Origin of the sequence: Pantoea sp. WEP (assembly GCF_041678305.1) — a bacterium.
Classification (GTDB): Bacteria; Pseudomonadota; Gammaproteobacteria; order Enterobacterales; family Enterobacteriaceae; genus Pantoea; species Pantoea dispersa.
Genome location: NZ_JBGNXB010000001.1, coordinates 3,437,971 through 3,495,247, shown reverse-complemented (window position 1 = coordinate 3,495,247; position 57,277 = coordinate 3,437,971). Strand labels below are relative to the sequence as shown.

Here is a 57,277-nt window from a genome sequence, read left to right as displayed (position 1 = left end):
CGTTCGCGCGAAGTGTACATTGTGGCGACAGGGCGCAAACTGTAGCCCTCCATACCGGAATCAAAGCAAGGCGAAACGGCGTTTATTCTGATGCGTAATTCTGAGTTTCAGGCTAAACAGGCAAAATCATCAGCGCCGCGATTCCAGGTATGAAGGATATATAGTACCCTACGCTGTCTGTTAACACCGTTGTAATATGAGGTTAATCCCTTGAGTGACATGGCGAAAAACCTGATTCTCTGGTTAGTCATCGCGGTCGTGCTGATGTCAGTATTCCAGAGCTTTGGGCCCAGCGAGTCGAATGGCCGTAGGGTTGATTATTCAACCTTCCTGTCGGAAGTGAACCAGGATCAGGTCCGCGAGGCACGTATTAACGGGCGTGAGATCAACGTAACCAAAAAAGACAGTAATAAATACACGACCTACATTCCTGTCAACGATCCCAAGTTACTCGATAACCTGTTGACCAAAAACGTCAAAGTTGTGGGTGAACCACCGGAAGAGCCGAGCCTGCTGGCTTCCATCTTCATCTCCTGGTTCCCGATGCTGCTACTGATTGGCGTGTGGATCTTCTTTATGCGGCAGATGCAGGGCGGCGGCGGCAAGGGCGCGATGTCCTTCGGCAAGAGCAAAGCCCGTATGCTGACCGAAGACCAGATCAAAACCACCTTTGCTGACGTTGCGGGTTGCGACGAAGCAAAAGAAGAGGTGGGTGAGCTGGTGGAATACCTGCGTGAGCCGAGCCGCTTCCAGAAGCTGGGCGGTAAAATCCCGAAAGGCGTGCTGATGGTGGGCCCTCCGGGTACCGGTAAAACGCTGCTGGCGAAAGCGATTGCCGGCGAAGCGAAAGTACCGTTCTTCACGATTTCCGGTTCTGACTTCGTAGAAATGTTCGTCGGTGTCGGTGCATCACGTGTGCGCGACATGTTCGAGCAGGCGAAGAAAGCGGCACCGTGCATCATCTTTATCGATGAGATCGATGCGGTGGGTCGTCAGCGTGGCGCCGGTTTAGGCGGTGGTCACGACGAACGTGAGCAGACGCTGAACCAGATGCTGGTTGAGATGGATGGCTTCGAAGGCAATGAAGGCATCATCGTTATCGCCGCGACTAACCGTCCGGACGTACTGGACCCGGCGCTGCTGCGTCCAGGCCGTTTTGACCGCCAGGTGGTGGTAGGTCTGCCAGACGTGCGCGGCCGTGAACAGATTCTGAAAGTGCATATGCGTCGCGTGCCGCTGGCAACCGACATTGATGCCGCGATTATCGCACGTGGTACGCCGGGCTTCTCCGGTGCGGATCTGGCGAACCTGGTCAACGAAGCGGCGCTGTTCGCTGCGCGTGGCAACAAGCGCGTGGTGTCGATGGTCGAGTTCGAGAAAGCGAAAGACAAAATCATGATGGGTGCGGAACGTCGCTCCATGGTGATGACGGAAGCGCAGAAAGAATCCACCGCGTATCACGAAGCGGGCCATGCGATTATTGGTCGCCTGGTGCCGGAACACGATCCGGTGCATAAAGTGACGATTATCCCGCGCGGCCGTGCGCTGGGTGTGACCTTCTTCCTGCCTGAAGGCGACGCGATCAGCGCCAGCCGTCAGAAGCTGGAGAGCCAGATTTCAACGCTGTACGGCGGTCGTCTGGCAGAAGAGATCATCTACGGGGCGGAACACGTTTCTACCGGTGCTTCAAACGACATCAAAGTGGCGACCAACCTGGCGCGCAACATGGTGACGCAGTGGGGCTTCTCGGAAAAACTCGGTCCGCTGCTGTATGCGGAAGAGGACGGTGAAGTGTTCCTCGGCCGTTCAGTGGCGAAAGCCAAACACATGTCGGACGAAACGGCACGCATCATCGACCAGGAAGTTAAGCACCTGATTGACAGCAACTACCAGCGTGCACGCCGTATTCTGGGTGAGAACATGGACATCCTTCACGCGATGAAAGACGCGCTGATGAAGTATGAAACCATCGACGCACCGCAGATCGACGACCTGATGGCGCGCCGCGAAGTGCGTCCGCCAGCAGGCTGGGAAGATCCAGGCAGCAACAACTCTGACAGCAACGGTACGCCAAAGGCGCCACGTCCGGTTGATGAACCGCGTACGCCAAACCCAGGCAACACCATGTCAGAACAGTTCGACAAGTAACAGGCCTGTTCCTAAGCAAAAACCCCGGCTGGTCCGGGGTTTTTTACATTCCACAATCCAGTGATTCCTCAGGGAGATTTTCGCCATGAAGTTGTACGCCCGTGATACCCATCTCGATCTGTCGTTTCCCCATGTGATGGGAATTTTAAATGTCACGCCGGACTCCTTTTCTGATGGCGGAACGCACAACACGCTGGTCGACGCGCTCACGCACACCAACGAGATGGTGAATGCCGGTGCTACGATTATCGATGTGGGCGGCGAATCAACCCGTCCCGGTGCCGATGAAGTCTCGGTGGAAGAGGAACTGGCGCGGGTGATTCCGGTGGTGGAAGCCATTGCGCAGCGCTTTGAAGTGTGGATTTCAGTTGATACCTCAAAAGCAGAAGTGATCAGTGAAGCCGCGCGGGTGGGCGCTCACATCATTAACGATATCCGCTCGCTGTCCGAGCCGGGTGCGTTACAGGCCGCCGCAGATAGCGGTCTGCCGGTATGCCTGATGCACATGCAGGGCGAACCGCGCACCATGCAGCAGGCACCGGAATATCAGCACATCGTAAGCGAAGTGGACGCTTACTTCGCCGCGCAGATTGCCCGCTGTGAAGCGGCCGGCATTAAAAAAGAGCGTCTGCTGCTCGACCCGGGCTTCGGTTTCGGTAAGAATCTCAGCCACAATTATGAGCTGCTGGCGCATCTCAGTGATTTTCACCATCACGGCCTGCCGCTGCTGGTGGGCATGTCGCGTAAGTCGATGATTGGCCAGCTGTTAAACGTCGGCCCGGCACAGCGCCTGACCGGCAGCCTGAGCTGTGCGGTGATCGCCGCCATGCAGGGCGCGCAGATTATTCGCGTGCATGACGTTAAAGAAACTGTCGAAGCGATGCGCATCGTCGAGGCGACACGGAGAGCAAAAGGATAAAGGCATGAGCGATCGTAAATATTTCGGTACAGATGGGATTCGCGGCAAAGTGGGTGAAGCGCCCATTACCCCGGACTTTGTGTTGAAGCTGGGTTTTGCTGCCGGCAAAGTGCTGGCCCGTTCCGGCTCGCGCAAGGTATTGATTGGTAAAGATACCCGTATTTCCGGCTACATGCTGGAATCGGCGCTGGAAGCCGGTCTGGCGGCTGCCGGGCTGTCTGCGGCATTCACCGGCCCGATGCCCACGCCGGCCATTGCCTACCTGACGCGCACCTTCCGCGCCGAGGCGGGCATCGTGATCTCCGCGTCGCACAACCCGTTTGACGACAACGGCATCAAATTTTTCTCTGCCGAAGGCACCAAACTGCCGGACGATGTTGAAGCCGCCATTGAGCTGGAGCTGGAGAAGCCGCTGACCTGCGTCGAGTCCGCTGAGCTGGGCCGTGCCAGCCGCATCGTCGATGCCGCCGGGCGCTACATCGAGTTCTGCAAAGGCACTTTTCCCAGCGAGCTAAGCCTGAACGGGCTGAAGATCGTGGTGGACTGTGCCAACGGCGCGACCTATCACATTGCGCCGAATGTGCTGCGTGAACTGGGTGCGAAGGTAATTGCGATTGGCGTGCAGCCGGACGGCATGAACATCAACAAAGAGTGCGGCGCTACCGATTTGCGTCAGCTGCAGCAGCGCGTGCTGGATGAAAAAGCCGATCTCGGCCTGGCCTATGACGGCGACGGCGACCGCATCATGATGGTGGATCACCTTGGACAGAAGGTGGATGGCGACCAGATTCTCTACATCATTGCGCGTGAAGCGCTGCGTCAGGGCCAGCTGCGTGGCGGCGTGGTCGGCACGCTGATGAGCAACATGGGGCTGGAGCTGGCGCTGAAACAGCTGGGGATTCCGTTTACCCGCGCCAAAGTGGGCGACCGCTATGTGCTGGAAAAAATGCAGGAGAAGGGCTGGCGCATGGGCGCGGAGAATCCGGCCACGTGATTCTGCTGGATAAAATCAGCACCGGTGACGGCATCGTAGCAAGTTTGCAAGTACTTACTGCGATTGTGCGTAACCACATGAGTCTGCACGATCTGTGCAGCGGCATGAAGATGCTGCCACAAGTGCTGGTGAATGTGCGTTTCAGCGGCAGCCACGATCCGCTGGAGAGCGACAGCGTCAAAGCGGCTGCCGCAGAGGTGGAAAAAACGCTGGCCGGGCGCGGGCGCGTGCTGTTGCGTAAATCCGGCACCGAGCCGCTGATTCGCGTGATGGTGGAAGGCGAGGATGAGGCGCAGGTGACCGAGCTGGCGCACAAAATTGCCGATGCGGTAAAAGCGGTTTAACCGCGTTACGGGCGGTCAGTTTGCTGCTTTCCGCCTGTAAAATCACCGGGATGGCGCTTTTTTCCGCAATCGCAAAACTTCGTGTAAATTGCGCTTGCAGAGGTATGCGCCTTTGGTTAGTATTCACACCCGCTTCTGATGGGTGATGACGAGACTCCCCGTCAATATTGGTTGAAGCTTTAACTGTGCGGATAACGCGCAAGGAAACAGGTTGATTATGTACGAAGCTCTGTTGGTTGTTTTCCTTATTGTAGCGATTGGCCTCGTTGGTCTGATCATGCTGCAGCAAGGCAAAGGCGCTGATATGGGAGCCTCATTCGGTGCAGGCGCTTCTGGTACGCTGTTCGGTTCAACCGGGTCTGGTAACTTTATGACTCGCATGACCGCGGTACTGGCTACGCTGTTCTTCATTATCAGTCTGATTCTGGGCAATCTGAACAGTAACAAGACTTCCAAAGGAAGCGAGTGGGAAAACCTCAGCGCGCCGGCTCAGTCTCAACAGCAGACTCAGCCAGCTAAACCGGCCACGCCGGGCAATGATATCCCGCAGTAAGTTCGTCAGCGCTAAAGCGACATCGTATCGTCGCAGTCAGTGAAGTGCCGAGGTGGTGGAATTGGTAGACACGCTACCTTGAGGTGGTAGTGCCCGATTGGGCTTACGGGTTCAAGTCCCGTCCTCGGTACCAAATCTCAGTATAACTTGCATTTTTCGCAAGATCGGCGTAATATTCGCCACGTTTTCGGACGCGGGGTGGAGCAGCCTGGTAGCTCGTCGGGCTCATAACCCGAAGGTCGTCGGTTCAAATCCGGCCCCCGCAACCACTTTCCCTTAGAGTTCTTTTTCAAATATACTGTATGCATCGACGGACGCATCCGCAGTCAGTTTTGAAAAAAATTCTGCTGGATGGTGTGCCGAAGCCGCATCGCGGCATACAGGGTCCAGTCACAAAAAGCCCCGAATTTTCGGGGTTTTTTGTTATCAGGAAATCGTAACACTGGGCTTTAGGCCCTTTTTTTATGTCTTGGGGGTGGGCTTGTCCACATTAGAGCAAAAGTTGACAGAGTTGATCTCTGCTCCGGTAGAAGCGCTTGGCTACGAATTGGTCGGTATCGAGTTCATTCGTGGTCGCACATCAACCTTGCGCATCTATATTGATAGTGAAGAGGGTATCAATGTTGATGATTGCGCCGATGTTAGCCACCAGGTCAGCGCTGTAATGGATGTGGAAGATCCTATTACGGTGGCTTACAACCTTGAAGTTTCCTCACCGGGTCTCGATCGCCCTCTGTTCACCGCGGAGCACTATGCGCGTTTCGCTGGCGAAGAGGTGAGCCTGGTACTGCGTATGGCCGTGCAGAACCGCCGTAAATGGCAGGGCATCATCAAGTCTGTCGAAGGCGAGATGATCACGGTAACCGTTGAGGGTAACGATGAAGTGTTCGCGCTGAGCAACATTCAGAAAGCGAACCTGGTCCCCCACTTTTAAAAGTCCGGATTGAGGCTAACCAGGATGAACAAAGAGATCTTAGCTGTAGTAGAAGCCGTTTCTAACGAAAAAGCCCTGCCGCGTGAGAAAATCTTCGAAGCGCTGGAGAGCGCTTTGGCCACTGCGACCAAGAAGAAGTATGAGCAGGAAATCGACGTGCGCGTCAGCATTGACCGTCGCAGCGGCGATTTCGACACCTTCCGTCGCTGGGTGGTTGTAGAAGAAGTCACGCAGCCAACGCGCGAGATCACGCTGGAAGCAGCACGCTTTGAAGATGAAGCCTTCAATCTGGGCGATTATGTTGAAGATCAGATCGAATCTGTCACCTTCGACCGTATCACCACGCAGACCGCGAAACAGGTTATCGTCCAGAAAGTGCGTGAAGCCGAGCGCGCGATGGTGGTCGATCAGTTCCGCGAGCAGGAAGGCGAAATCATCACCGGCGTGGTGAAGAAAGTGAATCGCGACAACATTTCACTGGATCTCGGCAACAACGCCGAAGCGGTGATTGTGCGTGAAGACATGCTGCCGCGTGAAAACTTCCGCCCGGGTGACCGTATTCGCGGCGTGCTGTATGCCGTGCGTCCGGAAGCGCGTGGTGCGCAACTGTTCGTTACCCGCTCCAAACCGGAGATGCTGATCGAACTGTTCCGCATTGAAGTGCCGGAGATTGGCGAAGAAGTTATCGAGATCAAAGCGGCAGCGCGCGATCCGGGTTCACGCGCCAAAATTGCGGTAAAAACAAACGACAAACGTATCGATCCGGTCGGTGCCTGCGTCGGTATGCGCGGTGCGCGCGTGCAGGCGGTGTCCAGCGAGCTGGGCGGCGAGCGTATTGATATCGTGCTGTGGGACGACAACCCGGCACAGTTCGTGATTAACGCCATGGCACCTGCCGATGTGGCGTCAATTGTGGTGGATGAAGACAATCACACCATGGATATCGCTGTTGAAGCCGGCAATCTGGCTCAGGCGATTGGCCGTAATGGCCAAAACGTGCGTCTGGCATCCCAGCTGAGCGGCTGGGAGCTGAACGTGATGACCGTCGATGATCTGCAGGCGAAGCATCAGGCCGAAGCCCATGCAGCGATCGATATGTTCACTAAACATCTCGACATCGACGAAGAGTTCGCCACCGTTCTGGTGGAAGAGGGCTTCTCTTCGCTGGAAGAATTGGCTTACGTGCCAATCAACGAGCTGCTGGAAATCGACGGCCTCGACGAAGAGACCATTGAAGCCCTGCGTGAACGAGCAAAAAATGCGTTAACCACCCTGGCATTAGCGAAAGAAGAGAGCCTTGGTAATCAGGAACCTGCTGAGGACCTGCTGAATCTTGAAGGCCTGGATCGTGCGCTGGCGTATCGCCTGGCGTCAAAAGGCGTTTGCACGCTGGAAGATCTCGCTGAGCAAGGTGTTGACGATCTGACAGATATTGAAGGGCTGGATGATGAGAAAGCCGGTGCGCTGATTATGGCTGCACGTAATATCTGCTGGTTCGGCGATGACGCGTAATAACAGGAAGGAACAGCATGACAGATGTAACCGTAAAATCGCTGGCCGCCGAAATTCAGACTCCGGTCGATCGCCTGGTACAGCAATTTGCTGATGCAGGGATCCGTAAGTCTGAAAACGACGCCGTATCCCAGCAAGAGAAAGAGACCTTACTGTCCCACCTGAATCGTGAGCACGGTCAGACCGGTTCAGGCAAACTGACGTTGCAGCGCAAAACGCGCAGCACCTTGAATATTCCAGGCACCGGGGGTAAAAGTAAGTCGGTGCAAATCGAAGTCCGCAAAAAGCGCACATACGTGAAAGGTGATGCCGACGCTGAGCAAGCTCAGGCGGAAGCAGAAGCCGAGGCGCAGCGTGAAGCGGAAGAGCAGGCGCGTCGCGAGGCTGAAGAACAAGCCCGTCGCGAAGCTGAACAAAAAGCGCAACGTGAAGCCGAAGAGAAAGCCAAGCGCGAAGCCGCTGACAAGGCTAAGCGTGAAGCAGCGGAAAATGAGAAAGTGACTAATCAACCTACCGACGAAATGACCAAGGCTGCGCAATCTGACAAAGCCCGTCGTGAAGCTGAAGCCGCCGAACTGAAGCGTAAAGCGGAAGAAGAAGCGCGCCGTAAGCTGGAAGAGAATGCGCGCCGCGCGGCGGAAGAAGCCCGTCGTCTGGCCGAAGAGAAAGCCGCTGAATGGGAAAAACCAGAGGAAGAAGATAAGGGCGACTATCACGTCACCACTTCAACTCATGCCCGTCAGGCAGAAGACGAAAACGATCGCGAAGTCGAAGGCGGTCGTGGTCGCACCCGCACCACCAAGGCAGCGCGTCCGGCCAAAAAAGGCAACAAGCACTCTGAAGCCAAAACTGACCGTGAAGAAGCGCGTGCTCAGGTACGCGGCGGTAAAGGTGGCAAACATCGTAAACCAAGCACGCTGCAGCAGGGCTTCAACAAACCTGCTCAGGCGGTGAACCGTGACGTCATCATTGGCGAAACCATCACCGTTGCCGAACTGGCCAACAAAATGGCGGTGAAAGGCTCGCTGGTTATTAAAGCGATGATGAAGATGGGTGCCATGGCGACCATCAACCAGGTTATCGACCAGGAAACCGCCCAGCTGGTGGCCGAAGAGATGGGTCACAAAGTGATCCTGCGCCGCGAGAACGAGCTGGAAGAAGCGGTAATGGACGATCGTGATACCGATGCTGCGCAGGAAAGCCGTGCGCCGGTCGTGACCATCATGGGTCACGTTGACCACGGTAAAACCTCGCTGCTGGACTACATCCGCTCCACCAAAGTCGCCTCCGGCGAAGCGGGCGGGATTACCCAGCACATCGGTGCGTATCACGTTGAAACCGATAACGGCATGATCACCTTCCTCGACACCCCGGGCCACGCCGCGTTTACCGCAATGCGTGCACGTGGTGCGCAGGCCACGGATATCGTTATCCTGGTGGTGGCGGCGGACGATGGCGTGATGCCACAAACCGTCGAAGCTATCCAGCACGCGAAAGCGGCCGGTGTGCCGGTGGTCGTGGCCGTGAACAAGATCGACAAGCCAGAAGCCGATCCGGATCGCGTGAAGAACGAGCTGACCCAGTACGGTATCATTCCGGAAGAGTGGGGCGGCGAGAACATGTTCGTTAACGTCTCGGCGAAAGCCGGTACCGGCATCGACGACCTGCTGAACGCGATTCTGCTGCAGGCGGAAGTACTGGAGCTGACTGCGATTCGTCAGGGTATGGCGAGCGGTGTGGTGATCGAATCGTTCCTCGACAAAGGTCGTGGTCCGGTAGCAACCGTGCTGGTGCGTGAAGGTACGTTGAACAAGGGCGATATCGTACTGTGCGGCTTCGAATACGGCCGTGTGCGTGCGATGCGTGACGAACTGGGTCGCGAAGTGCTGGAAGCGGGTCCATCGATTCCGGTGGAAATCCTCGGTCTGTCCGGTGTGCCGGCAGCGGGTGACGAAGCGACCGTGGTGCGTGACGAGAAGAAAGCGCGTGAAGTGGCGCTGTATCGTCAGGGCAAATTCCGCGAAGTCAAACTGGCGCGTCAGCAGAAGTCCAAGCTGGAAAACATGTTTGCCAACATGACCGAAGGCGAAGTGTCCGAGCTGAACATCGTCCTGAAGTCCGACGTACAGGGTTCTGTGGAAGCGATCTCCGACTCACTGCTGAAACTCTCCACCGACGAAGTGAAGGTGAAGATTATCGGTTCTGGCGTGGGCGGTATTACCGAAACCGACGCCACCCTGGCCGCTGCGTCCAACGCAATCATCCTCGGCTTCAACGTGCGTGCTGATGCCTCTGCGCGTCGCGTGATTGACGCTGAAAACGTTGACCTGCGCTACTACTCCGTCATCTATAACCTGATTGACGAAGTGAAAGCAGCCATGAGCGGCATGCTGGCACCGGAGTTCAAACAGCAGATTATCGGTCTGGCCGAAGTCCGTGACGTGTTCAAGTCACCGAAATTTGGCGCGATTGCCGGCTGTATGGTCACCGAAGGCAACATCAAACGTCACAACCCGATCCGCGTACTGCGCGACAACGTGGTTATCTATGAAGGCGAGCTGGAATCTCTGCGTCGCTTCAAAGATGACGTCAACGAAGTGCGTAACGGCATGGAGTGTGGTATCGGCGTGAAGAACTACAACGACGTTCGCGTTGGCGATATGATCGAAGTGTTCGAAGTGATTGAAGTTAAACGCACCATCGAGTAATTGCTGGTCGATGTGATGCAATTTGGGAGGCCTCTGGCCTCCCGAATTATTTGGGAGAAATAGTATGGCGAAAGAGTTTGGTCGCCCACAGCGCGTGGCGCAGGAGTTGCAGAAAGAGATTGCGATCATCCTGCAGCGCGAAATCAAAGACCCGCGTCTGGGTATGATGGTCACCGTGTCTGGCGTTGAGGTGTCACGCGATCTGGCGTATGCCAAAGTGTTCGTGACCTTCCTGAACGACCAGGATGAAGAAGCGGTGAAAAACGGCCTCAAAGCGCTGAAAGAAGCGTCTGGCTACATCCGTATTCTGCTCGGTAAAGCGATGCGTCTGCGCATCGTGCCGGAGCTGACCTTCTTCTACGATAACTCGCTGATTGAAGGGATGCGCATGTCGAATCTGGTGTCTAACGTGATCAGAAACGATGCTGAGCGACGGGGTGAAAGCCCGGCGGAAGACGACAAGGAGGACTGATGAGTCGTCCTCGTCGCCGTGGTCGTGATGTCCACGGTGTTTTCCTGCTGGATAAACACCAGGGCGCATCCTCCAATGATGTGCTGCAAAAAGTAAAACGCCTGTTTAACGCTAACAAGGCAGGCCATACCGGCGCGCTCGATCCGCTGGCCACCGGTATGCTGCCGATTTGTCTCGGCGAAGCCACCAAGTTTTCCCGCTATCTGCTGGATTCGGACAAGCGTTACCGCGTGATTGCCCGTCTGGGCCAGCGCACCGATACCTCCGATGCGGACGGCAATATCGTCGAAACGCGGCCGGTGACCTTCAGCCAGGCTGAGCTGGACGCCGCGCTGGAGAGCTTTCGCGGCGAGACGCTGCAGGTGCCCACCATGTTCTCGGCGCTCAAGTATCAGGGCCGCAAGCTGTACGAATATGCGCGCGAAGGCATCACCGTGCCGCGTGAAGCGCGACCGATTACCGTGTTTGAACTGCAGTTTATTCGCTGGCAGGCCGACGAGCTGGAGCTGGAAATCCATGTTTCCAAAGGCACCTACATTCGCACCATCATTGACGATTTAGGTGAGAAGCTCGGCTGCGGTGCACACGTGATCATGCTGCGCCGTCTGCAGGTGGCTCGCTACCCGATTGCGCGCATGATGACGCTGGAACAGCTGCAGGCGCTGGCGGCGCAGGTTAATGCGGCGGAAACGCCGGATTACGCACCGCTGGACGCGTTGCTGTTGCCGATGGACAGCCCGGCGGAAGATTTTCCAGCGGTCAATCTGCCCACGCCGGTCGCGGCCTGGTTCAAACAGGGCATGCCGGTCCAGGCGGAAAACGCGCCGGCCAGCGGGCTGGTGCGGGTGACCGAAGGTGAGCAGCAGAAATTTATCGGCATGGCGGAAATCGTCGACGATGGTCGCGTGGCTCCGCGTCGTCTGGTGGTGGAGTTTGCCGACTGACCGCGTATTACCGCTGGCCGTTACAGCGCATTTGCGTTGCTACCGGGCGAAGAGTAGAATAGCGCGGCTTTAAAAGCGGGCTGCTGAATTAGAGATCGGCACCCATACATTCATTTTTTACTGGAGTTTATTATGTCTCTAAGCGTAGAAGCTAAAGCAGAGATCGTTGCTAAATACGGTCGTGGCGCTAACGACAGCGGTTCAACTGAAGTTCAGGTTGCTCTGCTGACTGCTCAGATTAACCACCTGCAGGGTCACTTCTCTGAGCACAAGAAAGACCACCACAGCCGTCGCGGTCTGCTGCGCATGGTATCCCAGCGTCGTAAGCTGCTGGACTACCTGAAGCGTAAAGACGTTGCACGTTACACCAGCCTGATCGAAAGCCTGGGTCTGCGTCGCTAAGTCTGAAGAATCTGATCAACGATGTAGCGCATGCAGTATGCAAAAAACCGCATCTGGCGATCAGATTTGTGCGAGTTTCGCGAAAAGGGGGCCTTTATGGCCCCTTTTTTCGAGCAATCCGCAGCAATCCGGACCAAACTCATGTATTGTTGCTGAGAGTGATCTTTGCTTGCAGAGGTTCGCGCGGCTAATGAGAGGCTTTACCGCAGGGGCGGTTAAGGGTTGTCATTAGTCGCGAGGATGCAACTAAAGATCGGTAATCCCCGGCGGGCCGAGCAGGCTTTGCCACGAATTTAAGGACTTAAATTTTGCTGAACCCGATCGTACGCAAATTCCAATATGGTCAGCATACCGTCACGCTGGAAACCGGCATGATGGCGCGCCAGGCCACCGCAGCAGTAATGGTAAGCATGGACGACACCGCGGTATTCGTTACCGTCGTGGGCCAGAAAAAAGCTAAAGCCGGTCAGGACTTCTTCCCTCTGACGGTGAACTACCAGGAGCGTACTTACGCCGCTGGCCGTATTCCGGGCAGCTTCTTCCGTCGTGAAGGCCGTCCAAGCGAAGGCGAAACCCTGATTGCGCGTCTGATTGACCGCCCGGTGCGTCCGCTGTTTCCGGAAGGTTTTGTTAACGAAGTACAGGTTATCGCGACTGTGGTATCTGTGAACCCGCAGGTTAACCCGGACATCGTTGCGATGATCGGTGCTTCTGCTGCGCTGTCACTGTCTGGCATTCCGTTCAACGGCCCAATCGGTGCGGCACGCGTCGGTTACATCAACGATCAGTACGTGCTGAACCCAACCGCGGATGAGATCAAACAGTCTCGTCTGGATCTGGTGGTTGCCGGTACGCAGAATGCAGTGCTGATGGTGGAATCTGAAGCGGACATCCTGACCGAAGACCAGATGCTGGGTGCTGTGGTGTTCGGCCACGACCAGCAGCAGGTTGTAATTGAAAACATCAATGCGCTGGTGGCTGAAGCAGGCAAACCACGCTGGGACTGGCAGCCAGAGCCGGCGAACGATGCGCTGATCGCACGCGTTGCCGCCCTGGCCGAAGCGCGCATCAGCGATGCTTACCGTATCACTGACAAGCAGGAGCGCTATGCGCAGGTTGGCGTCATCAAAGACGAAACCATCGCCGCACTGCTGGCTGAAGACGAAACGCTGGATGATGCCGAAATCGGTGACATCGTACACAGCCTGGAAAAGAACGTGGTGCGTACCCGTATCCTGAACGGCGAACCGCGTATCGATGGCCGTGAAAAAGATATGATCCGTGGTCTGGACGTGCGCACTGGCGTACTGCCGCGTACCCACGGTTCTGCGCTGTTTACCCGTGGTGAAACGCAGGCGCTGGTCGCTGCCACCCTCGGTACCGCGCGTGACGCACAGAATCTCGATGAGCTGATGGGCGAGCGTACTGACAGCTTCCTGTTCCACTACAACTTCCCTCCGTACTCCGTGGGCGAAACCGGTATGGTTGGCTCACCGAAGCGTCGTGAAATTGGTCACGGCCGTCTGGCGAAGCGTGGCGTGCTGGCAGTAATGCCTAAACAGGATGCGTTCCCGTACACCGTGCGCGTCGTGTCTGAAATCACCGAATCGAACGGTTCTTCTTCTATGGCTTCCGTGTGCGGTGCATCGCTGGCACTGATGGACGCTGGCGTACCGATCAAAGCGGCCGTTGCCGGTATCGCGATGGGTCTGGTGAAAGAAGACGAGAAGTTCGTGGTGCTGTCTGACATCCTCGGCGACGAAGATCACCTCGGCGATATGGACTTCAAAGTAGCCGGTAGCCGTGAAGGTATCACCGCGCTGCAGATGGACATCAAAATTGAAGGTATCACCCGTGAAATCATGCAGGTGGCACTGAACCAGGCCAAGGGTGCGCGTCTGCACATTCTGAGCGTGATGGAACAGGCGATTAGCACGCCGCGTCAGGAGATCTCCGAGTTCGCGCCGCGTATCTATACCATCAAGATCAACTCAGACAAGATCAAAGACGTCATCGGTAAAGGCGGTTCGGTTATCCGTGCGCTGACCGAAGAGACCGGCACCACCATCGAAATCGAAGATGATGGCACCGTGAAGATCGCAGCGACCGACGGCCTGAAAGCCAAAGAAGCGATTCGTCGCATCGAAGAGATCACCGCTGAGATCGAAGTGGGCCGTATCTACGCCGGTAAAGTGACCCGTATCGTTGATTTCGGTGCTTTCGTGGCGATCGGCGGCGGTAAAGAAGGTCTGGTACACATTTCTCAGATCGCCGACAAGCGCGTAGAGAAAGTGACCGATTACCTGCAGATGGGTCAGGAAGTGCCAGTTAAAGTGATGGAAGTGGATCGTCAGGGTCGCGTTCGTCTCAGCATCAAAGAAGCGACAGAGCAGAAGCCAGCAGAAGAAACCGCTGCGGTGACGACGCCTGACGCCGAGTAAGCGTTTTTCCTGATCAGCCGCTCCCTGCCAGCTGGCGGGGAGCGGTGTTTGTATACCCGGAATGCGTGGCGCGCTGGTCAGCGTGTCAGTGCAGCTGAAGCAGGACGGGTATCATCGCGAGGGCGGGAACCCTTGTGCATAGCAGGCGGATGACAGGATGGTTATCCCAATGTTTGTATTCGGGAGTGGGAAATGAAGCCTTTTTTGCGCTGGTGTTTTGTTGCGACAGCTATCACGCTGGCAGGATGCAGCAACTCCAATTGGCGTAAGAACGAAGTTCTGGCAGTACCTTTGCAGCCCACACTGCAGCAAGAGGTTATTCTGGCGCGAATGGAACAAATTCTTGCCAGTCGGGCCCTGACCGATGATGAACGCGCACAGCTGTTATATGAGCGCGGAGTGTTGTATGATAGTTTGGGTCTGAGGGCACTGGCGCGGAACGATTTCTCGCAAGCGCTGTCTATCAGACCGGATATGCCGGAAGTGTTTAACTATCTCGGCATTTACTTAACGCAGGCAGGCAATTTTGATGCTGCCTATGAAGCGTTTGATTCTGTACTTGAGCTTGATCCAACTTACAACTATGCGCATTTAAACCGTGGTATCGCCCTCTATTACGGCGGTCGATACAAGTTAGCGCAAGATGATCTGCTGGCGTTTTATCAAGACGATCCTAACGATCCGTTCCGCAGCCTGTGGCTCTACCTCGTTGAACGCGAGATGGACGCCGATAAGGCAAAAGTGACGCTACAACAGCGTTACGACAAGGCGGCTAAGGACCAATGGGGATGGAATATTGTCGAGTTCTACCTGGGCGACATCAGTGAAAAAACATTGATGGAACGTCTCAAGGCGGACGCAACGGATAACACCTCGCTCGCTGAACATCTCAGTGAAACCAACTTCTATTTAGGTAAGTACTACCTAAGTCTGGGGGAGAAGGACGACGCGAAAGCGTTGTTCAAACTGGCGGTGGCCAACAACGTCAATAACTTTGTTGAACACCGATACGCATTGTTGGAACTGGCGCAACTCGGCCAGACACAAGACGATTTATCAGAATCTGACCAGCAATAGCTGACGAACTTTTATTGCCTGATTTACCCGTAAAGTCATCGCCTGAACAGGTGAGGGCTTTTCTGTTCGTCAAAACTTCTAATTTGAGCCGGTTCACACTTTTTGATGAAAATGACTGAAAGTTTTCACGACGAGTTATGTAGACTGGCCGCCGCAATCTAAGAGGCACGTGTACTACATGACTGATATTCAAACCACTTTTGCTGATCTGGGCCTGAACGCCGACATCCTCGAATCACTGAACGGTATGGGCTACGTTAAGCCATCGCCAATCCAGGCTGAGTGTATTCCTCACCTGCTGGCGGGCCGTGATGTGCTGGGTATGGCGCAGACCGGTAGTGGTAAAACAGCAGCGTTCTCGCTGCCGCTGCTGAACAACGTTGATCCTTCTGTCCGCGCACCGCAAATCCTGGTGCTGGCGCCGACCCGCGAACTGGCGGTTCAGGTGGCTGAAGCGATGACAGAATTCTCTAAACACATGCGCGGTATTAACGTCGTGGCCCTGTACGGTGGCCAGCGTTATGACGTGCAGCTGCGCGCACTGCGCCAGGGTCCACAGATCGTGGTTGGTACCCCGGGCCGTCTGCTGGATCACCTGAAACGCGGTACCCTGGACCTGTCCAGCCTGCGTGGTCTGGTACTGGACGAAGCCGATGAAATGCTGCGTATGGGCTTCATCGAAGACGTTGAAACCATCATGGCGCAGATCCCGGAAGGTCATCAGACCGCACTGTTCTCTGCAACCATGCCGGAAGCGATTCGCCGTATCACTAAGCGTTTCATGAAGGATCCGCAGGAAGTGCGCATCCAGTCCAGTATCACTACACGCCCGGACATTTCTCAGTCTTACTGGACCGCTTACGGCCGTAAGTCTGACGCGCTGGTGCGCTTCCTCGAAGCGGAAGACTTCGATGCTGCCATCATCTTCGTGCGCACCAAAAATGCCACGCTGGAAGTCGCAGAAACGCTGGAGCGTAACGGCTACAACAGCGCCGCGCTGAACGGTGACATGAACCAGGCGCTGCGTGAGCAGACGCTGGAGCGCCTGAAAGACGGTCGTCTGGATATCCTGATCGCGACTGACGTTGCGGCCCGTGGTCTGGACGTTGAGCGTATTAGCCTGGTGGTTAACTACGACATCCCGATGGATGCCGAATCGTATGTGCACCGTATCGGCCGTACCGGTCGTGCGGGTCGTGCTGGCCGTGCGCTGCTGTTCGTTGAGAACCGCGAGCGTCGTCTGCTGCGCAACATCGAACGCACCATGAAGCTGACTATTCCGGAAGTTGAGCTGCCTAACGCCGAGCTGCTGAGTCAGCGTCGTCTGGCGCAGTTCGCTGCGAAAGTTCAGCAGCAGCTGGAAAGCAGCGATCTGGATCAGTACCGTGCGCTGCTGGCTAAAATGCAGCCAGAAGAAGAGCTGGATATGGAAACGCTGGCCGCTGCACTGCTGAAAATGGCGCAGGGCGAACGTCCACTGATTCTGCCACCGGATGCACCACGTCCACAGCGTCGTGAATTCCGCGATCGCGATGAGCGTGGCGGCGACCGTCCACGTCGTGACAGCCGTGACAGCCGCGAAGGTGGCGATCGTCCACGTCGCGAACGTCGTGACGTTGGCGAAATGCAGCTGTACCGCATTGAAGTGGGCCGTGACGACGGTGTTGAAGTGCGTCACATCGTGGGCGCGATTGCTAACGAAGGCGACATCAGCAGCCGTTACATCGGTAACATCAAGCTGTTTGGTACTCACTCCACTATCGAGCTGCCAAAAGGCATGCCGGGTGAAGTCCTGCAGCACTTCACGCGTACGCGTATTCTCAACAAGCCGATGAATATGCAGCTGCTGGGCGATGCACAGCCACACGAGCGCACCGAGCGTCGTAGCGGCGGTCGTGACTTCGGTGGTGAGCGTCGTGGTAACCGCGAGGGTGGCAACCGTGAAGGTGGCGCACCGCGTCGTTTCTCTGAGCGTCGCGAAGGCGGTCGTGAAGGCGGACGTTTCAGCCGTGAAGGTGGCCGTGGCCCACGTCGCGACGAAGGCGCAGCTGCACCACGTCGTCGTGATGCATAAGCGTTAATCGCTTAAAAATAAAAAGGACGCGCAAGCGTCCTTTTTTTATGTCTGTAACGCGGGCTTTACACGCCGCCAGCAATCAGCACCCGCTCACCGGTAACATAAGCCGACTCTTCCGACGCCAGAAACAGCGCCACCTGCGCCACATCCTCCGGCAGACCAAAGCGTCCCAGCGGCGTGGCCGCGATCAGCTGCGCTTTAAATTCTGCATTCATTTTTTTCGCTGCCAGCAGCCCTTCGGTCAGAATGATCCCCGGTGCCAGCGCGTTGACGCGAATATTGCGCGGGCCCAGCTCACGTGCCAGCCCCTGCGTTAAGGTGTCGATCGCGCCTTTAGTCGCTGACCACAGTACCGAGCCGGGCAGGCTGCGCTGGCTGTTTAGCGCGCTGAGGTTGATGATGCAGCCGCCGCGCGCCGGAAAATGCTGCGCCGCCTGCTGGCACACCAGCAGCGTACCGAGCAGATTGACGTTGAGCTGCTGCTGCATGTCGCTGACGCTGAGGCTGGCGAAGTCGCCATGGTGAAACATGCCGGCGTTATTGACCACGATGTCTGGCGCGCCAAACTGCGCAATACTGCTGGCGAAAAGACGCTGCACCTCAGCTTCACGGGATATATCGGCCTGTACGGCGATGGCGTCGCTTCCCAGCGCGCAGATATCGGTCACCACATCCGCCGCGCCCGCTTCATCCTGACGATAATTCACCACCACCCGGGCGCCGGCCGCGGCGAAAGTCATGGCGATGGCGGCGCCAATGCCTTTCGACGCGCCCGTCACCAGCGCAATTTTGCCTTCAAGTGCTTGCATTGTGTCTCTCCACCTGAGATTTCGGGTGAGTAAAGCATGCGCTGTTGCCGCTTTGTGCGGTAGCGCAATCCTGCAAGCTTTTTGCACGATCCTGCAAATCTGTGGCGCAGGGACTAGGCGCAACCGCATCGGCAGGTAAGAATGGGGATTCAGTGATTTTTCATCGCGGAGTGCATAACGCATGATTCATCAGGAACAGTGGCAGCAGCTGGTGGCGATGATTGCCCGTCACGCGCAGCAGGATGGGCGTACCGCCAGCGCGATTGACTTTCTCTCTTTTGGCCGCAGCTCGCACCCCTCCAGCCTGGCGCATATTGCCAGCTGGGCGGGGTTTGCGCTGATGGCCCAGGGCCAGAAAGCACTGCGCATGGGCGATGATGTGATGCATTACGGGCCGGGCGATCTGCTGCTGGTCACCATGGACATGCCGGTGCAGTCCTGCGTGGTGCTGGCGACGCCAGAGAAACCCTGTCTTGGCGTCGGCATCACCATCAACGAAGCGCGCCTGCTGCGCTATCTGGAGCATTTCCCGCCGCAGCAGATTGGTAGCGCTGCCCCCGAACGCAGCATTACCGTCCATAAAGTCGCGCCGTCGCTGGTGGATGCGGTGATGCGGCTGGTGGCGCTGCTGGATCAGCCGCAGGATATCGCCGCGCTGGCACCGCTGATTGAGCAGGAGATTTTCTATCGCCTGCTGACCGGGCCGGAAGGGCCGCGTATTCTGAACATGGCGCTGACCGAGCGCCCGGGCAATAAAGTGGCGCGCGCGGCGCGCTGGCTGCGCGAAAACTTTCATCAGCCGCTGAAGGTGGATCAGCTGGCCAGCAGCGTTGGCATGAGCATTTCATCGCTGCACCATCACTTTAAAGCGGTTACGGCGATGACGCCGATGCAGTATCAGAAGCAGCTGCGGCTCAACGAAGCGCGCCGGCTGATGATGATTGAGAAGCTGGATGCCGGGACGGCGGGCTATCGGGTAGGCTATCAGAGTGCGTCGCAGTTTAGCCGGGAGTACAGCCGTTTTTATGGCCAGTCACCGGCGCGCGATGTGCGCAAGATGGCGGTGGGGCCGGAAGGACTCCTCTCCCCACCGCAGTAAGGCTTACAGTGTGCGTGCGGCTTCCATCGCCAGCGCGAACGAACGCAGGCGCGCCTGCGGATCGTAAATCTGGCCGTTGACCATGATCTCATCCGCCTGGGTTTCGCGCAGCAGCGCGGCAAGGCCGTGGCGCACTTTACCCTTATCGCCCACCACCGACATGCTCAGCGCCTGCTGCACGCCATACTGTTCGGACGGCGACCACAGGTTATCCATGTTCTCCACCGGCGCCGGCAGCGGGCCGGGCTTGCCGCGGCGCAGATTAATGAACTGCTGCTGCATCGAGGTGAACAGGAAGCGCGCATCACGATCGCTGTCTGCCGCCACCACGTTGACACACACCATAGCGTAAGGTTTTGCCAGACGCGCAGAGGGCTGGAATTTTTCGCGATACAGGTGCAGCGCCTGCAACAGCAGGTCTGGCGCGAAGTGCGAAGCAAAGGCAAACGGCAGACCAAGCTGCGCCGCCAGCTGCGCGCTATACAGGCTGGAACCCAGCAGCCACACCGGAATTTTCAGCCCGAGGCCAGGCACCGGCTGCACCGGCGGATGTTCGCCCTCTTCGGCATCGAACCAGCGGATCAGATCGGCCACATCTTCCGGGAAGCTGTCGGCCTGGGCGCTCGAAAGATGACGGCGCAGCGCCAGCATGGTGCGCTGATCGGAGCCGGGCGCGCGGCCCAGTCCGAGATCGATACGGCCAGGGTAGAGGGATTCCAGGGTGCCAAACTGTTCGGCAATCACCAGCGGTGCGTGGTTGGGCAGCATGATGCCGCCGGAGCCGAGGCGCAGCGTTTCGGTGTTAGCGGCGAGATAGCCAATCAGCACCGACGTTGCGGCGCTGGCGATGCCGGTCATGTTGTGGTGTTCGGCCAGCCAGTAGCGATGAAAGCCAAGGGCTTCAGCCTGACGCGCCAGCGCCAGCGAATTATGGAAGGCATCGCGCGCAGACGAGCCTTGCGGAATGGGGGCCAGATCCAGCACGGACAGGCGAACAGTTTTCTTCTCAGACATGGGTACTCCAGCAAAGGATGGCGCAGGTGATAAGTAAACCTGCACCAGTCAGTATTACGCATCATTACCCATATTAAAACTGCTAATAACGGCAGGAATATAGCCGGAATGTGCCTTTAACCGCCGCTATCCAGCGCCATTCCGGCCAGGCGGCGCCAGTAACCGTTGCTGTCGCTGCCGCGCGCCATCATCAGCGGCGCTTCACCCGCTTCGTTAGCGCGGAAGCGATCAACCTGTGCCAGCGTGCTCTCATCCTGCGGCGACAGGCGCACAATATCGATCCAGCCATGCATACCGGCAAGATCGTTGCCAAGGTTGTAACAGTAGCCGCTCATGGTCTGAATGCCGTTCAGGACAAATACCTGCTGGCCCTCCTGCGACAGCACGCGGCGCCCGGTGGGATAATCAATACAGCAGGTCTGGCAATCATCTTTGGCACGGTTTTCGGAACGCGCGGTAAAACAGCGCGCCGATAGCGCCAGCGGCAGATGGCCGTAGCCGAGCACTTCAACCTCAAACCGGTCGCGCAGGCCAGCGTCATGGCACTGCTGCAACAGCTGAATCAGCCAGTCGCGTGACATCTCCACCGGCATGCACCAGCGCGTCATGCCCTCCTGCAGCAGCAGCTGGAGCGTCTGCGCGTTATACACATTCAGGGTAGGACCGGCGACAAACGGCAGTTTGCGCTCTGCCGCCATGTTCACGGTGCCGATATCGTTGGCTTCCAGTAAGAACTCACCGTTTTCAACATAGCGGCGCAGCTCTTTGACTTCCGAAGGGGACTGCAGCAGCGCCAGCGTGCTCAGCACCACCTGTTTGCCGCTGGCCGCCAGCGTGCGGCCCATCTCCATCCACTGACTGAACGCGGTGGCGCGACGTTTGCTGCACACCGCTTCGCCGAGGTAGACAATCTCTGCGCTGCTCTCTGCGGCGCGCTGGTAAAACTGCTCCAGCGTATCGGTAGGCCAGTACCACAGCACCGGGCCGATGGCGTATTTCATACGGTCTCCTTATTGCCAGTCGCGGTGATAGGCGCCGAGCGTGGTCTGGCTGCCTTCAGAAAGTTCACCGAGCGCGCGCATCCACGGCGCCTGCACCGTGAACTGTTGCGGATCGGCCATGCAGCGATCGATCGCCTGACGCCACACTTTCGCCACCTGTGCCACATAGGCCGGGCTGCGCTGGCGTCCCTCAATTTTCACCGAGGCGATATTGGCGCGCAGCAGCTCTGGCAGCAGCGCCAGGGTATTGAGGCTGGTGGGCTCCTCCAGCACGTGATAGCGCTGGTTATCCACCTCGTAGCGTCCTTTACACAGCGTCGGATAGCCCGCGCTCTCATCGGCGGCGTAACGGTCAATCAGTACTTCGTTCAGGCGCGACTCCATGCCCTGTGCCGTCTGCTGCCAGCGCACAAATTTGGCCGGTGAACAGGCGCCCGCGCTGTTCGGCGACTCGCCGGTCAGCCACGACGAGAGATAGCAGCGGCCTTCGGCCATGATGCACAGGCTGCCAAAGGCGAATACTTCGAGCGGCACCGGCGTTTCGCGCGCCAGCTGCTTCACCTGGTGCATCGACAGCACGCGCGGCAGCACCACGCGGCTCAGCGCAAAGTGGCGGTGATAAAACTGAATGGCCTGCAGATTGGTGGCGGACGCCTGCACTGAGAGGTGACGTTCAACCTGCGGATAGCGGCTGGCGGCATACTCCAGCGTGGCGATATCGGCCAGAATCAGCGCATCGGCACCGTTCTGTGCGGCGACGTCAATGGCGCTTTGCCAGCGGTTAAGGCCGTCAGGATGGGCGAAGGTGTTGATCGCCACGTGCAGTTTACGCCGGTGCTGATGCAGGAAGCGCGCGGCTTCTGCCAGTTTCTTATCGGTAAAATTGAGGCCAGCAAAGTGGCGGGCGTTGGTGTCATCTTTCAGGCCGACGTACACCGCGTCAGCGCCGTGCTCCACCGCCGATTTCAGCGCAGGTAAATTCCCCGCCGGACACAGCAGTTCCATACAATTTCCTCCCCCGGATTCTGAACGCCGTTGAGTGTAAGGAAGCGCAGGTGCAGCAATGTTGATTTAAGGCAGTGAAAGCGGGATTGCCAGGGCGGAATGGAGAATTTTCGCACAGACGCGGGGCGATTTCCTTGATCCCGGTTGAGGCGAAAGCCGACGGATGTGGCAATATAGATAAAATTTTCTCAAGGGAGTGCAGCGCATGTTCGCACGCTTACGCGGCCTGTTAATTGAAAAAGGGCCGGAATTCCTCGCTTTACCGGTGTCGCTAACACCATTCGCCGTGAAAAAAACGGTTTTGCAACAACTCCTAAACTGGCAATTTCGTCATGCTTTGGCTGAAGGTGAGTTAGACTTTCTGCAAGGGCGCTATCTCGGCATTGAGATCGCGGACGTCAATCTGCGCTGGATCACCACGCTGCAGGACGGGCGCCTGACCGTTTCGCGCGACGCCGAAGCAGATGTCTGGTTTCGTGGCGAAGCCAACGATCTGCTGCTGGTAGCAGCACGCAAAGCCGACCCCGATATGTTGTTCTTTCAGCGCCGTCTGGTGATTGAGGGCGACACGGAGCTGGGACTGGAGGTGAAGAATCTGATGGATGCCATAGAACTGGACGCCATGCCCACGCCATTGCGCACGGGGTTGCTGCAGCTGGCTGCTTTTGTTGAGGCAGGAATGACACAGGACGCGAAGGCCGCTGAGGCGCGCGCGGGGATCTCATGTTGATTCGTACTGAAATTGGTGTGGACGCGGCAGGCATCGACAGCCTGTTAAAGCGCAGTTTTGCCACCGCAGCCGAAGCGGAACTGGTACAGCAGCTGCGTGAAGACGGTTTACTCACGCTGGGCGTGGTGGCTACTGATGACGAAGGCCAGGTGCTGGGTTATGCCGCCTTCAGTCCGGTGACGTTGCAGGGCGAGGATCGTAACTGGGTGGCGCTGGCGCCGCTGGCGGTTGATGCCTCGGTGCGCAGTCAGGGCATTGCTAAACAGCTGGTGTATGAAGGGCTCGATTCGCTCAATGAGTTCAGCTACAGCGCCGTGGTGGTGCTGGGCGATCCGCAGTTCTACAATCCGCTCGGCTTTGAGCCGGCGGCGCGTCACGGCCTGCACTGCCGCTGGCCCGGCAGCGAAGCGGCGTTTCAGGTGTATAAACTGGCGGACGATGCGTTCGATGGGGCAGAAGGGCTGATCGCCTTCTCGGCACCTTTCAATCGTATCGACTAAACCACGCCGTTAAGCAGGCTGGCTGCTGGGCAACCAGCAGCAGTTTCTGCGCCCGGCTCAGCTGTTTTACCTGATACTCCAGCCGGGAAGCCGCCGCGCGATCGCCGGCCGCGCAGTGAAACACCAGCGTCAGTGGACCTTTGCCGCGCAGCGCACGGGCACCGCGCCCCTGCTGGTGCTGCTGCAGGCGACGGTTGACGTCAGTGGTGATGCCGGTATAAAGCATCCCGGCGGCGGTTTGCAGCATATACAGCTGCCAGCCCTGTTCCATTTACAAACCTCGTTCATGTGCTGGCGGGCAGTGTAACGCGCCTGCGGCCGCATCGCTATCAACGCACGGAGTTGCTCTTGTCTGACCATTCTCATCTGATTCGCTATCTGAAAAAGCAGCACGTGCTGTCGCTATGTGCCAGCGACGGTGATGCGCTATGGTGCGCCAACTGTTTCTACGTGTTCGATGAAGCGCGCATGGCGTTCTGGCTGATGACCGAAGCGGATACGCGTCACGGCGCGCTGATGGCACGTCATCCACGCGTCGCCGGCACGGTGAACGGCCAGCCGAAAACGGTGCTGTTGATTAAAGGCGTGCAGTATCGCGGGCGTATTAAGCTGACTGATGAGGCGCAGGCGCTGAAGGCCTATCAGTCCCGCTTTCCGGTGGCAAAAAAAGTCACCGCGCCGCTGTGGGAAATTACGCTTGATGAGCTGAAAATGACCGATAACGCGCTGGGGTTTGGCAAAAAGATTGTCTGGCAGCGTTAGCCCGGCACGCACAGAGGCGCACCGGGCGACCGCCTTACGCTGCGTTCAGAATGCGCAGGGATTCGCGGTTAAACGCGGGCAGGTCTTCAGGCGTGCGGCTGGTAACCAGCTTGTCATCATCAACCACCACCTCTTTATCGTAAAAGTCCGCGCCGGCATTGCGCAGATCGATGGCGATAGCTTTCACGCAGGTCATTTTGCGACCGCGCACGCCGTTCGCGCTGATCAGCAGCTGCGGACCGTGACAGATGGCAAAAATCGGTTTGCCGCTGGCGACAAACTCTTTGGTAAAGGTGACAAAGCGATCGTCACCGCGCAGCGCGTCAGGCGAATGACCGCCGGGCAGCAGCAGCGCGTCAAACTCGGCCGGGCTGACATGGTCAATATCCTTGTCGATTTTGACTTCGGCTTTGCCCTGTTTTCCCTTCACGGTTTTGCCCGCCTGCATCTCAATGGTGACCACTTCATGGCCCGCTTTGGTGAAGGCCTCGGCCGGTGAGGTAAACTCTGAGTCTTCAAATTCATCGGTAATCAGAACCGCTATTTTCTTGCTCATCTTTCTCCTCCTTGCTGGTCACGCACCTGCTGTGCGTGACACGTTTCAACAGACAAGTCTGGACCCTGAGCGCGGAAACGCAAGCCAGCCGGCGCAGGCGGGATTGGTTAAATTCCGGAGACAGATCAAGTTTAAGCGTGACGACGCTGGCACACAGACATAACCTGAATAACACTGTGGGATCTGCGTCGCGCCCTCCGCGCGGCATACGTTATTCAGTTGAATACGGAACCGGTTATGACCCAATTCGCCTCACCTGCACCAGCGGCCCGCTTCGCCTGGTGGAAACCGCTGCTGTTCCTCGCCGTGGTGCTTATCGGTCTGTGGTACGTTAAATGGCAGCCTTACTATGGCAAAGCCTTCACGGCCGCAGAAACCCATTCCATCGGCCGCTCTATTCTTGCTAATGCCGCAGATTCGCCGTGGCGCGCCGCGCTGGATTACGCCATGGTCTATTTTCTCGCGGTGTGGAAAGCCGCGGTGCTCGGTGTGGTGCTGGGCTCGCTGGTGCAGGTGCTGATTCCGCGCCGCTGGCTGCTGCGCCTGATGGGCAGCAACCGGCTGGGGGCCACGCTGGTCGGCACCGGTTTTGGCCTGCCGGGCATGATGTGCAGCTGCTGTGCCGCGCCGGTGACCGTCGGCCTGCGCCAGGCGCAGGTTTCAAGCGGCGCGGCGATGGCGTTCTGGCTGGCGAATCCACTGCTCAATCCGGCAACGCTGGTGTTTATGGGCTTTGTGCTCGGCTGGCAGTTTGCCGCCATTCGGCTGGTGGCGGGTGGGGTGATGGTGCTGGGCATTGCCATGCTGGTGCAGCGCAGCGTGCCGGAAACCGCCGTTGCCGCGCCGCTGTTGCCGCAAGAAAGCCATGAACGGTTTGTGACGCGCTGGCTGCGCGTGATGTGGCGGCTGTTCTGTAACACCATTCCGCTCTACATCGTAGCGGTGCTGCTGCTCGGCGCCGCGCGCGTCTGGCTGTTTCCGCACGCGGACGGCGCGGTAGGGAATACGCTGTTCTGGGTGATGCTGATGGCCATCGCCGGCTGCCTGTTTGTGATCCCGACCGCCGCCGAGATCCCCATCGTGCAAACCATGATGCTGGCGGGCATGGGCGTCGCACCGGCGCTGGCGCTGCTGGTGACGCTGCCCGCGGTCAGCGTGCCGTCGCTACTGATGCTGCATCGCGCGTTCCCACCGCGCGCGCTGTGGATCGCCTTCTGCGGCGTGGCCGTCAGCGGCATGCTGCTCGGCATCCTCGCACTGTGGCTGGCGTAGATACCAGATAGTCTGATTGCGGCTGCCGCGCCACAGCAGCCGCGCATCTTTTTCCGCTTCGATGAAACGTCCATCAATCAGCACGTCGATTTCCGCAATCACTTCACGCTGCGCCGCCGTCAGCTCCGCCAGGGTGTAGCCGGTCCACAGCCAGATATCTTTATCCGGACAGTCGCGCCGCACGCGCTTCACCAACCGGCGAATATGCGGCACATTGTGCGGATGCAGTGGATCGCCGCCGCTCAGCGACAGCCCCTGACGCGGAATGCGTTGATCCTGCAGATCGGCGATCAGCTGCTCCTCCATGGCCAGCGTAAACGGCACGCCGGAGTCAGGCCGCCAGGTGCTCTGGTTGTAGCAGCCGCGGCACTGATGTTCGCAGCCCGCGACAAACAGCGTGCAGCGCGTGCCGGGACCATTCACGATATCCACATCGTAGTAGCGATGAATGTGCATCATCCCAGCTGTCCGGTATCAAGGTGTTTGACGCGGCGCTGCACCTCTTCCTGTTTGCCAGCGTTGAACGGCCGCGCATCCGGGCTGCCAAGATAGCCGCAGACGCGGCGCGTGACTGAAACGCGCGCCGGATCGTGATTGCCGCAGCTCGGACAGGTAAAGCCTTTGCTGGTACAGCTGAACTCGCCGCTGAAGCCGCACTCGTAGCACTCATCGATCGGCGTATTAGTGCCGTAATAGGGCACGCGGTCATAGCTGTAATCCCACACATCCTCCAGCGCCCGCAGGTTGTGCTGAATGTTGGGGTATTCGCCATAACAGATGAAGCCGCCGTTAGCGATGGCCGGGTAGGGCGCTTCAAAGTCGATTTTGTCGTACGGATTGACCTTTTTCTCTACGTCGAGATGGAAGCTGTTGGTGTAATAGCCCTTGTCGGTCACGCCCGGCACTACGCCAAATTCGGCGGCATCAAGGCGACAGAAGCGATCGCACAGGTTTTCACTGGGCGTACTGTACAGGCTAAAGCCGTAGCCGGTTTCCGCTTTCCACGCATCCACCGCTTTGCGCAGATGCGTCACAATCGCCATGCCGGTTGCGCGCAGGTGCGCGGCATCATACGGATGCACGGCGTTGCCGCTTAGCGCGTTGAGTGTTTCATGCAGACCGATATAGCCCAGCGAGATCGAGGCGCGGCCGTTGCGAAAGATCTTGCCCACCTCATCGTCCGCATTGAGCCGCACGCCGCAGGCACCTTCCATATAAAGAATCGGTGCGACGCGCGCTTTGGTTTTTTCCAGCCGGGCAATGCGGGTCATCAGCGCCCGCTTCGCCAGCGCCAGGCGCGCATCCAGCAGCGTCCAGAAGCGGGCTTCGTCTCCCTGGGCTTCTAACGCAATGCGCGGCAGGTTGAGGCTGATCACGCCGATGTTGTTGCGGCCCTCATGAATCTGCTCGCCGTTTTCCTCGTAAACGCCGAGGAAGCTGCGGCAGCCCATCGGCGTTTTGAACGAGCCGGTGACTTCCACCACTTTGTCGTAGTTGAGAATATCCGGATACATGCGCTTGCTGGCACACTCCAGCGCCAGCTGTTTGATGTCGTAATTGATGTCGCTGGCGCGGCGATTGACGCCTTCGCGAATGGCAAACACCAGCTTAGGAAACACCGCGGTTTTATGGTTTTTGCCCAGCCCGGCAATGCGGTTGCGCAGAATCGATTGCTGAATCAGGCGCGCCGCCCAGTCGGTGCCGAGGCCAAAGCCAAAAGTGACGAACGGCGTCTGGCCGTTGGCGGTGTGCAGCGTATTGACTTCGTACTCCAGCGACTGAAACGCGTCGTAGCACTCTTTTTCCGTGCGCGCGCGCGCGTAAGCTTCCACATCAGCAATCTGCCATTCGCGGGCAATCTGGCGATGTTTTTCAAGGCTGAGGGTGACAAACGGCGCCAGCACTTCGTCAATGCGGTTTATGGTGGTGCCGCCGTAAATATGGCTGGCGACCTGCGCAATGATCTGCGCCGTCACCGCGGTGGCGGTGGCGATGGATTTTGGCGGTTCAATCTCGGCGTTACCCATTTTGAAGCCGTGCGTCAGCATGCCATGCAGATCGATCAGCATGCAGTTAAACATCGGGAAGAAGGGAGAGTAGTCGAGGTCGTGATAGTGGATCTCACCGCGTTCGTGCGCCAGCACCACATCGCGCGGCAGCAACTGCTGCTGGGCATAATGTTTGGCCACGATGCCGGCCAGCAGGTCGCGCTGCGTCGGGATCACTTTGCTGTCCTTGTTGGCGTTTTCGTTGAGCAGCGCCGCGTTGGTCTGTTCCACCAGGCCGCGAATGGCATGGTGCAGCTTGCCGCGCTGCTCACGCGCCAGATCGCGGTCGTGACGGTATTCAATATAGGCGCGCGCCAGCTGCGGCCAGCGTCCGCTCATCAGAGCCTCTTCCACGGCACACTGGATGTCGCGAATATCGACTTCAGCCTGCGTTGCCAGCTGCGCGCTGACCTGCTGAGCGACCGTCGTGCACCAGGCCAGGTCGTCAACCTGGGCAGCCTGCGCGGCGGCCCGCACTGCAGCTTCAATGCGCCGGGCATCAAACGGCACCCTGCAGCCGTCACGCTTAATCACTACCGTTGCCATCTTCCCTTTCTCCGCTGGAAACTACATGTAGATAATTTTAAGGAGTGTAATCGCAATATGTGGTGTTTCAGAGGAAATTAATCGCACTGTTTTTGACCTGTCGCAAAGAAGCGCGGCCAGCGCCTGAAAGCCGTGCAGTGGTCAACAGCCGCTACACTGAAAAGTTTTAAGCCGGGCAAACTTCAGCCGGTTGCAACTTGCTTTGCGTTGCGAAACAGGTTTAATGAGCATTTTGCGCCATTTCCGGCCCACCGTTTTGCCTTACAAGGATGCCCACCATGCTTCTGCCCCGTACGCTGCTGGCCGTTTTGTGTTCCCTGACGTTTTCCACGCAGGCCGCACCGGCAGGCGATCTGCCGCTGATGCCGTGGCCACAGCAGGTGACGCAGCCCGCAGGCGGTGGCGCGTTTACCCTGACGCCGCAATTTTCGCTGCACATCACCGGCGATCACCTGGAAGGGGCCGAAGCGCGCTGGCGCGCCCGCATTGCGCGGCAAACCGGCTGGGCGCTGCTGCCCGCCAGCCCGGCCAGCGATCGTCCCGCCATTCAGGTCCGGATTGCCGATGCGGTCGATCCGCTACCGCAACCGGACAGCGACGAAAGCTACCGTCTGGAGGTCAGCAGCAGTGGCGTACTGCTGCAGGCACCTACCCGTTTTGGCGCGATGCGCGGCATGGAAACCCTGCTGCAGCTGATCGCCAACACCGCCAGCGGCACGCAAATTCCCTTTGTCACCATTGACGATCGGCCGCGCTTCCCGTGGCGCGGCGTGCTGATCGATCCGGTGCGCCATTTCCTGCCGCTGGAAACCCTCAAGCGGCAGATTGATGGTATCGCCGCGGCGCGCATGAATGTGTTTCACTGGCACCTGACCGACGATCAGGGCTGGCGCTTTGCTTCCAGTCACTATCCGCAGCTGCAGCAGCAGGCCAGTGATGGCCTGTTCTACAGCCAGCAGCAAATGCGCGAGCTGGTGCACTATGCCACTCAGCGCGGCGTGCGCGTGGTGCCGGAAATCGATCTGCCCGGCCATGCTTCCGCCCTGGCCGTAGCGATGCCGGAGCTGATGAGCGCGCCGGGGCCATATGCCATGGAGCGCGGCTGGGGGGTATTTAAACCCTTGCTCGATCCCAGCAAGGAAGCGGTGTTTCGCTTTATCGATACGCTGATTGGCGAAGTCGCGGCGATCTTTCCCGATCCCTACATTCACATCGGCGGGGATGAAGTCGATCCCAGTCAGTGGAACGCCTCACCAAAGATTCAGCAGTTTATGCGCGACCACGGCCTGCAGGACGCCCATGCGCTGCAGGCGTGGTTCAACCAGCGGGTGGAGAAGATTCTCGCCGCGCATCAGCGGCGCATGCTTGGCTGGGATGAGGTGTACCATCCCGACCTGCCGAAAAGTATTGTGATTCAGTCGTGGCAGGGGCAGGACGCGCTGAGCGAAGTGATAAAGCAGGGGTATCGCGGCATTCTTTCCACCGGTTTTTATCTCGACCAGCCGCAGAGCGCCGCGTATCACTATCGCAACGAGCTCTGGCCGCAGGGGCTGAACGGCGTGGATCAACTGCGCGCCGACGATCAGGCGCAAAGCTGGCAGTTCACTATGCCGCGTCTGAAAGGCAGCGCGGTGCAGGGCAGTTTCACCCTGATTGAGAGCAAAAACGGCTGGCGCGGCTTTATCGATTTCAGCGGCAAGGCGCGACGCCAGGTCAGCGACATTCGCTGGCTATCACCGACGCAGCTGACCTTCAGCGTCGACAGCTGGATGGGGCCGTTTCAGCCGGTGGTGACGCTGACGCGTGACAGCCTGACCGGCTACGTGCTGGTGGGCAACGTGCGCTATCCGACCACAGGCAGCAGGCTGGCGCAGATACCGGCCGGTATTGCTCCGGTACTGCCCACGCCCGCTCAGCTGCAGCATGATTTGCTGGGCGGTGAAGCGGCGCTGTGGGCGGAGAACGTGAATAGCCGGGTGATTGATACGCGGCTGTGGCCGCGCGCCTTTGTGGTGGCGGAGCGGCTGTGGTCGGCGCAGGATGTGACCGACAGCGAGAATATGTACCAGCGGCTCAGCGCGATTGATCGCTGGGGGACGGTGTCAGTCGGCCTGCAGCAGCATCAGCAGGCCGAGGTGCAGATGATGCGGCTGGCCAACAGCAGCGATATCACTCCGCTGCGCGTGCTGGCGGAAGTGCTGGAACCGGCGCAATATTACACCCGCCAGCACCTGAAGTTTCAGGCCGGGCATTATGACTATTTTGAGCCGCTGAACCGGCTGGCGGACGTGCTGCCGGCCGAGAGCGAGCCGGTGCGGCTGCTGGATAAGCAGGTGGATGCGCTGATTGCCAATCGCGGCGATCATGCTGCCGCCAGCGCCCTGCGCCATCAGCTACAGCGCTGGCAGCGCAACAGCGATGCGGTGATGCCGCTGGTGCTGGGCAATTATCAGCTGAAAGCACTGCAGCCGCAGGTGCGCCAGGTCGCAGAGCTGAGCCGGATGGGGCTGGATCTGGTGAATGCACTGGAGCGCAACCAGGCCTACGGTGCAGGCGAGGTGGCGCAGATGCACGCCCGGCTGGATGCGGCGGCGCAGGTGCAGGATGAAACGGTGCTGGCGCTGGTGCGACCGCTGGAGAAACTGCTGCGATCGTCGAGATAGGGAAGTTCGGAAGTCACGAACTATGCAGGGTCGTCATTGATGACGGCCTGGCGATCTCGCCAGGTGCGCACGGATACGCCCCCTGCATGCTGTGTGAGTGATGACAGCAAATCAGCGACGTACCGCGATGGCTTCGATCTCAATCTTCACGTCTTTCGGCAGACGCGCCACTTCCACGCAGGAGCGCGCCGGGAAGCTGGCCTGATGCTCGGTGAAAAACGCTTCATAGGTGGCGTTGACCGTGGCGAAATCGTTCAGGTCTTTGACGAACACGGTGGTCTTCACAATGTCGCCCACCTGCAGGCCAGCGGCCAGCACAATCGCCTTCACATTCTCGAGCGACTGACGCGCCTGCGCGGCGATGTCGTCCGGAACCGCACCGGTGGCCGGATCGACCGGGATCTGGCCGGAGGTGATGATCATGCTGCCGAGATCCACGCCCTGGACGTACGGGCCAATCGCTGCCGGGGCTTTTTCAGTACTGATTTCGCGAGACATTGTTTCTCCTTAGGCATGCGCGGCGAACCCTTGCCCGCCGCGAAAATGTTCGCCCCATTATAGGGAGGAAACGGGCGATTACCAGTGACCGAGCACCACGTGGCGCGCGAACTCTTTCTCGCAGTATTTACACTTCAGGTGCACATCGTCGTCACGCTGCTTCACCGCAAAGCTGGAGAACACCGGCTCGCTGCGGCTGATGCAGTTGCCGTTGGGGCAGGTCAGCACGCGCTCGATGCGTTCCGGCAGCGTCGGTGCGATCTTCGCCACCACTTCATACTCATCAATGCGATTCACCGTGGCGTGCGGCGCGTACACCGCCAGCTGATTGATCTGATCATCGGTCAGAAAAGTATTTTCGATTTTGATCAGATCCTTACGTCCCATCTCGCCCGACGGCAGATTAAGGCCGATGGTGATGCGCTGATCGGTTTCGGTGAGGCGGAACAGTGACAGTAGCTTAAAGCCGACCTGCGCCGGAATATGGTCGATCACCGTGCCGCGTTTGATGGCTTCAACCTGCAGTTTGTTATCGTGGGTCATCGTTCTGCTCCTTACAGTGCCAGTTCGCTATTCAGTACCAGCGCCAGCAGGGCCTGGCGGGCATAGATGCCGTTGCCGGCCTGCTGGAAATACCAGGCGTGCGGCGTGCTGTCGACATCGGTGGTGATCTCATCAATGCGCGGCAGCGGATGCAGCACCTTCATATTATCGCGCGCACCGGCCAGGTCGGCTGCCCGCAGGATGAACTGCGCTTTCACGTTGGCATACTCTGAGGGATCGAGACGCTCTTTCTGTACGCGCGTCATGTAGAGAATATCCAGCTCCGGCATCACTTCTTCGATGCTGTCGTGGCGCGACCAGGCAATGTTCTGTTCATCCAGCATATCGGTGATGTAGGACGGCATCGCCAGCGCATCCGGTGCGATGAAGTAGAAGCGGTTGCCGCTGAATTTCGCCAGCGCCTGGGTCAGCGAATGCACGGTGCGGCCATATTTCAGGTCGCCGACCATCGCCACGTTGAGGTTATCGAGGCGGCTCTGGGTTTCCCGGATGGTGAACAGATCGAGCAGCGTCTGCGTCGGGTGCTGGTTGGCGCCGTCGCCGGCGTTAAGGATCGGCACGCCGCCCGAAAATTCCGTGGCCAGCCGCGCCGCCCCTTCCTGCGGATGGCGCATCACGATGGCATCCACATAGGTGCCAATCACCGAGATGGTATCGGCGAGGGTTTCCCCTTTCTTGCCCAGCGAGGTGTTGCTGCCGTCGGCAAACCCCACCACCGACGCGCCCAGCCGGTGCATCGCGGTTTCAAATGACAGGCGGGTGCGCGTTGAGGCCTCAAAGAAGCAGCTGGCGATAACGTTGTGTTTCAGCAGCTCCGGCTGCGGATGGGCTTTCAGCTGGGCGGCGGTATGCAGCACCAGCTCCAGCTCATCGCGGTTGAGATCGTTGATGGAAATAATGTGCTTGCGATATAGCGGGTTGGCCATAGCTCTCTCCTCTGCGCTGCCGGATTGCGGACAAAAAAAAGCCCCTTTACAGGGGCTTTCTGGCGATCGATGAATGACGGAAAGAAACAGGTGCGCCGCCTGCATTCAGGCGTACGGGAGCGGCAAATTGTGCGCTGCGCTGTTGCATGTTTCCTCCGGCAAATTGTGGCGCATTATACGCATTCACAGAGCCGCATCAAGCAGAAATCACGCGCGAGGTAAACGTTTGCGCCGTGCAGGCTTAGCGCTGGCTCAGCGTCGCCACCATCACTGCTTTGATGGTGTGCATGCGGTTTTCCGCCTGGTCAAACACCACGCTATGGTCGGATTCAAACACCTCGTTGCTGACTTCCATGCCGTCATGCAGACCATACTGTTCAGCCATCTGCCGTCCGAGCGTGGTTTGGTCATCATGAAACGCGGGCAGGCAGTGCAGGAATTTCACCTGCGGATTGCCGGTCAGCGCCAGCATCGCGCTGTTCACCTGATAAGGACGCAGCAGGGCGATGCGCTCTTCCCACACCGATTTTGCTTCGCCCATTGATACCCAGACGTCGGTATAGATGAAATCCGCACCCTGTACGCCTTCGGCAATCTCTTCTGTCAGGGTGATTTTGCCGCCGGTGTGCTGCGCTGCCGCGCGGCACTGCGCCACCAGCTCCTCTTCCGGCCAGCAGCCTTTCGGTGCCACCAGCCGCAGGTCCAGCCCCACCAGCGCCGCCGCTTCCAGCATGCTGTTGCCCATGTTGTTGCGCGCATCGCCGACGTACACCAGCGTCATCTCGTTCAGCGCTTTGCCCGGCAGATGCTCCTGCATGGTTAGCAGGTCAGCCAGCAGCTGCGTCGGATGGAACTCGGTGGTCAGGCCGTTCCACACCGGCACGCCGGCATATTCGGCCAATGTTTCCACCAGCGCCTGGCCGTAGCCGCGGTACTGGATGCCGTCATACATGCGTCCCAGTACGCGCGCGGTGTCTTTCATCGACTCTTTATGGCCGATCTGGCTGCCGCTCGGGCCGAGATAGGTGACGTTAGCGCCCTGATCGTAGGCGGCAACTTCGAAAGAGCATCGGGTACGGGTCGAGTCTTTTTCGAAGATGAGCGCGATGTTTTTGCCTTTCAGGTACTGGGTTTCGCTGGCGTTTTTCTTTGCCTGTTTTAATTCACTGGCGAGTGATAACAGACCGGTGATTTCGGCTGGGGTGAAATCCAGCAATCTCAGGAAATGTCTCGAATACAGCTGACTCATACTGCGCTCCGCATTACATCAATAATGAATTAAAATTCAATCTAACCGTATGAATATGCATTTTCAACCCCAGCGATAAGAAACTTTCTGTTTTGTGTAGTGGCGCGCGAGGCAGTGTGGGAAAATAATTGCATTCACTGCCACCATTTTGAGGACACGCCCATGGCATACGAAGCATTGCTGGAAGAACAGCGCGAAGAGACGCGCCTGATCATTGAAGAGTTGCTGGAAGACGGCAGCGATCCGGATGCGCTTTACACCATCGAGCATCATCTCTCCTGCAACAACTTCGACTCGCTGGAGAAGGCCGCGGTTGACGCGTTCAAGCTGGGCTATGAAGTCACCGAGCCGGAAGAGCTGGAGCTGGAAGACGGTAGCACCGTGATGTGCGTCGACATCCTGAGCGAATCGGCGCTGAAGCCGGAGCTGATTGACGCGCAGGTCGAGCAGCTGGTGAATCTGGTCGGGAAATACAACGTCGATTACGACGGCTGGGGCACCTACTTTGAAGATCCGGATGCCGAAGATGAAGACGACGGCGAAGAGATCGACGACGAAGACGATGACGGTGTGCGTCACTAAGCCCTGACGGGCGGCACGTGCCGCCCGGTAATTTTCCTGCCAGCAAAGAACCTCCGATGAATTACGCTTCGCTATTAGACCCCATTCACCAGTTTTTACAGTGCCGCACGCCGCAGGCGTGGATTGATGAAGCGCGCAAGCCGGAAAATCTCACGCTGCTGCTTACCGATCACATGGTATGCGAGTTGAAAGCGGCGCAGACCGCGGTGTGGCTGATCCGCAAATACGTCGCGGATAAACCCAGTGGTGACGCAATTCTGGCGTGGCTGCAGCCGTACGAAGATTTTATTTTCGGCGAGAATCACGACAGCGATTTTATCAATGCCCATAAGAATCTCAGCAAAAGCATTATTGTGCGCAATGAACTGCCGTGGGCTGATGAGATGGTGGAAAAGATGGTGCTGCTGATTAAAGAGGAGCTGCACCACTTTTATCAGGTGTGGGAAATCATGCAGGCGCGCGATTTGCCCTATCGCAAGATCACCGCCAGCCGCTACGCCAAAGGGCTGCTGCGTGAAGTGACTACCCATGAACCGGATACGCTGGTGGATAAACTGATTTGCGGGGCGTATATCGAAGCGCGTTCCTGCGAGCGCTTCGCCAGCCTGGCGCCGTATCTGGATGCGCAGCTGGAGAAGTTTTACATCTCACTGCTGCGTTCCGAAGCGCGCCACTATCAGGATTACCTGACGCTGGCGGCACAGATTTCACCGAAGGATATCGCGCCGCGCGTGCGGGCGATTGGGGCAGCGGAAGCGCGTTTGATCAGCGAACCGGACGCTGAGCTGCGCTTTCACAGCGGCGTACCGGCGTTTTGATTTGGTGCGCGCCGGCGAAACTTCCTGACCCAGCCTTCAGGCGCTGTCTTACTGCCCTCTTTAGCTTCGCATACCTTCTGTGTAAAGACGCAGGGGGTAGTAATTAAGCAGTGAGTCATTAAAGACTTATAAATACCATGGAAGCAGAAATGAATTTGCCCGATCAGATCTTCGCGGCGCGCTGATGGCCCCAGGTCAGGTAGTAGACATCATAAAAATCCACTTCCCCTTTCTGCTGCATCAGGCGATCGATGCCGTTGCGCACGCGCTCGGGCGTACCCGGATTCTCCAGGATCTTGTCCAGCGCCTGCTGTGAGACCGGCTGCACGTAATACCACTCGCCGTTGTAGCACACACGCAGATCCAGCGTATCGATGTCCTCGAAGCGGTATTTCGGGTTGATGTCCAGCAGCATCAGAAAACTCATCACCAGCACGAACACCGTGGCGAACCAGAAGGCTGGCCAGCCGAGCATCTCAGTCGAGAAAATCAGCGCCACGCACAGGCCGTAGCACAGGTACATCACGCCCCACAGCCCCGGATGGGTTTTCAGGAAGTTAAAGCTAAAACGCGGCAGATTATCGCGCCGCTCTTCGCGGTTGAGCGTGTCGATTTCATCGATCAGAATTTGTTTAATCGCGTCCATTATTCACCTCTGAATATCACTGCCTGCCAGTAAACCACATAACAGTGAAGGGCGGCAGAGACAGATCAGCGGTGTTTTTTTATAACAGTTTTCCGTAACGCATCAGCTTACCTGCCCGACAATCTGCAGATTGGCATCGTCCGGCACCTCGTTATACGACAGCACATTCAGCCCGCTGGCGAACAGCCGGGCGTAGCGCGCAATCAGCGGCCGCAGCTGCGGCGTCACCAGCAGCACCTGCGTCAGGTTCTGCGCTTTCAGCTGCTCCATCATCACCGGCAGCGTGCTCTGCAGCTGGGTGAGAATGTTAGGGTCGACCGGGAAGCTGTCCAGCGCCACTTTGCCGCCCTGCTGCGCCTGATTGAGCGCTGCCAACAGCAGGTTTTCCAGGTTGTTATCCAGCGTATAGGCCGACAGCGGTTTGTTGTCCGGCGCAATCGCCGCCACCATGGCGCGGCGCAGCGCATAACGCACATCGGAGGTCAGCAGGATCGGATCTTTGGTGATCGCCACGCTCTCCAGCAGCGTGGTGGCAATGGTGGTGATGTCCTTGAGCGATACCTGATCGTTGAGCAGCAGACGATACACCTTGAGCTGCAGACTGTAGTTAACCGCGGCGTTGAGATCCTCTGACAGCTTCGGCGCCACGCTCGCCAGCCGCTGATGCAGCTGAGTAATATCATCGTAGTTGAACAGCTCCGGCAGGTTTTCGCGCACCACTTTGTTGACGTGCGTGGCCACTACGCTGGCGCAGTCGACTACCTGATACCCCAGATTCAGCGCTTTGGCTTTCTGCTCCGGCAGGATCCAGGTCACCGCCATACCGTACGCGGGATCGGTATCCAGCAGGCCGTCGATCTCACCGTACTGATCCGGCGTCGGCAGCGCCATCAGGCGGTCGGCGTGCACTTCACCCACCGCGGTGCGAACGCCGTTGATCTTGATGGCGTACTGCGACGGCTTTAAGTGGAAATCTTCACGCAGGGCGATCTCCGGCAGCAGCACGCCGCTGGTTTCCGACACCACCTGGCGCACGCCGCGCATACGCTGGGTCAGCGGCGCGCCTTTGCCTTTGTCCACCAGCGTGACCAGCTTGTAGCCCAGGTTAAGGCCGATGGGCTCGACCAGCGGAATATTGTCCCAGCTGATGGTCGGCTGTTCGTCCGGCTGCGCCAGCGCCTGATTGATCGCCTCCATGTCGACATGGCTTTGCGTCGGCTTCTGCACCACGCGGCTCTGGCGCCACGCGGCGAACAGCAGCAGGGCGGTGAAGACGAGGAACACCATGTGCGGCATGCCCGGCACGATGGCCAGCACAAACATCACGCCCGCGGCGGTATACAGCGTGGCCGGTTTCGCCAGCAGCTGCGACTTCACTTCCTCGCCCATGTCAGCGCCGTCGCTGATGCGCGTCACGATGATCGCCGCCGCCGTCGACAGCAACAGCGACGGGATCTGCGCCACCAGACCGTCACCGATGGTCAGCAGCACATACTGTTCGAACGCCTGGCCGGCCGGTAAACCGTGTTTGAATACGCCGATCAGTATGCCGCCCAGCACGTTGATCAGCAGGATCATGATGCCAGCGACGGCGTCACCGCGCACAAACTTGGAGGCGCCGTCCATCGCGCCGTAGAAGTCCGCCTCGTTGGCCACATCCTGGCGCCGTACGCGCGCCTGTTCCTGGTTAATCAGCCCGGCGTTGAGATCGGCGTCGATCGCCATCTGTTTGCCCGGCAGCGCGTCGAGGGTAAAGCGCGCCGACACTTCAGAAATACGCTCGGCCCCTTTGGTCACCACCACAAAGTTGATCATTAAACGCGGCGGCAGGAAAGCGCATCACGGGGCTCACGGCGGCGCATGGAAGGTGGCCTTTGCCGACTTCACGCTGGCGATGATGGCGCTGTTTATGGTGCTGTGGATCATGGGCGCCGTCACCGAAGACGAGCGTAAAGAGATTGTCGCGCAGCTCAACGGCACCTCAGTGTTTAACGGTTCCGGCTTTAATCCGTTCGATGTCGAAACCGGACGCGGCTCCGCCATCATTGGTGAAACGCTGGCGATTGCGCCGCCGACCGAGGGTGCCACCGTCAGTGACACCAGCGCGGAAAACAGCGACAACAACGCCAATCAGCCTAAGGAAGATCTGGACAGCGTGCTGTCGCGCTCCGACGCCGAGCTGGCGCAGCTGCGTCAGCAGATCCAGAGCATCATCAACAGCTATCACGCCCAGAACCTGCTGACGCTGGAAACCCTGCCGCAGGGGCTGCGTATCCTGATTCAGGATGACCAGGATCGCATGATGTTCCCGCGCGGCAGCGCGGTGCTGACACCGTTTTACCAGCGCCTGCTGACTGAACTCGGTCCGGTGTTTAACCGCATCGACAACAAAATCATGATCAGCGGCCACACCGACGCCGCGCAGTACAGCGGCAACGCGGCGTACAACAACTGGAATCTCTCCGGTGACCGTGCGCTGGCGGCGCGGCGCGCGCTGGAGCGCGGCGGGCTGGAAAGCACGCGCGTGCTGCAGGTGAATGCCATGTCATCCCGTATGCCGCTGGACAAAGCCGATCCGCTCAGCGCACGTAACCGCCGCATTGAAATCATGGTGCTCACCGAGGCGGCAGCCGAGACGCTGTTTCAGTTTTATGGTCGCGAAGGGGAGAACGTGGTGAAACCCATCGCTGACCGCCTGCGATAACCTGTCAGTGCCTTTGAATCAACTGTTGATTCTACCGGTGGCGAAATCCACCGGTTTTTTTTGCCTGTTTTTAGCTGCGGCAGACGCCGGGTAAACGAGGCGCGCCACGGCATGCCACGAAATGTTAAATGTGTTAATAAGTAATTTGGCTTTAGTAAGCTAAATCATTCTTTTATGTAAATTTTGCCGGTGTGCGCACATTGCAATGCCCGGTGGCTTTGCCACAATTAGGCAACGTGGCTATCCGGAGAAAGAGTATGTCTGCCCAACCTTCCAGTCTGCTGTTACTGATGTCTTTCGCCGCCGGTACCTTTTCCGCGGGATCGTCAGGTAACCCGCAGCATTTAATGTTATCGCTGCCGTCCGGCGGTGTACCCAATAATCCGCTGCCGCTGATCATCTGGCCGTGCGTGGTGCCGGAAGAGGAGGAGGACAGCGCGGCCTGGTTTGAAAAAACCTTTAGCGCCAGCGGCTGGCCAGCGGCGTGGCGCGCGCCGATTTTTCCTTACACCCACTATCATCCCAACACCCATGAGGTACTGGGCGTCGGTGCGGGCTGGGCGGAAGTGCTGTTTGGCGGCGACAGCGGCCGCATGGTGACGCTGCGTGAGGGGGATGCGGTACTGATCCCGGCTGGCGTGGGCCATAAACAGGTGTTTGCCTCCGACGACTTTTTCACCGTTGGCGCCTATCCTGAAGGAATGTCACCGGAAACCGTGCGCGACGAACCCTCCCGGCTGCGTGCGTCGAAAGAGCAGATCCAGCGCGTGCCGCTGCCGGATCGCGATCCGTTTACCGGCGGCGAAGGAGCAATGACCGAAATCTGGCTGCCAGTGGCGCAGCAGCTGATGCACCAGTAAGGTGCAAGGCAAGGATTATCCGGCGCGGCTCCGCTTTTGGGGCGCGCCTGCCGTTGCGGCGGCGGGCCTCTGGCACACTTTGTGCAGGAGAGAAGTCAGGTCCTCTGACAAGCGCCGGGTAAATCATGAAAGCACGCGACCAGATAGCATCAACCTTCTACGATGAGATGTTGCAGAGCGACGGTCAGCACCGCGCTCACTATCAGCATTACTGGGAATGGTTACAACAGGCGGACAAAGAGGCGGTGGCGCGTAAACGTGAAGAGGCAGAACTGCTGTTTCATCGCGTTGGCATCACCTTCAACGTCTACGGTGACGACGGCGGTGCCGAGCGGCTGATTCCGTTCGACAGCGTGCCGCGCATCATTCCTGCCAGCGAGTGGGCGATGCTGGAGCGCGGCATTCGCCAGCGCGTTCAGGCGCTCAATGCTTTCCTGCACGATATCTACCATCAGCAATATATTCTCAAAGCCGGCATCGTGCCGGCCGAGCAGGTGCTGGTTAACGATCAGTATCAGCCCTGTATGCAGGATGTCGATCTGCATCGCCAGATCTACGCGCACATTACCGGTGTCGATATGGTACGCAACAGCGACGGCGACTATTACGTGCTGGAGGATAATCTGCGCACGCCGTCCGGCGTCTCCTACATGCTGGAAAACCGCAAAATGATGATGCGCCTCTATCCGGAGCTGTTTGCCGCGCAGCATATCGCGCCGGTGGAGCGCTATCCCTCGCACCTGCTGCAGACGCTGCGCGAAAGCTCGCCGGTTAACGATCCGGTGGTGGTGGTGCTGACGCCGGGACGTTTCAACAGCGCCTACTTCGAACACAGCTTTCTCGCTCAGCAGATGGGCGTGGAGCTGGTGGAGAGCGCCGATCTGTTCGTCAAAGACGGTGCGGTGCTGATGCGTACCACCGCCGGGCCGTGCAAAGTGGATGTGATCTATCGCCGCGTGGATGACGCCTTCCTCGATCCGCTCGCCTTCCGGCCGGATTCGATGCTCGGCGTGCCGGGATTACTGTCGGTATACCGATCCGGCAATGTGGTGCTGGCGAATGCGATCGGCACCGGCGTCGCCGATGACAAGTCGATCTACCCCTACGTGCCGGAGATGATCCGCTACTACCTTGATGAAGATCCGATCCTCAACAATGTGCCCACCTGGCAGTGCCGCAAGCCGCAGGATCTGAGCTACGTGCTGGCCAATCTGGCGCAGATGGTGGTGAAAGAGGTGCACGGTGCCGGCGGTTACGGCATGTTGATTGGTCCGGTCGCCAGCCAGCAGCAGCTGAGCGAGTTCCGCGAGCGGCTGCTGGCGCGGCCGGACAATTACATCGCGCAGGATACGCTGTCGCTCTCCACCTGCCCGACCTTTATCGACAACGGTCTGGCGCCGCGCCATATCGATCTGCGGCCTTTTGCGCTGTACGGCGCGGATATCCGGCTGGTGCCGGGCGGCCTGACGCGCGTGGCGCTGACCGAAGGCTCGCTGGTGGTGAACTCGTCGCAGGGCGGCGGCACCAAGGACACGTGGGTGCTGGAGGATGACACATCATGCTAAGCCGGACGGCCAGTGGCCTTTACTGGATGGCGCGCTATCTGGAGCGCGCAGAACAACTTGCCCGGGTGCTGGATGTGACCCATCGCCTGTCGCTGATGCCGGTGCGCAATCGCCAGGGCGACGAACTGCTGTTGCCGCTCAACCTGACCGGCACGCGTCAGCTGTTTGAAACCCTCAACGGGCGCTGCACCATGCCGCAGCTGTTTAACTTCTTCGCGCTGGATGAGCGCAACCCGAGCAGTATTTTCAGCTGCTGGCAGGCGGCGTGGAACAACGCGCACGCGGTGCGCGGCAGCCTGTCATCCGAAGTGTGGGAGAGCATTAACTCGACGTGGATTGAGATGCGCAACACGCGCCGCCGCGGTATCTCGCCGGCCGGTGCCGACAGCTTCTTCGACTGGGTGAAAGAGCGTTCGCATCTGTTTCGCGGCGCGATGTCAGGCACGCTGCTGCGCGGCGATGCGCTGCGTTTTATCCGGCTTGGCACGCTGATGGAGCGCAGCGACGGCACCGCGCGGCTGCTGAGCGTTAACCAGCAACTGCTGGAGCAGCATCCCGACACGGTGCGGGAATATTACTGCCTCGACAGCCTGCTGCGCGCGGTGTCGGCGCGCGAGGCCTACAACGCCATCTTTAAGCAGCAGCTGATGCCGCCGCTGGTCAACGAAATGCTGATCCTGCGCAGCGAAAGTCCGCGCTCGCTGCACTCCTGCATTGAGGAGATCGCCAGCCAGCTGGAGCAGATTGGCAGCAGCGGCGAGGATCGCCCGCGCTATCTCAGTACGGTCCTGCTGGCGGAGATGCGCTTCAGCACCTGGGAAAGCCTGACGCGCGACGGCCTGCAGCCGTGGCTGGACCATTTTCTCAGCCGCATCAACGCGCTGGCGGAGAGCATCAATCACACCTATCTGGAGGCGAAATGAGACTGAACATTGAGCATAAAACCTGGTACGCCTATGAGCAGCAGGTAAAACTCAGCACCCAGTATCTGCGCCTGACGCCGCAGAATTCGGTGCACCAGCAGGTGCTGTCGTGGCAGCTCGATCTGCCGTGTGAGGCGACGCGCACGCTGGATGCTTACGGCAACGTGCTGCACGTGCTGACGCTGGACAGGCCGCATCAGCTGCTGGAGATTGCCGCGCGCGGCGTGGTCGAGATTCTGGATGCCAGCGAGCTGGCGCCGGATCCGCAGTCGACGCTGTCGCCGCTGGTGTTTCTGCGCGCTACGCCGCTGACCCAGCCGGACGGGGCAATCCGCGACTTCGCCCGGCGCTACTGGCAGGCGGAAAAACCGCTCGCCAGCCTGGAAAAACTGATGGACGAGCTGCTGCTGAAAATGCCGTACCAGCCCGGCAGCACGCAGGTAAGCGACAGCGCGGCGAAAGTGTTTGCTGCCGGCAGCGGCGTTTGCCAGGATCACAGCCACGTGTTTCTCGCCTGCTGTCGCAGCCTGGGGATCCCGGCGCGCTACGTCAGTGGCTATCTGTATACTGACAACGTTGAACACGTTGCTACCCACGCCTGGGTTGAAGCCTGGCTGGATGGCAATTGGCACAGCTTTGATATCACCAATAACACGCGCAGTACGCGGCAGCATTTGCGGCTGGCGGTGGGCGTCGACTATCTCGATGCCTGTCCGGTGCGCGGCATTCGTCTGGGCGGCGGCGGTGAAGATATGCTGGCGGTGGCTGCGGTGCAACAGGTGCACGGGCAGCAGTAATCGGAACAGGCGTAACTATGACTTATTGTGTGGCAATGCGTTTATCGGCCGGGATGATTTTTGTCTCGGATTCACGCACCAATGCGGGCGTGGATCATATCTCCTCGTTTCGCAAACTGCATGTGTTTCAGGTGGATGATGAGCGCACGCTGGTGCTGCAAAGCGCCGGCAATCTGGCGACGACGCAGAGCGTGATGAGCCTGCTGCGGCGCAATTGTAACGACAGCGAACAACCCAATCTGCTCAACGGGCGCTCGCTGTACGACATTGCGCTGCTGGTGGGCGCCACGCTGCGTGAAGTGATTGCGCGCGACGGCGAGGAGTTTGGCGGCACGCTGCTGCTGGGCGGGCAGATTCGCGGCGAAGAGCCGCGGCTGTTCCAGATCTATCCGCAGGGCAACTTTATTGAAGCCAGCGTCGACACGCCGTACTTCCAGATTGGTGAGAGCAAATACGGTAAGCCAATTATTGACCGCGTGCTGCGCTATGAGACCTCGCTCAGCCAGGCGATGCAGTGTGCGCTGATCTCCATGGATTCGACGCTGGCGAGTAACATCTCCGTCGGCCTGCCGCTCGACGCGATGGTTTACCACAGCGACAGCTTCAGCGACAGCGAGCAGTACCACATCACCGAACAGCATCCCTACTTTTCCCAGATCCGCCAGCTGTGGAGCAAAGGGTTGCTGAGCGTGTTCTCTCAGCTGCCGCCGCTCAAGCTCTGACCTGCTGCCCGGTCGTCACGCTGGCGGACCGGGCCAGATTTGACTCATACCAGATCATTGGCGCGCGCCGCCGTATTAATTCCGCTAATCCCTTTCAGGCCGAGCTTGCGCAGAATTTTAATTTTATAAGTGCTGATGGTTTTACTGCTCAGCTGTAATTGCGAGGCGATCTCTTTATTACTCATCCCGGAGGCCAGTTTCACCAGCACAATCAATTCGCGGCGCGTTAAACTCATCAATTTCTCGCTTTCAATCAGTTCGGCGGCATCCGCCGCGCTGTGCGTGACCGGATAAAAACGTTTTCCGCGCTCGACTTCTTTTATTGCTGTCAATAAAGTTTCCAAATCGCCGCGTTTACACACATAGCCTTCCACCCCTAACTGCAGGCAACAGCGTTGATAAAACAGGCTTTCTGAGGCGGTAAAAACAATGATTTTTTGCTGCGGCAAAATACGCTTAATGTCGGCAATCAGCGGAATGCCCGCGCGGCCGGGCATGGTCAGGTCCAGCAGCACCACGTCTGGCTGCGCATGATGTAATTCGCTAATCAATAAATCGCCTTTGTTGGCAATGCCCGCAACCGAATAGTCATAAGCGTGCAGCAGTGCCTGAATACCCGCACAGATTAATGGGTGGTCATCAACTATAAATACCGAATGAATCATATGTGTAGTCCAAAAATAAACAAAAAAAAGAATGCAAGGAATAAACACCGATGAAAATTCATTAGCAGAGGTGTGACCAGATTAATTCACGGGTCTTAAGAATAAGATTTAAGTCCTGTCTGGAAAATTCTCATTTAAGGTAAAATTGACTTTTTTATGCGCCAGCACAAAGCGCGCCGATACTTTTTCCTGTCCGCATCTGCCGTGGTCATAAATCTGAAAACAAGCCGTTTTAACGTCAGGGGAATAAACCGCTGCGTATAAAAAGGTGCACCATGTTTTCCGTTGATCAGCTTCTCAATACTTACTGGCCAGGCCAGCAGCCAGCGCACTGGCAGAAAAGCCTGCTGAAGTGGGCGGTGCGTGAACAGGAATTTCAGGACTTTGCCCAGCGCTATCCGCATCTGAAAGGGGTGGATATGGTGGAGCAGGTGCTGGAACACCTGGATGTGCGCTGTGAGCTCAGCGAACGCGACCTTGAACAGATCCCGACGCATGGGCCGGTGGTGATCGTCGCCAACCATCCGCTTGGCGCGCTGGACGGCCTGGCGCTGCTGGCGGCGGTATCGCAGGTGCGGCGCGACGTGAAAATCGTTGCCAACCGCATGCTGATGATGCTGGAACCCATCAACAACCTGATGCTGCCGGTGGATAACATGGGCAACCGCACCAGCCGCGAGCAGCTGACGCGCATGCAGCAGCATCTCGACAACCAGGGCGCGCTGATCATCTTCCCGGCCGGTGAAGTCTCGCGTCTGTCCAGCCGCGGCGTGCGTGACCGTCACTGGCATCACAGTTTTCTGCGCCTCGCCGCCCGCGCCCGTGCGCCGCTGGTGCCGGTGCACGTAGTCGGACGTAACAGCCTGGCGTTTTACGCCGCGGCGAAGGTGGCGGCACCGCTGGTGCTGCTGATGCTGGTGCGCGAAATGTTCCGCCAGCGCGGCACGCGCATCAAACTGCATATCGGCGAACAGATTCCCTTCGCCAACTGGCACGATGGCCATACGCCGGGCAAAGAGCTGGCGAAGCGGCTGCGCAAGCATCTGTACCGCATCGGCCAGGGACGACGCGGTCTGTTTCTCACCGAAGCCGCCATCGCCCGCCCGGAAGATCGCGCTGAGCTGAAAAAAGCGTTGCTGGAGAGTGAACGGCTCGGGACGCTGCCGGACGGCAAACAGATCTATTTGTGGCGGCGCAACGGGGCCAGCTGGGTACCGCTGCTGCGTGAACTGGGCCGGCTGCGCGAAATCGCCTTCCGCGCGGTGGGCGAGGGCAGCGGCCGGCGGCGCGATCTCGACAAGTATGACGATGATTACTATCACCTGATTTTGTGGGATGACGAGGCGCTGGAGATTGTCGGTGCCTACCGCTTTATTCCCGGCGCCGAGCAGCTGGCGCGGCGCGGGCTGCAGGGCATCTACAGCGACAGCCTGTTCCACTATGACGAGCGCATGCTGCCGATTATTCAGCAGGGGCTTGAACTGGGACGCAGCTTCATTCAGCCGGCCTACTGGGGCAAGCGCGGGCTGGATTATTTATGGATGGGCATCGGCGCTTACATTGCGCGCTATCCGCAGACGCGCTACCTGTTTGGCCCGGTATCAATCTCCGGCACCATGCCGCTGGCGGCGCGCGATCTGCTGGTGGCGTTTTACCGTCTCTACTTTCCGACCGACCTGCCGCTGGCGAAATCGCGCCGCCCTTATCCGGCGTCGCTGCCGGAGGTGCTGGCGCAGTTCACCGGCGATAACTATGCCGACGATTTGCGTCGTCTCAAGCATTTGCTGGCTAATCTCGGTACCGCGATTCCGACGCTGTACAAACAGTATTCGGAAGTGTGTGAGCCGGGCGGCGTGCAGTTTATCGATTTCGGCAGCGATCCGGATTTCAATCACTGTATTGATGGTCTGGTGCTGGTCGATCTGTCACGCGTAAAACCCGCGCGTTATGAACGCTATATCGGCATGCATTTAACCTGAACGCGCCAGATGACGTCAGTTAATGCCACCTGACAGCACGCCGCCGGAAAATCTCCGCGCGGCGTGCTGTCAACTTTGCGCAATAAATCCACTATCCCACTGAACATTTTCTCGCCACAGCCGATAACCACACTACCAACTTTTGTCTGCGGATGATTTGCGCTTGTAAGCGATGCGCTTTTGCGTTTAAGTCTGCCTGAAGATTAAGAATTATCTTAACTGCGCATCGAGACCAGGCCAGCATAGGCGAACAACAATGAACAATAACTCTGACGTAATGTACCGGCTACTGGTGCAGAGCGTGGTGGATTACGCCATCTACATGATTAAGCCGGATGGCACGGTGGCTAACTGGAACACCGGGGCGCAACGCGCCAAAGGCTATACCCCCGAAGAGATCATCGGGAAGAATTTTGCGCTGTTTTACAGTGAAGAGGATCGGCGCAACGGCGCGCCGCAGCGCGGTCTGGCCATCGCCACCGCCACCGGGCGCTATGAAACCGAAGGCTGGCGCTATCGCAAGGACGGCAGCGCCTTCTGGGCGCACGTGGTGATTGACGCCATCCGCGATGAGTACGGCGAACTGCTGGGCTTTGCCAAAATCACCCGCGACTGCACTGAACAGCAGGCGCAGCAGCGTAAACAACAGGAACAGGAGCAGCGTTTCCGTTTATTGGTTGAAGGCGTAACGGACTACGCCATCTACATGCTCGACCTTGACGGCAATGTCGAAAACTGGAACGCCGGCGCGCAGCGCGCCAAAGGCTACGTGGCCGAAGAGATTGTCGGTCAGCACTTCTCGCGCTTCTACAGCGCACAGGATCGCCTGAACCATATCCCGGAACGCAACCTGACCACCGCGTTTAAAACCGGTCGCTTTGAAGACGAAGGCTGGCGCTATCGCAAAGATGGCAGCGCCTTCTGGGCGCACGTGATCATCGATGCGATTCGCGATGACGCCGGCAAACTGATCGGCTATGCCAAAATCACCCGCGACTGCACCGAACAGCAGGCGCTGCTGCGCAAGCAGCGTGAATACGAGAAAACCTTCCGCCTGTTAGTTGAAGGCGTGACGGATTACGCCATCTACATGCTGGATTTACAGGGCCGGGTGGTGAACTGGAACGCCGGCGCGCAGCGCGCCAAAGGCTATATGGCTGACGAGATCGTGGGCCAGCACTTCTCCGTGTTCTACGGCTCACCGGAACGTCAGGCGCGTACGCCGGATGCCAATCTGGGCATCGCGCTGAAAACCGGTCGCTTTGAGGACGAGGGCTGGCGCTACCGCAAAGACGGCTCCGCCTTCTGGGCGCACGTGGTGATTGACGCGATTCATGATGAAGAGGGCAAAATGATCGGCTTCGCCAAGATCACCCGCGACGTCACCGAGCGGCGTGAGCACGAGCAGCAGCTGCTGCGTGCGCGCGATCTGGCGCAGGCGCAGAGCGCCAAAATGTCGGAGCTTTCCGGCTTCCTCGACACCATCATCAGCAACATTCCCTCCTGCGTGATCGTTGAAGACGCCATCAGCCGCGAAATCCTGATGGTCAATGACAAAGCCGAGCAGCTGTTTGGCTTCAGTAAGTCGCTGATTATGCATAAGCGGCCGCACGAATGTATGTCGGCGGAACTGAGTGATTACTTCAACAGCCTGGCGGATATCGCGCTGCGCAGCGAAGGCATCCACACGCGCGAGCAGCTGTTGCTGACCGCTGGCGGTGAGCGGGTGCTGCACACGCGCGCCACCACCATCAGCGGCAAAGACATGCGGCAGAATTACGTGATGCTGATTGTGGAGGACGTCACCGATCAGCGCGAAGCCGATGCGCGCATTCGTCACATGGCGCATCACGATAATCTTACCAGCCTGCCAAACCGCATCCTGTTTCGCCAGAAGCTGAGCGAGGCGCTGCGCGTCGATCAGCAACAGGGCCAGACCAGCGCCACGCTGTGCCTCGATCTGGATAACTTCAAGAACGTGAACGATGCGCTGGGGCATCAGATTGGTGACGATCTGCTGCGGGTAGTGGCGAAGCGGCTGCGCAGCGTACTGCGCGATCAGGACACGCTGGCGCGCATCGGCGGCGATGAGTTTGCCATCGTGCTGCCTAACGTGCGGAATGCCGATGAGGCCGCGATCGTGGCGCAGCGCCTGATCGAGGCGATCCGCCCGCCGGTGAATGTTGAAGGCCACAACCTGTCGGTCGGGCTGAGCGTCGGCATTGCGCTGACCTCGCAGGCCACCAATACGCCGGAACATATGCTGCGCTGCGCCGACATGGCGCTGTATGAAGCCAAGCGTAACGGCCGTAACCGCTATGAGCACTTTACGCTGGAGATGGATAATGTGGCGCGCAGCCGCCGGGTGATCGAAAACGATCTGCGCGAGGCTATCACCGGACGGCAGCTCAAGCTCTACTATCAGCCGATCACCAACGAAACCGGCATCATTGGCTATGAGGCGCTGATGCGCTGGCATCATCCAATCAAAGGATTGATCATGCCGAATGACTTCATTCCGATTGCCGAAGAGACCGGGCTGATCCATATGCTCGGCGCCTATGCGCTGTACGAAGCCTGCCGCGAGGCGCAGAGCTGGGAAACCGAACAGTCGGTCTCGGTCAATCTGTCGCCGCTGCAGTTTAAGAACAGCTCGCTGGTGTCGGTGGTGGAGGGCGCGCTGCGCGAATCCGGCCTGGCGCCGCATCGGCTGGAGGTGGAGATCACCGAATCGGTGCTGCTGGATGATACGCTCGGCAATATTCGTACGCTGCAGAGCCTGAAAACGCTGGGCGTGCAGATTGCGCTCGACGACTTCGGCACCGGCTACTCGTCGCTCAGCTATCTGCGTTCGTTCCCGTTCGATAAGATCAAAATCGACAAGTCGTTTATCAATGATATGGGCGACAGCCGCGAGGCGCTGGCGATCATCCGCGCGATTACCGGCATGAGCCGCAGCCTGGATATTCAGATCACCGCAGAGGGCGTGGAGAGTAATGAGCAGTTTGTCCGCCTGCGCGAAGAGGGCTGTACGCTGTTCCAGGGCTACCTGTTTGGCCGGCCACAGCCGTCGGAGCTCAGACTGAAGGCGCTGGAGTAAGCACAAAAAAACGCCCGACAGGGTCGGGCATTGTGCATGCTGCTGTGCATAATCTTTATTATTTTTACTGGCCGTGGCCTTCGACGTTCATGCGGCCCAGATCTTTGTCCACCAGGAACAGACCTTCGCCTTTGTTGCCCACCAGCGCCAGCTTGTCCAGCACGGTTTTAAACAGCTTCTCTTCTTCGTGCTGCTCGGCAACGTACCACTGCAGGAAGTTAAAGGTGGAGTAATCCTGCGAAGTCAGCGCGGCGTGCACCAGCTCGTTGATTTTGCTGGTGATCAGCTGCTCGTGCTTCAGCGCTTCTTCCAGTACGTCATTCAGTGAGGTCCAGCTCACCGCCGGCGCGGCGATGCTGCCCAGCACCGGCAGTGAACCGGCATCGCTGACGTAATCAAACAGCTTCTGCATATGCTGCATCTCTTCGCGCGAGTGCATTTTCAGGAAGGAGGCGGCACCTTCGAAGCCTTTGTCGCTGCACCAGGCGCTCATCTGCAGATAGAGGTTGGCGGAGAAGAATTCGAGGTTGAGCTGGTCGTTCAGGCGTGAGGTCATTTCAGCGGTTAACATGGCTGAGTCCTTTTTAATTTGTCAGGTGAAGTACGGCGAATTATGCATCAATCTATACTTTTTTGTGAAGGTTTTTTCGTAAAAAAGTTGAATTTATCTTATTGATTATAAATGGAATTATTCCGCTAGTTGAATGCGAAGAATTCTCAACTTTGACTAATTTTCATTCACAGTCCGCAGCACTGTTTTAGTGCAGCTGTGTTGCCTGCTGGCGGTGCAGCGCACAACCGCACCGATCACTTCTTCGCCAGTCAACCCGCCGATAAAATAAGCACTGGCGCGACCAGCAATAAACCTGGCACGGCGATATAAACGCTTATTCCGGCTGCTGCTTGTTACTGAACAAAATTAGCCATAGCGAAATTAAAGAAAGTGCGCATTGGCATAAATCCTGCTTGGTTAATAGTTCCGTATATTGCAACCACGTCTGGCAGAAATAGGGTCAGCAGGAGAAAAGATGTCTGAAGAAAAAATCATTGCCGCGCCACAAACGGTCACGGCGAGCGCCGGAAATTACCTCGCGCTGATACTGGCAATACTGTTTTTTTCCGGTTTGCTTTATAAGGTCGAAGGCTTTAGCTGGCTGGGCGCGTTTGATTTCACCACGCTGGGCGGCAGCTTTGGCACCATCAAAGAATCAGGTTCCACCTTTCTCGGCGCCGGCGGCATCAGCGCCAAAGCCGGCTTTCTGTTCGCGCTGTCGCTGGCACCCACTGTGATGCTGGCACTGGGCGTGCTGGAGATTTTCACCCACTACGGTGCGATTCGTGCCGCCCACACGCTGCTGACGCCACTGCTGAAACCGCTGATGGGGTTGCCGGGACGCTGCGGCCTGGCGCTGATTACCGATCTGCAAAGTACCGATGCCGGCGCGGCGCTCACCAAAGAGATGGCGGATCAGCAGCAAATCGGTAAAAAAGAGCTGGTGGTGATGAGCGCCTGGCAATATTCCGGTGCCGGACTGATCAATAATTATTTTGCCATTGGCTCGGCGCTATTTGCGTCCATGAGTGCACCAATCATTATTCCGCTGCTGCTGATGTTTGTGCTGAAATTCGTCGGTGCGGCATTTGTCCGTTTTGTGTTAAACAGTGTTTATAAAAAGGATTTTGCTGATGTCAAATAACGTACAGACGCGGGTCAATAATAATCCGTTTGATATTTTTATTGTCGGCGCGCGTAAAGGCTTCCATATTGCTATTCACAATCTGATGCCCAATGTGGTGATGGCCTACGTACTGGCGGAAGTGCTGAATCTGCTCGGCATCATGCAGTTTCTTGGCCACGCGTTTGCACCGCTGATGGGGATTTTCGGTTTGCCCGGCGAGGCGATCACCGTGCTGCTGACCGCGTGGCTGTCATCCTCGGCCAGCGTCGGGGTGGCGGTGAGCCTGATGGCGAAAGGCCTGCTGAGCGGTACCGACATCACTATCCTCGCGCCGGCGATTTTTCTCATGGGTTCGCAGTTGCAGTACATGGGCCGCCTGCTGGGCGTCGCCGATGTGCCGAAAAAATACTGGCCGCTGCTGATGCTCACCAGCATTATCAATGCGGTTATCGCAATGTTCGTGATGCGTTTTTTTGTTTAGGAGCGAAACGGTGTCCAGAGTTCTCGATCACTACCATTTTCTGCATGAAATCCCCGAGCTGGGGTTTCAGGAAGTTAAAACCTCGGCCTACATCGCCGGCCAGCTGGAACAGGCTGGCATTAAGGTCACGCGCGGCATCAACCAGACCACCGGCATCGTGGCGGAGATCGACAGCGGCGTGCCGGGCCCGGTGCTGGCATTGCGCGCTGACATGGATGCGCTCGGGCACGTGATCGACGGCGTTGCCTGCGCCCGCCATACCTGCGGCCATGACGGCCACTCGTCGGTGGTGCTGACCGCCGCGCAGGAGCTGCTGCAGGAAGGCGCTATTAAAAAAGGGCGGCTGAAGCTGCTGTTCCAGCCGGCTGAAGAGCTGGGGGCCGGCGCGCTGGCGATGATTGAGGGCGGCGCGCTGGATGACGTGGAGATGATCCTCGGCTTCCATTTGCGCCCGCTGGAGGAGTGTCAGGTCGGGCAGGCGACGCCTGCGGTGATCTATTCAGCGTGCAGCACGCTGGAGGCCACTATTAAAGGTGTTCCGGCCCATGCCGCGCGACCGCATCTCGGCATCAACGCGCTTGATGCGGCAGTCCAGGCGGTGCAGGCGGTGAATAGCATTCATCTGGCACCGGGCCTCACCTGGAGCGTAAAAGCGACGCGCTTCCTGTGCGACGCCGGCGTGACCAACTCGGTGCCGGACGAGGCGCGCGTGGTGTGGGATCTGCGTTCGCAGGAGAACGCGCCGATGGAACTGCTTAAAGAGAAGGTCAGCCAGGCGATTCAGCACAGCGTGGCCGCGCTGGGCGCAACCGCTGAAGTGGTGGTGCTGAAAGAGATGCCGGCGGCGGAAATTGATGCCGATGCCACCGCGCTGCTGAGCGCCGCGATTGTCGATGTGCTCGGCGAGCCGGGATTACTGGCGGCGAAAACCACGCCGGGCAGCGAGGATTTCTTCTACTATCCGGTGAAAAATCCACAGGTTAAAGCCGGTTTCTGGGGGCTGGGAACCAATCTGGTGCCGGGACTGCACCATCCGCAGATGCGCTTTGAGCTGAGTTCGCTGGAGATCGGTGTGAAGATCTTCAAGGCGGCAGTGGTGCGCATGCTGGGGTAACGCGCCTCAGCGCGCGCCCGCGCCCACGGTCTGATTCCACACCATCTCATCGAGTAAAATCGAGCTGTGCTGGCTGGTCTCAATCACCATTGAGACCGGCTTCATGCCGGCGAAGCAGAACACTTCGTGGCGCTTTTTGCTGGCGTTCAGGCGACGAAACGCCACGATGCGTCCGGCACGGTTGTAGAAGCGCGCTTCGCTAAAGTAGGTGTTGAGACCGATGTAGCTCAGTACTAAGTCGTGCAGCGGCGGCAGATCAAACTTCACCAGCGTCTGCCGCTCAATCACCAGCGCGCACTTGTCAATGTCGGCGTGATACGGTGCTAACGACACCGCGCCCCGGCGGGCAGTGACCGACAGCGCGGCGTCCAGCATGTACGGATACTCCGGGACAAAATGCTGACCGGCAGAAAAACCGGGACGCGGCGTGAGCAGATAATGCAGGTGCGCCGGCAGGCTGCTGCGGGAAAAATCAGCGCGACCGATGGCTGGCACGGCGGCGTTATCCGGCGCGTTGATCAGCAGCATCTCGCCGGGTTTGCGGTACATCTGCGCGGGCGACGACAGGGCGGCGTTTCGGTGCGACGGGCTGTAGGTATGTGGGTTAAGCTGTAGAGTCATTTTGCTGTCCTTGCCGGGGTGACGGTTCCGGAGAGGCATTCTCAGCCAGACATCGCTTAGTGTTTACAAGACATGTCCTGAACTGCGCGAGCATCGTCTCATCCTGCCGCAGATTCCCCCGCCTGCTGAAATATTGTATGCTATGCCGCCTCAATGCTGATGGGATAACCGGACTGCCGCCAATGTAGATCGCACACACCCTGCTGTGACCCGACGCGCATGCGTCGCCGTTGGCACCGTTATCCGCCGGACTGGCTCCGGAATGATTTATTCGCAGCGCGCCGCTCGCGCGTTGCCCTGAAGAAGAATTCACTCATGTCTATTGCTCCCTTTTTAGAAGAAGTGGCGCGCCGTCGTACCTTTGCGATCATCTCGCACCCGGACGCCGGTAAAACCACAATCACCGAAAAAGTCCTGCTGTTCGGACAGGCGATCCAGACTGCCGGTACCGTTAAAGGTCGCGGCTCCAGCCAGCATGCCAAATCAGACTGGATGGAGATGGAGAAGCAGCGCGGTATCTCCATCACCACCTCGGTGATGCAGTTCCCGTATCGCGACAGCCTGGTTAACCTGCTGGATACCCCCGGGCACGAAGACTTCTCGGAAGACACCTACCGTACGCTGACGGCGGTGGACTGCTGCCTGATGGTGATCGACGCCGCGAAAGGGGTTGAGGATCGTACCCGCAAGCTGATGGAAGTGACCCGTCTGCGCGACACGCCGATCATCACCTTTATGAACAAACTGGACCGTGATATTCGCGATCCGATGGAGCTGCTGGATGAGGTCGAGAGCGAGCTGAAAATCGCCTGTGCGCCGATCACCTGGCCGATTGGCTGCGGCAAGCTGTTCAAAGGCGTGTATCACCTCTACAACGATGAAACTTACCTGTATCAGAGCGGCAAAGGCCACACGATTCAGGAAGTGCGCGTGGTAAAAGGGCTGGCGAACCCGGAACTGGACGCGGCCGTCGGCGAAGAGCTGGCGCAGCAGCTGCGCGACGAGCTGGAGCTGGTGCAGGGCGCATCGCACGAGTTCGACAAAGAGCTGTTCCTGAGCGGCGAAATCACGCCGGTATTCTTTGGTACCGCGCTGGGCAACTTTGGCGTCGATCACATGCTGGATGGTCTGGTTGCCTGGGCACCGGCGCCCATGCCGCGCCAGACCGATACCCGCAAAGTTGAAGCCAAAGAGGAGAAGTTTAGCGGCTTCGTGTTTAAGATTCAGGCCAACATGGACCCGAAACACCGTGACCGCGTGGCCTTTATGCGCGTGGTGTCCGGCAAATATGAGAAGGGCATGAAGCTGCGTCAGGTGCGTACCGGTAAAGATGTGGTGATTTCCGACGCGCTGACCTTCATGGCGGGCGACCGTTCGCACGTTGAGGAAGCTTATCCGGGCGATATCATCGGCCTGCATAACCACGGTACCATCCAGATTGGCGACACCTTCACCCAGGGCGAAACCATGAAGTTCACCGGTATTCCGAACTTCGCCCCGGAACTGTTCCGTCGCATTCGCCTGCGCGATCCGCTGAAGCAGAAACAGCTGCTGAAAGGGCTGGTCCAGCTGTCGGAAGAGGGCGCCGTGCAGGTGTTCCGTCCGGTGCACAACAACGATCTGATCGTGGGTGCGGTGGGCGTGCTGCAGTTTGATGTGGTCGTGGCGCGTCTCAAGAGCGAGTACAACGTTGAGGCGATTTACGAGGCCATCAACGTGTCGACTGCCCGCTGGGTTGAATGCAGCGATGCGAAGAAGTTCGACGATTTCCAGCGCAAAAACGAGATCAACCTGGCGCTCGATGGCGGTGACAACCTCACCTATATCGCCCCGACCATGGTCAACCTCAACATCACGCAGGAGCGCTATCCTGACGTAACCTTCCGTAAAACGCGCGAACACTAAGTTCGCCGTCTTCACCGGGCTGCTGCTTTCTGCCGCCCGGTTTTCTCCGATACAGACTCCTCTTAATTGCGCTGCGGTTATCGCTTTTTGGCGAGATATCAACCACAAAAGCCAGCAAAAGCTGTAATCCCTACTATGATTATTCTGTCGGACGAGAAAACGGACCTGTGGGTCTGATTACGTCCATCACGCAGCAACGTGGTGTGTTGCTGGCGCATTCGCGGTTGCGAGTGGGTTAACTGATAGAAGGATGATATCGATGAATAAGACTAAGATTGCTAAGACCCTGATTGCTGCACTGGCCGGTACTGCGCTGTTAAGCGGCGCGGCTATGGCGGCTGACACCAGCAGCAGCGCGGGTTCCAAAATCGATAGTTCTATGAAAAAAGTCGATGGCTTTATGGATGACAGCGGCATCACCGCCAAAGCCAAAGCCGCGCTGGTGGACGATGAAGCGATTAAAAGTACGGATATCTCGGTAAAAACGCAGCAAGGCGTGGTGACGCTGAGCGGTTTTGTCACCTCACAGGACCAGGCCGAGAAGGCTGTGGCGCTGGTGCAGAAGGTGGAAGGGGTTAAATCCGTCAGCGACAAACTACACGTCAGAGACAGCAAACAGAGTTCATTGAAAGGTTATGCAGGTGATGCAGCAACCACCAGTGAAATAAAAGCTAAACTTTTAGCAGATGACATTGTGCCATCGCGCAACGTGAAGGTGGAAACCACCGATGGCGTGGTACAGCTGTCCGGGGAAGTGGCGAATCAGGCCCAGTCCGATCGGGCTGAGAAGATCGCCAAAGCCATTGAAGGCGTGAAAAGCGTGAAGAATGACCTCAAGGTGAAATCTTAACGCAACCGGAACGGCATCACCAACGGTGCCGTTCCGTATTAAAAACAGTGATGTGAAGAATAAGCAGTTCGATTTTCACTATGGTAAAGGAGAGGCTTATGTTTCGTTGGGGTATTATCTTTCTGGTCATCGCTCTGATTGCTGCAGCATTAGGTTTTGGCGGTCTGGCGGGTACGGCAGCATGGGCAGCTAAAATTGTCTTTATTGTCGGTATTATTCTGTTCCTCGTGAGCCTGTTTACCGGGCGCAAACGACCCTGACCCACTGCGTTAACCATGTTAACCCGCTAGTCACATAAAGCGGAGGCCAGTCATTGCCACCATTGAAGGTGCGCCGCGACGATTGCAGGATGCGGTTGGTCAGGGAACGACAATGACTGGTTCTCCGGGATGCTGATTGAGCGCCTCCCTCAGAGCAGCAAACACTGAGGGACATCCATTGGGAATACGCATCCCGGTGTCGCTGGACACCTTTGAGCCACTGGCACTCACGCCATTCA

Annotated in this window: 52 protein-coding genes, 2 tRNA genes and 3 pseudogenes (2 of these 57 running past the window's edge); 40 read left to right on the top strand and 17 right to left on the bottom strand. The window is 58.1% G+C overall.

Going from position 1 to position 57,277, the window contains the following annotated elements; all coding sequences use genetic code 11:
- The 17 genes and pseudogenes from rlmE to ABVR31_RS16275 all read left to right on the top strand — a co-directional run.
- A protein-coding gene (gene rlmE, locus ABVR31_RS16355) for a 23S rRNA (uridine(2552)-2'-O)-methyltransferase RlmE (protein ID WP_021507708.1) crosses the window boundary here: on the top strand, positions 1–45 show its 3' end. Its footprint begins 585 nt before the window's first position; only the last 45 of its 630 coding nucleotides appear in the window; its start codon lies beyond the left edge, outside the window; the stop codon is at positions 43–45.
- 174 nt (positions 46–219) lie between these two features.
- Positions 220–2,148, top strand: a complete 1,929-nt coding sequence (ftsH, locus tag ABVR31_RS16350; protein WP_021507707.1) for an ATP-dependent zinc metalloprotease FtsH — start codon at positions 220–222, stop codon at positions 2,146–2,148.
- A gap of 85 nt (positions 2,149–2,233) precedes the next feature.
- Positions 2,234–3,067, top strand: a complete 834-nt coding sequence (gene folP, locus ABVR31_RS16345; RefSeq protein ID WP_058759577.1) for a dihydropteroate synthase — start codon at positions 2,234–2,236, stop codon at positions 3,065–3,067.
- Between the two features lie 4 nt (positions 3,068–3,071).
- Positions 3,072–4,405 (top strand): annotated as a pseudogene (gene glmM / locus ABVR31_RS16340) (phosphoglucosamine mutase).
- Between the two features lie 217 nt (positions 4,406–4,622).
- A complete protein-coding gene (gene secG / locus ABVR31_RS16335) occupies positions 4,623–4,958 on the top strand; it encodes a preprotein translocase subunit SecG (RefSeq protein ID WP_010617340.1) in 336 nt (111 codons plus the stop codon).
- Between the two features lie 46 nt (positions 4,959–5,004).
- Positions 5,005–5,091 (top strand) — tRNA-Leu (locus tag ABVR31_RS16330).
- 59 nt (positions 5,092–5,150) lie between these two features.
- Positions 5,151–5,227: transfer RNA gene (locus ABVR31_RS16325), tRNA-Met, on the top strand.
- 212 nt (positions 5,228–5,439) lie between these two features.
- On the top strand, positions 5,440–5,892 hold the full coding sequence (gene rimP, locus ABVR31_RS16320) for a ribosome maturation factor RimP (RefSeq protein ID WP_031279732.1): 453 nt from the start codon (positions 5,440–5,442) through the stop codon (positions 5,890–5,892).
- Between the two features lie 24 nt (positions 5,893–5,916).
- Complete coding sequence (nusA, locus tag ABVR31_RS16315) at positions 5,917–7,404, top strand: transcription termination factor NusA (protein ID WP_021507703.1); 1,488 nt, start codon at positions 5,917–5,919, stop codon at positions 7,402–7,404.
- Between the two features lie 17 nt (positions 7,405–7,421).
- Entirely contained in the window at positions 7,422–10,112 is a 2,691-nt protein-coding gene (gene infB / locus ABVR31_RS16310; RefSeq protein WP_021507702.1) for a translation initiation factor IF-2, read from the top strand.
- Positions 10,113–10,176: 64 nt separating this feature from the next.
- Complete coding sequence (gene rbfA, locus ABVR31_RS16305) at positions 10,177–10,584, top strand: 30S ribosome-binding factor RbfA (protein WP_021507701.1); 408 nt, start codon at positions 10,177–10,179, stop codon at positions 10,582–10,584.
- The gene (gene truB / locus ABVR31_RS16300; protein ID WP_150059189.1) at positions 10,584–11,528 is read left to right on the top strand and encodes a tRNA pseudouridine(55) synthase TruB; all 945 of its coding nucleotides are present in this window, start codon (positions 10,584–10,586) and stop codon (positions 11,526–11,528) included. The genes rbfA and truB overlap by 1 nt, the downstream gene beginning before the upstream one ends.
- Before the next feature lie 132 nt (positions 11,529–11,660).
- Positions 11,661–11,930: a 30S ribosomal protein S15 gene (gene rpsO / locus ABVR31_RS16295; protein WP_010615981.1), complete on the top strand. Its 270-nt coding sequence runs from the start codon at positions 11,661–11,663 to the stop codon at positions 11,928–11,930.
- A 308-nt stretch (positions 11,931–12,238) separates the two neighbouring features.
- Positions 12,239–14,371, top strand: coding sequence for a polyribonucleotide nucleotidyltransferase (gene pnp, locus ABVR31_RS16290; RefSeq protein ID WP_058770684.1), 2,133 nt, complete (start codon positions 12,239–12,241; stop codon positions 14,369–14,371).
- Positions 14,372–14,563: 192 nt separating this feature from the next.
- Positions 14,564–15,448, top strand: a complete 885-nt coding sequence (gene nlpI, locus ABVR31_RS16285) for a lipoprotein NlpI (protein ID WP_021507697.1) — start codon at positions 14,564–14,566, stop codon at positions 15,446–15,448.
- 105 nt (positions 15,449–15,553) lie between these two features.
- Positions 15,554–15,610 (top strand): protein YrbN, encoded by a 57-nt coding sequence (gene yrbN, locus ABVR31_RS16280; RefSeq protein WP_098053093.1) that lies wholly within the window; start codon positions 15,554–15,556, stop codon positions 15,608–15,610.
- 16 nt (positions 15,611–15,626) lie between these two features.
- On the top strand, positions 15,627–17,522 hold the full coding sequence (locus ABVR31_RS16275) for a DEAD/DEAH family ATP-dependent RNA helicase (RefSeq protein ID WP_058759574.1): 1,896 nt from the start codon (positions 15,627–15,629) through the stop codon (positions 17,520–17,522).
- 65 nt (positions 17,523–17,587) lie between these two features.
- Here ABVR31_RS16275 and ABVR31_RS16270 read toward each other — a convergent pair whose 3' ends face one another.
- Complete coding sequence (locus tag ABVR31_RS16270) at positions 17,588–18,334, bottom strand: SDR family NAD(P)-dependent oxidoreductase (protein WP_222951335.1); 747 nt, start codon at positions 18,332–18,334, stop codon at positions 17,588–17,590.
- A gap of 181 nt (positions 18,335–18,515) precedes the next feature.
- Here ABVR31_RS16270 and ABVR31_RS16265 point away from each other — a divergent pair, with 181 nt between their 5' ends.
- Positions 18,516–19,433 (top strand): AraC family transcriptional regulator, encoded by a 918-nt coding sequence (locus tag ABVR31_RS16265; RefSeq protein WP_222951334.1) that lies wholly within the window; start codon positions 18,516–18,518, stop codon positions 19,431–19,433.
- A 3-nt stretch (positions 19,434–19,436) separates the two neighbouring features.
- On the opposite strand, the gene ABVR31_RS16260 is transcribed toward ABVR31_RS16265, so the two are convergent.
- The 3 genes from ABVR31_RS16260 to ABVR31_RS16250 form a co-directional block, all read right to left on the bottom strand.
- Positions 19,437–20,447: a luciferase-like monooxygenase gene (locus ABVR31_RS16260; protein WP_222951333.1), complete on the bottom strand. Its 1,011-nt coding sequence runs from the start codon at positions 20,445–20,447 to the stop codon at positions 19,437–19,439.
- Between the two features lie 116 nt (positions 20,448–20,563).
- The gene (locus tag ABVR31_RS16255) at positions 20,564–21,448 is read right to left on the bottom strand and encodes a U32 family peptidase (RefSeq protein ID WP_058780386.1); all 885 of its coding nucleotides are present in this window, start codon (positions 21,446–21,448) and stop codon (positions 20,564–20,566) included.
- A 9-nt stretch (positions 21,449–21,457) separates the two neighbouring features.
- The gene (locus ABVR31_RS16250) at positions 21,458–22,453 is read right to left on the bottom strand and encodes a peptidase U32 family protein (RefSeq protein WP_058759571.1); all 996 of its coding nucleotides are present in this window, start codon (positions 22,451–22,453) and stop codon (positions 21,458–21,460) included.
- Positions 22,454–22,658: 205 nt separating this feature from the next.
- Between ABVR31_RS16250 and ABVR31_RS16245 the strand changes: the two genes are divergently transcribed.
- Positions 22,659–23,183: an SCP2 domain-containing protein gene (locus ABVR31_RS16245; RefSeq protein WP_058759570.1), complete on the top strand. Its 525-nt coding sequence runs from the start codon at positions 22,659–22,661 to the stop codon at positions 23,181–23,183.
- The gene (locus tag ABVR31_RS16240; RefSeq protein ID WP_021507689.1) at positions 23,177–23,683 is read left to right on the top strand and encodes a GNAT family N-acetyltransferase; all 507 of its coding nucleotides are present in this window, start codon (positions 23,177–23,179) and stop codon (positions 23,681–23,683) included. Before ABVR31_RS16245 ends, ABVR31_RS16240 begins: the two co-directional genes overlap by 7 nt.
- Here ABVR31_RS16240 and ABVR31_RS16235 read toward each other — a convergent pair.
- Positions 23,667–23,954 carry a GIY-YIG nuclease family protein gene (locus ABVR31_RS16235; RefSeq protein ID WP_021507688.1) on the bottom strand — a complete coding sequence of 96 codons (288 nt, stop codon included), beginning with the start codon at positions 23,952–23,954 and terminating at the stop codon, positions 23,667–23,669. The two genes, ABVR31_RS16240 and ABVR31_RS16235, sit on opposite strands and share 17 nt — an antisense overlap.
- Before the next feature lie 77 nt (positions 23,955–24,031).
- Between ABVR31_RS16235 and ABVR31_RS16230 the strand changes: the two genes are divergently transcribed.
- Positions 24,032–24,445 carry a YhbP family protein gene (locus ABVR31_RS16230; RefSeq protein ID WP_288423115.1) on the top strand — a complete coding sequence of 138 codons (414 nt, stop codon included), beginning with the start codon at positions 24,032–24,034 and terminating at the stop codon, positions 24,443–24,445.
- Between the two features lie 34 nt (positions 24,446–24,479).
- On the opposite strand, the gene ABVR31_RS16225 is transcribed toward ABVR31_RS16230, so the two are convergent.
- Complete coding sequence (locus ABVR31_RS16225; protein ID WP_021507686.1) at positions 24,480–25,001, bottom strand: type 1 glutamine amidotransferase domain-containing protein; 522 nt, start codon at positions 24,999–25,001, stop codon at positions 24,480–24,482.
- Between the two features lie 237 nt (positions 25,002–25,238).
- Here ABVR31_RS16225 and ABVR31_RS16220 point away from each other — a divergent pair, with 237 nt between their 5' ends.
- Entirely contained in the window at positions 25,239–26,273 is a 1,035-nt protein-coding gene (locus ABVR31_RS16220; protein ID WP_058770680.1) for a permease, read from the top strand.
- Here the strand turns inward: ABVR31_RS16220 and nrdG are convergent.
- Positions 26,268–26,732 (bottom strand): annotated as a pseudogene (gene nrdG, locus ABVR31_RS16215) (anaerobic ribonucleoside-triphosphate reductase-activating protein); the annotation flags it as partial. The gene ABVR31_RS16220 and the pseudogene nrdG sit on opposite strands and share 6 nt — an antisense overlap.
- Complete coding sequence (gene nrdD / locus ABVR31_RS16210) at positions 26,729–28,867, bottom strand: anaerobic ribonucleoside-triphosphate reductase (protein ID WP_372773474.1); 2,139 nt, start codon at positions 28,865–28,867, stop codon at positions 26,729–26,731. The gene nrdD and the pseudogene nrdG, both read right to left, overlap by 4 nt.
- Before the next feature lie 278 nt (positions 28,868–29,145).
- On the opposite strand from nrdD, the gene ABVR31_RS16205 reads away from it, so the two are divergent.
- Positions 29,146–31,530, top strand: coding sequence for a beta-N-acetylhexosaminidase (locus ABVR31_RS16205; RefSeq protein WP_372773472.1), 2,385 nt, complete (start codon positions 29,146–29,148; stop codon positions 31,528–31,530).
- Between the two features lie 111 nt (positions 31,531–31,641).
- On the opposite strand, the gene ridA is transcribed toward ABVR31_RS16205, so the two are convergent.
- The 4 genes from ridA to argF form a co-directional block, all read right to left on the bottom strand.
- Complete coding sequence (gene ridA / locus ABVR31_RS16200) at positions 31,642–32,028, bottom strand: 2-iminobutanoate/2-iminopropanoate deaminase (protein WP_010615965.1); 387 nt, start codon at positions 32,026–32,028, stop codon at positions 31,642–31,644.
- 78 nt (positions 32,029–32,106) lie between these two features.
- Positions 32,107–32,571 (bottom strand): aspartate carbamoyltransferase regulatory subunit, encoded by a 465-nt coding sequence (gene pyrI, locus ABVR31_RS16195; RefSeq protein WP_010615964.1) that lies wholly within the window; start codon positions 32,569–32,571, stop codon positions 32,107–32,109.
- Between the two features lie 11 nt (positions 32,572–32,582).
- Positions 32,583–33,518: an aspartate carbamoyltransferase gene (gene pyrB / locus ABVR31_RS16190; protein WP_058770675.1), complete on the bottom strand. Its 936-nt coding sequence runs from the start codon at positions 33,516–33,518 to the stop codon at positions 32,583–32,585.
- A 241-nt stretch (positions 33,519–33,759) separates the two neighbouring features.
- On the bottom strand, positions 33,760–34,767 hold the full coding sequence (gene argF, locus ABVR31_RS16185) for an ornithine carbamoyltransferase (protein WP_150361192.1): 1,008 nt from the start codon (positions 34,765–34,767) through the stop codon (positions 33,760–33,762).
- Between the two features lie 162 nt (positions 34,768–34,929).
- Here argF and rraB point away from each other — a divergent pair, with 162 nt between their 5' ends.
- A complete protein-coding gene (rraB, locus tag ABVR31_RS16180; RefSeq protein WP_010615961.1) occupies positions 34,930–35,349 on the top strand; it encodes a ribonuclease E inhibitor RraB in 420 nt (139 codons plus the stop codon).
- A gap of 56 nt (positions 35,350–35,405) precedes the next feature.
- Positions 35,406–36,167: a tRNA-(ms[2]io[6]A)-hydroxylase gene (locus ABVR31_RS16175; RefSeq protein WP_058770673.1), complete on the top strand. Its 762-nt coding sequence runs from the start codon at positions 35,406–35,408 to the stop codon at positions 36,165–36,167.
- Between the two features lie 163 nt (positions 36,168–36,330).
- On the opposite strand, the gene ABVR31_RS16170 is transcribed toward ABVR31_RS16175, so the two are convergent.
- Positions 36,331–36,813, bottom strand: coding sequence for a YlaC family protein (locus tag ABVR31_RS16170; RefSeq protein WP_325925156.1), 483 nt, complete (start codon positions 36,811–36,813; stop codon positions 36,331–36,333).
- A gap of 102 nt (positions 36,814–36,915) precedes the next feature.
- Positions 36,916–38,631 (bottom strand): annotated as a pseudogene (locus ABVR31_RS16165) (flagellar biosynthesis protein FlhA); the annotation flags it as partial.
- On the opposite strand from ABVR31_RS16165, the gene lafU reads away from it, so the two are divergent.
- From lafU to ABVR31_RS16135, 6 genes are all read left to right on the top strand, one after another.
- Positions 38,603–39,517 (top strand): putative lateral flagellar export/assembly protein LafU, encoded by a 915-nt coding sequence (gene lafU, locus ABVR31_RS16160; protein WP_058780477.1) that lies wholly within the window; start codon positions 38,603–38,605, stop codon positions 39,515–39,517. The pseudogene ABVR31_RS16165 and the gene lafU sit on opposite strands and share 29 nt — an antisense overlap.
- Positions 39,518–39,774: 257 nt before the next feature.
- The gene (locus tag ABVR31_RS16155; RefSeq protein WP_372773468.1) at positions 39,775–40,377 is read left to right on the top strand and encodes a hypothetical protein; all 603 of its coding nucleotides are present in this window, start codon (positions 39,775–39,777) and stop codon (positions 40,375–40,377) included.
- Between the two features lie 125 nt (positions 40,378–40,502).
- Positions 40,503–41,942, top strand: coding sequence for a circularly permuted type 2 ATP-grasp protein (locus tag ABVR31_RS16150; RefSeq protein WP_058770669.1), 1,440 nt, complete (start codon positions 40,503–40,505; stop codon positions 41,940–41,942).
- Complete coding sequence (locus ABVR31_RS16145) at positions 41,936–42,865, top strand: alpha-E domain-containing protein (RefSeq protein WP_021507672.1); 930 nt, start codon at positions 41,936–41,938, stop codon at positions 42,863–42,865. Before ABVR31_RS16150 ends, ABVR31_RS16145 begins: the two co-directional genes overlap by 7 nt.
- A complete protein-coding gene (locus tag ABVR31_RS16140) occupies positions 42,862–43,662 on the top strand; it encodes a transglutaminase family protein (RefSeq protein ID WP_058774871.1) in 801 nt (266 codons plus the stop codon). The genes ABVR31_RS16145 and ABVR31_RS16140 overlap by 4 nt, the downstream gene beginning before the upstream one ends.
- Positions 43,663–43,679: 17 nt before the next feature.
- Positions 43,680–44,384, top strand: a complete 705-nt coding sequence (locus tag ABVR31_RS16135; protein WP_031279727.1) for a proteasome-type protease — start codon at positions 43,680–43,682, stop codon at positions 44,382–44,384.
- A gap of 44 nt (positions 44,385–44,428) precedes the next feature.
- Here the strand turns inward: ABVR31_RS16135 and ABVR31_RS16130 are convergent, their stop codons facing one another.
- Positions 44,429–45,097 carry a response regulator transcription factor gene (locus tag ABVR31_RS16130; RefSeq protein ID WP_223815701.1) on the bottom strand — a complete coding sequence of 223 codons (669 nt, stop codon included), beginning with the start codon at positions 45,095–45,097 and terminating at the stop codon, positions 44,429–44,431.
- Between the two features lie 227 nt (positions 45,098–45,324).
- On the opposite strand from ABVR31_RS16130, the gene ABVR31_RS16125 reads away from it, so the two are divergent.
- Together ABVR31_RS16125 and ABVR31_RS16120 are read left to right on the top strand one after the other, a co-directional pair.
- Complete coding sequence (locus ABVR31_RS16125) at positions 45,325–47,028, top strand: lysophospholipid acyltransferase family protein (protein ID WP_372773465.1); 1,704 nt, start codon at positions 45,325–45,327, stop codon at positions 47,026–47,028.
- Between the two features lie 256 nt (positions 47,029–47,284).
- Complete coding sequence (locus ABVR31_RS16120; protein ID WP_141496214.1) at positions 47,285–50,128, top strand: bifunctional diguanylate cyclase/phosphodiesterase; 2,844 nt, start codon at positions 47,285–47,287, stop codon at positions 50,126–50,128.
- 64 nt (positions 50,129–50,192) lie between these two features.
- Here the strand turns inward: ABVR31_RS16120 and ftnA are convergent, their stop codons facing one another.
- Positions 50,193–50,699, bottom strand: a complete 507-nt coding sequence (gene ftnA, locus ABVR31_RS16115) for a non-heme ferritin (RefSeq protein ID WP_058759556.1) — start codon at positions 50,697–50,699, stop codon at positions 50,193–50,195.
- 457 nt (positions 50,700–51,156) lie between these two features.
- On the opposite strand from ftnA, the gene ABVR31_RS16110 reads away from it, so the two are divergent.
- The 3 genes from ABVR31_RS16110 to ABVR31_RS16100 are packed head-to-tail and all read left to right on the top strand — an operon-like array spanning position 51,157 to position 53,402.
- Positions 51,157–51,825 carry a nucleoside recognition domain-containing protein gene (locus ABVR31_RS16110; protein ID WP_088516041.1) on the top strand — a complete coding sequence of 223 codons (669 nt, stop codon included), beginning with the start codon at positions 51,157–51,159 and terminating at the stop codon, positions 51,823–51,825.
- A complete protein-coding gene (locus ABVR31_RS16105) occupies positions 51,815–52,288 on the top strand; it encodes a YjiG family protein (RefSeq protein WP_021507664.1) in 474 nt (157 codons plus the stop codon). Before ABVR31_RS16110 ends, ABVR31_RS16105 begins: the two co-directional genes overlap by 11 nt.
- Positions 52,289–52,298: 10 nt before the next feature.
- Positions 52,299–53,402: a M20 peptidase aminoacylase family protein gene (locus ABVR31_RS16100; RefSeq protein WP_372773462.1), complete on the top strand. Its 1,104-nt coding sequence runs from the start codon at positions 52,299–52,301 to the stop codon at positions 53,400–53,402.
- 6 nt (positions 53,403–53,408) lie between these two features.
- On the opposite strand, the gene ABVR31_RS16095 is transcribed toward ABVR31_RS16100, so the two are convergent.
- On the bottom strand, positions 53,409–54,023 hold the full coding sequence (locus ABVR31_RS16095) for a hypothetical protein (protein ID WP_372773460.1): 615 nt from the start codon (positions 54,021–54,023) through the stop codon (positions 53,409–53,411).
- A gap of 315 nt (positions 54,024–54,338) precedes the next feature.
- Between ABVR31_RS16095 and prfC the strand changes: the two genes are divergently transcribed.
- The 4 genes from prfC to ABVR31_RS16075 form a co-directional block, all read left to right on the top strand.
- A complete protein-coding gene (prfC, locus tag ABVR31_RS16090; RefSeq protein ID WP_021507661.1) occupies positions 54,339–55,928 on the top strand; it encodes a peptide chain release factor 3 in 1,590 nt (529 codons plus the stop codon).
- Between the two features lie 259 nt (positions 55,929–56,187).
- Positions 56,188–56,778 (top strand): molecular chaperone OsmY, encoded by a 591-nt coding sequence (gene osmY, locus ABVR31_RS16085; RefSeq protein ID WP_021507660.1) that lies wholly within the window; start codon positions 56,188–56,190, stop codon positions 56,776–56,778.
- Between the two features lie 98 nt (positions 56,779–56,876).
- Positions 56,877–57,038: a DUF1328 domain-containing protein gene (locus ABVR31_RS16080; RefSeq protein WP_007893192.1), complete on the top strand. Its 162-nt coding sequence runs from the start codon at positions 56,877–56,879 to the stop codon at positions 57,036–57,038.
- 178 nt (positions 57,039–57,216) lie between these two features.
- Positions 57,217–57,277, top strand: the start of a protein-coding gene (locus tag ABVR31_RS16075) for a patatin family protein (protein ID WP_031279725.1). Its footprint extends 992 nt past the window's final position; the window shows 61 of its 1,053 coding nt (coding positions 1–61); the start codon lies at positions 57,217–57,219; its stop codon lies off the right edge, out of view.

Bases quoted from the DNA above. Each gene is read 5' to 3' on its own strand.
- ftsH (WP_021507707.1), top strand. From the start codon at position 220: ATGGCGAAAAACCTGATTCTCTGGTTAGTCATCGCGGTCGTGCTGATG.
- folP (WP_058759577.1), top strand. From the start codon at position 2,234: ATGAAGTTGTACGCCCGTGATACCCATCTCGATCTGTCGTTTCCCCAT.
- secG (WP_010617340.1), top strand. From the start codon at position 4,623: ATGTACGAAGCTCTGTTGGTTGTTTTCCTTATTGTAGCGATTGGCCTC.
- nusA (WP_021507703.1), top strand. From the start codon at position 5,917: ATGAACAAAGAGATCTTAGCTGTAGTAGAAGCCGTTTCTAACGAAAAA.
- infB (WP_021507702.1), top strand. From the start codon at position 7,422: ATGACAGATGTAACCGTAAAATCGCTGGCCGCCGAAATTCAGACTCCG.
- rbfA (WP_021507701.1), top strand. From the start codon at position 10,177: ATGGCGAAAGAGTTTGGTCGCCCACAGCGCGTGGCGCAGGAGTTGCAG.
- truB (WP_150059189.1), top strand. From the start codon at position 10,584: ATGAGTCGTCCTCGTCGCCGTGGTCGTGATGTCCACGGTGTTTTCCTG.
- rpsO (WP_010615981.1), top strand. From the start codon at position 11,661: ATGTCTCTAAGCGTAGAAGCTAAAGCAGAGATCGTTGCTAAATACGGT.
- nlpI (WP_021507697.1), top strand. From the start codon at position 14,564: ATGAAGCCTTTTTTGCGCTGGTGTTTTGTTGCGACAGCTATCACGCTG.
- ABVR31_RS16275 (WP_058759574.1), top strand. From the start codon at position 15,627: ATGACTGATATTCAAACCACTTTTGCTGATCTGGGCCTGAACGCCGAC.
- ABVR31_RS16270 (WP_222951335.1), bottom strand. From the start codon at position 18,334: ATGCAAGCACTTGAAGGCAAAATTGCGCTGGTGACGGGCGCGTCGAAA.
- ABVR31_RS16265 (WP_222951334.1), top strand. From the start codon at position 18,516: ATGATTCATCAGGAACAGTGGCAGCAGCTGGTGGCGATGATTGCCCGT.
- ABVR31_RS16260 (WP_222951333.1), bottom strand. From the start codon at position 20,447: ATGTCTGAGAAGAAAACTGTTCGCCTGTCCGTGCTGGATCTGGCCCCC.
- ABVR31_RS16255 (WP_058780386.1), bottom strand. From the start codon at position 21,448: ATGAAATACGCCATCGGCCCGGTGCTGTGGTACTGGCCTACCGATACG.
- ABVR31_RS16250 (WP_058759571.1), bottom strand. From the start codon at position 22,453: ATGGAACTGCTGTGTCCGGCGGGGAATTTACCTGCGCTGAAATCGGCG.
- ABVR31_RS16245 (WP_058759570.1), top strand. From the start codon at position 22,659: ATGTTCGCACGCTTACGCGGCCTGTTAATTGAAAAAGGGCCGGAATTC.
- ABVR31_RS16240 (WP_021507689.1), top strand. From the start codon at position 23,177: ATGTTGATTCGTACTGAAATTGGTGTGGACGCGGCAGGCATCGACAGC.
- ABVR31_RS16235 (WP_021507688.1), bottom strand. From the start codon at position 23,954: ATGGAACAGGGCTGGCAGCTGTATATGCTGCAAACCGCCGCCGGGATG.
- ABVR31_RS16225 (WP_021507686.1), bottom strand. From the start codon at position 25,001: ATGAGCAAGAAAATAGCGGTTCTGATTACCGATGAATTTGAAGACTCA.
- ABVR31_RS16220 (WP_058770680.1), top strand. From the start codon at position 25,239: ATGACCCAATTCGCCTCACCTGCACCAGCGGCCCGCTTCGCCTGGTGG.
- nrdD (WP_372773474.1), bottom strand. From the start codon at position 28,867: ATGGCAACGGTAGTGATTAAGCGTGACGGCTGCAGGGTGCCGTTTGAT.
- ABVR31_RS16205 (WP_372773472.1), top strand. From the start codon at position 29,146: ATGCTTCTGCCCCGTACGCTGCTGGCCGTTTTGTGTTCCCTGACGTTT.
- ridA (WP_010615965.1), bottom strand. From the start codon at position 32,028: ATGTCTCGCGAAATCAGTACTGAAAAAGCCCCGGCAGCGATTGGCCCG.
- pyrI (WP_010615964.1), bottom strand. From the start codon at position 32,571: ATGACCCACGATAACAAACTGCAGGTTGAAGCCATCAAACGCGGCACG.
- pyrB (WP_058770675.1), bottom strand. From the start codon at position 33,518: ATGGCCAACCCGCTATATCGCAAGCACATTATTTCCATCAACGATCTC.
- argF (WP_150361192.1), bottom strand. From the start codon at position 34,767: ATGAGTCAGCTGTATTCGAGACATTTCCTGAGATTGCTGGATTTCACC.
- rraB (WP_010615961.1), top strand. From the start codon at position 34,930: ATGGCATACGAAGCATTGCTGGAAGAACAGCGCGAAGAGACGCGCCTG.
- ABVR31_RS16175 (WP_058770673.1), top strand. From the start codon at position 35,406: ATGAATTACGCTTCGCTATTAGACCCCATTCACCAGTTTTTACAGTGC.
- ABVR31_RS16170 (WP_325925156.1), bottom strand. From the start codon at position 36,813: ATGGACGCGATTAAACAAATTCTGATCGATGAAATCGACACGCTCAAC.
- ABVR31_RS16155 (WP_372773468.1), top strand. From the start codon at position 39,775: ATGTCTGCCCAACCTTCCAGTCTGCTGTTACTGATGTCTTTCGCCGCC.
- ABVR31_RS16150 (WP_058770669.1), top strand. From the start codon at position 40,503: ATGAAAGCACGCGACCAGATAGCATCAACCTTCTACGATGAGATGTTG.
- ABVR31_RS16145 (WP_021507672.1), top strand. From the start codon at position 41,936: ATGCTAAGCCGGACGGCCAGTGGCCTTTACTGGATGGCGCGCTATCTG.
- ABVR31_RS16140 (WP_058774871.1), top strand. From the start codon at position 42,862: ATGAGACTGAACATTGAGCATAAAACCTGGTACGCCTATGAGCAGCAG.
- ABVR31_RS16135 (WP_031279727.1), top strand. From the start codon at position 43,680: ATGACTTATTGTGTGGCAATGCGTTTATCGGCCGGGATGATTTTTGTC.
- ABVR31_RS16125 (WP_372773465.1), top strand. From the start codon at position 45,325: ATGTTTTCCGTTGATCAGCTTCTCAATACTTACTGGCCAGGCCAGCAG.
- ABVR31_RS16120 (WP_141496214.1), top strand. From the start codon at position 47,285: ATGAACAATAACTCTGACGTAATGTACCGGCTACTGGTGCAGAGCGTG.
- ftnA (WP_058759556.1), bottom strand. From the start codon at position 50,699: ATGTTAACCGCTGAAATGACCTCACGCCTGAACGACCAGCTCAACCTC.
- ABVR31_RS16110 (WP_088516041.1), top strand. From the start codon at position 51,157: ATGTCTGAAGAAAAAATCATTGCCGCGCCACAAACGGTCACGGCGAGC.
- ABVR31_RS16105 (WP_021507664.1), top strand. From the start codon at position 51,815: ATGTCAAATAACGTACAGACGCGGGTCAATAATAATCCGTTTGATATT.
- ABVR31_RS16095 (WP_372773460.1), bottom strand. From the start codon at position 54,023: ATGACTCTACAGCTTAACCCACATACCTACAGCCCGTCGCACCGAAAC.
- prfC (WP_021507661.1), top strand. From the start codon at position 54,339: ATGTCTATTGCTCCCTTTTTAGAAGAAGTGGCGCGCCGTCGTACCTTT.
- osmY (WP_021507660.1), top strand. From the start codon at position 56,188: ATGAATAAGACTAAGATTGCTAAGACCCTGATTGCTGCACTGGCCGGT.
- ABVR31_RS16080 (WP_007893192.1), top strand. From the start codon at position 56,877: ATGTTTCGTTGGGGTATTATCTTTCTGGTCATCGCTCTGATTGCTGCA.